Below are 57051 nucleotides of genomic sequence, written 5' to 3' on the forward strand. Positions count from 1 at the left end.
CGCAGCCGGTCGGTGTTCTCCCCGAAGACCCGGAACACCTCCTCCTGCGTCACCGCGCCGCCGCCCTCCACCCCCGCGTCGAGGTCGGTGACCAGGGCGATCGAGGAGTAGCAGAGGGCCAGCTCGCGGGCCAGCACCGCCTCCGGGTGGCCGGTCATGTTGACCACCGTGCCGCCGATCGAGGCGTACCACCGCGACTCGGCGCGGGTCGAGAAGCGCGGGCCCTCGACCACCACCACCGTCCCGCCGTCCACCGCGGGCACGTCCCGGCGAGCCGCGGCGGCGAGCAGCGTACGCCGGCCGGCGGGGCAGTACGGGTCGGCGAAGGAGACGTGCACCGCGCCCCGGTCGTAGTAGGTCTGCGCCCGCCCGCTGGTGCGGTCGATCAGCTGGTCCGGCACCACGAACGTGCCCGGGCCCAGCTCCGGCCGCAGGCCGCCCACGGCGCAGGGGGCGAGCACCTGGCGTACCCCGAGGGAGCGCAGCGCCCAGAGGTTGGCCCGGTAGGGGATCAGGTGCGGCGGGTGGCGGTGGTCCCGGCCATGGCGGGGCAGGAACGCCACCCGCCGGCCGCCCACCTCGGCGATGGTGACGGCGTCGGACGGCGGCCCGTACGGCGTCTCCAGCACGTGCTCGGTCGCGCCGTCGAGCAACGCGTAGAGCCCCGAGCCGCCGATCACCGCGAGTTCCGCCGTGGGCCCCACAGGTCCTCCCTCGTGTCCGTCGATCTACCGCACGTCAGACCTTAGCCACCGCCCCGGGGGCAGGCTATGGTGCCAGACATGGCGTTCACAGCGCGGATGACACCGGTGCCCCCGGGCGTCCCGGTCCGGTCGGTCTGACGGGTGTCCGGCATGCAGGGAGAGGGGCAGGCGATCGGCGGGCGGACGGGGTCGATGACCGGGCGGCTGCTGGTCGCGACGCCGGCGCTGAAGGACCCGAACTTCGACCGTACGGTGGTGCTGCTGGTGGCGCACGAGCCCGGCGGCGCCCTCGGCGTGGTGCTCAACCGGGCCACCGAGGTGCCGGTCGCCGACGTGCTCGGCGACTGGAGCGACCTGGCCCGCGACCCGGCGGTGCTCTTCGAGGGCGGCCCCGTGCAGCCCGACTCGGCGATCTGCCTGGCCCGGATGCGCCACCCGGTGCAGCGGCTCAGGGGATTCCACCAGGTCTCCGGGGCGGTCGGCACCCTCGACCTCTCCGTCGACCCGGGGCCGCTGCGGGAGGGCATCACCGGCATCCGGGTCTTCGCCGGCTACTCCGGCTGGGGCACGGGGCAGTTGGAGCAGGAGATCGAGGACGGCTCCTGGTTCGTGCTGGACGCGCTGCCCGGCGACGCGTTCGTCGACCGGCCGGACGACCTGTGGCCGATGGTGCTGCGCCGCCAGGGCGGCATGATGGCGGCGGTCGCGCACTTCCCGCCGGACGTGGCGCTCAACTGAGCCGCGCACGGGTGGGCCCCCCGCGAGATGACCATGCGGCGGGCGCTGTGTATAGTTCTCTCGTGCCCGGGTGACCGGGACGAGGCAAGGGGCCGTGGCGCAGCTGGTAGCGCACCACACTGGCAGTGTGGGGGTCAGGGGTTCGAGTCCCCTCGGCTCCACCCTTGGTTTTGCAGTTCAGCGGCCTGGTCGAGAGCGATTCGACCAGGCCGCTGACGTGTTTCGGGCTCGTCCGTCCCATCGCTTCGCCCGCCTGCTTCGTGCACAGCCCAGCGGCTGGGCGCCCACCGGCGGCGTGGTTGCCGGCGGGTGCGGCGTGATGCCCCCGGCACACGCCACCCGATGGCGGCGACGCCTGCTCATCGGGGGTTACACGCGGCACGGGCTGCTGGCATGATCGGGCACATGCCGCAGTTGATCGACTCGTCCCCCACGGACCAGGTGACCCGTGGCCACGAGGCGACCCTGCCGCCTACCTGATGGCTTCCCCCGGTGGCTGGTCACCGCGGAGGGTGGGCGGGCAGGCGGCATCGCATCGCTCGGCCCCAGCAGACCGCCTCGACCCGATCGAGCCGAACCGCTTCGGTCTGCGACTGCGCCGGCATCGCAGCGACGCCGGCCTGACGATCGAGGAGTTGTCGGCAGCGTCGCAGGTCAGCGTGCGGGCGATCAGCGACATGGAACGTGGGCGGAGCCGGGTGCCGCAGCGGCGTACCGTCGAGGCGCTCATTCGGGCGCTGGGTCTGTCGGCCGGCGCGGCCACCGTGCTACGGGAGACCGCCCGCGCCGGCCGTCGCGTCGCGCGGTCCGCACCGGCGTTGGCGCCCCCGCGGACCGTCGCCGACTTCACCGGCCGGCACGGCGAACTGCGCTGGTTGGGCGACCTCGTCGCCCGCAGCGCCGAACCACCCGACCGGCAGGGTGCTCCCGTGGTCGCGGTCGTGTCCGGGTCTCCCGGACTCGGCAAGACGGCGCTCATGCTGCAGGCCGCGGCCCGGTACGCCGAGTCGTTCCCGGACGGTGTGCTCTTCGTCGACCTACGCGGCCTGGACGCCGATCCGCCACGCCCGGAGGATCTGCTGCTACGCCTGCTGACCACGCTGGGCGTGGCGGAGACCCAGGTGCCGGGCGACGCGCACGCCCGCAGCGCCCTGTACCGGGCCCTGCTGGGCGAGCGGCGCAGCCTGCTGCTGCTCGACAACGCCGCCGACGAGGCGCAGGTCCGCCCGCTGTTGCCGGGCGCCGGGAGCACGATGACGATCGTCACCAGCAGGCGCGGGCTGGTCGGCCTGGAGGCGGTCGACCGGCTTTCCCTGCCGGCGCTGGCCAGGGGCGAGGCGGTCGCGCTGCTGCAACAGATCATCGGGCCGGAGCGCGCCGCCGCCGAGCCGGACGCCATGCTGCTCGGCCTCGCGCAGGCCTGCGGAGACCTGCCGCTGGCGCTGCGGATCGCCGGCAACCGCCTGCTCAGCCGCCCGGACTGGAGCATCGAGTTCCTGCTACGCCGGCTGGCCGACCAGGACGACCGGCTCGACCTGCTGGTCGCCGGGGACCTCCAGATCGCGGCGCCGTTCATGCTCTCCTACCGGCAACTGTCCCCTGCCGCCGCCCGCACGTTCCGGCGGCTGTCCCTGATCCCCGGCCCGGACGTCGGCCTGAAGCTGGCCGCGCAGGCGGCCGGCCTGGGCGGCCGGGAGACCGAGGCGGCCCTGGAGGAGCTGGCCGAACTGGGGCTGCTCCAGCCGGCCAGCGACGGTCGCTACCGGTTCCACGACCTGATGAGGTTGTTCGCCCGGGCACGCCTGTCCGCCGAGGAGACCTCGGAGGCGCGGCGACAGGCCGAGAGCCGGATGGTGACCTGGTTGCTCGACGCCGCAGTCGCCGCCGGGCGGTGGTTCGAGCCGGAGTACGCCGGCGGGGCCGGCGGCGGGCCGGCCTCGGCCGCGGAGGCCAGCCGCTGGATCGAGCAGGAGAGCCTGAACTGGCTCGGCGCGCTGCGGACGGCCTTCGCCGCGGGCCGGCACACCGAGGTGATGGCGGTCGCCGACGCCATGCACTGGTTCTCCGACCGGTGGACGCACTGGGAACACTGGCTGGAGGTGTACCAGTTCTCGGCGGCCTCCGCCGAGGCGCTCGGCGACCCGCGCGGGCGGGCCGTCCACCTGAACTACGTCTCGTGGGCGTACACGATGTGTGCCATGCGTCCCGACCTGGCGGAGGCGCCGGCCCGGGAGGCGTTGCGGCTGGCCGTCGCCGCGGACGACGCCCGCCAGCAGGCGTGGGCGTGGACCTACCTCGGGTCCGCGGCCCGGCGTCGCGGCGACGCCACCGAAGCACAGGCGGCGGCCGGGCGATCGCTGCCGTTGTTCGAGGCCGCCGCGGACTGGGACGGGTACGCGCAGGGGCTGTCCATGCTGGCCGGCAGCCTCGCCCAGGGCGGCCGGCACCGCGAGGCCATCGAGCAGTACCGGCAGTTGGAAGAACTGCTGGCCGAACCGGGCCGGGCGCCGTCCCCGCAGGTCGGTGACCTGACCGCCGGTCACCTGCACCTCAACGTCGGCCTGAGCCTGCTGGCGCTGCGCCGGTGGGCGGCCGCCGCAGCCAGCTTCCGGGTGGCCTTGCCGCTGCTGCAGCGGGCCGGGGTGCGGCAGAGCGAGGGCCGCTGCCGGTACGGGCTGGGCAGCGCGCTCGCCCGGCTGGGCCGGGTGGACGAGGCGCGCGGCGAGCTGCGGCGGGCGGCCCGCATCGCCCGGCACGTCGGCCCGGCGGATCTGGTGGACCAGGCCCTCGGCCGGCTCGCCGAGCTCGGGCCGCCCGCCGGTCGCCGGGTCTCCTGAGACCGCGGGGCCGGGCAGATCATGCCCGGCCCCGCGGGTCCCACACCGGTTACTTGACCTGGTAGGCCCGGTAGACGGTGGTGGTGACGGTGTTCCCGTCGCTGTCGACGGCGGTGGCGCGCAACGACGCGAAGCCCGGCGCCTTCGGGTGCCGCACGGTGGCCGTGTACTTCCCGTGCTTCTCGGCCGTCCGGGCCGCCGTCCAGGTCCGGCCGTCGTCGAACGACACCGACACCTTCGCCGACGTCACCCGGCCCGCGGTCGCCTGCTGGGCGAACGTCAGCGGGATGGTCAGCGAGCTGCCGGCCCGGACGCTGTTGTCCAGCGCCAGCGCGGGCTGGAACCCGATCGAGGTGAGCGGCAGCGCCCCGGCCTTGTCCGCGGAGGTGGTGAAGGTCCACTCCGTCTCCAGGCGCCGCGACAGCCGGTACGGATCGGGCAGGTCGAACGCGTACCGCAGCCGGTATGCGTTCGACTCGGGTGCCACCTCCCACGATCCGTACAGGTAGTCGAACTCCTTGAGCAGCGTGTCGCCCTGGTGCAGGGTGAGCTGGTGGTTGTGCATCGCGTACGGCAGACCCACGTGGCCGGCGCCGTCGGTGTAGCCGCTGAAGGTGGCCCGTACCGTGTTGCCCTCCCGCGAGACGGCCGGCGAGTTGGCGTACACCGGGATCAGGGTGGTGTTGAGCGCCGCGCCGCCCCAGCGTTCGACGTAGCGGCCGCCGGGCCGGTAGGTGACCGGATCCTGCTGCGCCAGGTTGAGGATCAACAGGCCGCCGTCGACGGTCTTCTCCTGGACGTCGGCCTGCCAGGGCCCGTCGCCGCCGTAGTACTCGGTGCGGCGTCCCGGCGTCGGCACCGCCGGCAGGACGCTGGTCAGCACGATCCCGCCGCCCGGGAGTTCGGGGTCGGGGCTGCCGTTGGTGCGGTCCACCGCCACACCGGTCGCGTTCTGCGCGTACTGTGCCTCGACGGTCGCCAGGTGACGCCGCGAGACGTGCTTGACGAAGCCGTTGATGAAGGATCCCCGGATCCGCCAACCGAGCTGGTAGACGTCCGGCGCCTGGTCCCGGCGGGCCGGCCCCTCGAAGACCGCGTGCACCTGGGTGGTCACGCCGGGCAGGTCGGTCGGGCCGACGTCGGCGGTGTGGATCTTGTCCAGCTCGCCGCTGACACCGGCGTAGGTCCGCAGCGGGTCGCCGCTGCGCAGCACCATGACCCCGGCGTCCCGCGCCTGCGCCCGGTCGTCCGGAACGGTGATGTCGAGCGGTCGCGCCCGGCGCGCGTCGAGCACCACCTCCTGGTTGCTGTCGGCGATGATCCGGTTGTTGGTCAGCAGGGAGACCGTGCCGTCGTCCTCCTCGATGTACGCGGACAGCCGCCAGGAGCTGTTCAGCGGCACCCGCAGCGACGTGCTCGACGTGTAGAACGTGTAGTTGGCGTAGTTCTTCGGATCGGGGTTGAACAGCTCGATCAGCACCGTGTCGGCGGCGGCGCCGTCCCGGCCGATGGCGTTGATCTGCAGGCCGGCCGCCGGCTCCTCGTGGTAGACGCTGAACGGGGTCTGGAGCTTGAGGTCACCGGCGGTGGCCACCAGGTGCCCCTTGAACAGGCCGTACGAGGTGCTCGCCCGCTCGTCCACGGTGACCTGCACGGTCGCGTCACCGCCGGCGGGCACGGTCAGGGTGCGGGCGCTCAGCGCCAACAGGCCCGCCGGAGCGTCGCCGGCCAGCGCCAGGTCGAGCGTCAGCGGCTGGTCGCCGCGGTTGTGGTAGGTCATGGTCCGCGCGGTCGGCGCCTCGGTGTGCGGCCATTCGAGGATGCCGAGGCTGAGCGACGGCGGGGTGACGGTCAGCGGCTGGGTCAACGCCCTGCCCACGTTGACGAGACCGGCCCCCTGGGCGAAGACGTCGTACGCCGGGTTCGGCAGGGCCGAGGCCATCAGGGCCTCCTTGAGCTGCGCCGCCTTCCAGCCCGGGTTGGCCTGGGTCAGCAGCGCGGCGGCGCCGGCCACGTGCGGGGTGGCCATCGAGGTGCCGGTGGCGGCGAAGTACGGTCCCACGGGCAGGTGGCCGAGCGCGCTCGGCGACCGGGCGGCCGTGATCTCGGTGCCGGGCCCGCCGATGTCCGGCTTGATGCCGAAGTCACCGAGCCGGGGACCGCGCAGCGACGACCAGTTCAGCTCGCCGGCCTTGTCGAAGTTCGCCACCGACAGCGCCGCGTCCGCCGTGGACGGCGAACCGACCTGGAGCTGCCAGCCGTTGTAGTTGCCCGCGGCGACGACGAAGAGGGTGCCGTACTCGGCGGTCAGGTCGTTGACCGCCTGCTCCAGCGGGTCGACACCGGCGGCGTCCTGGCCGCCCAGGCTCATGTTGACGATGGTCGCGCCGGACTCGGCCGCCCACTGCATGCCGGCGAGGATCGCCGAGTCGGAGCAGCTCCCCTGGCCCCCGACATTCCAGCACACCTTGCCGTCGAGCAGGGTCGCGCCGGGAGCCACGCCCTTGTACCTGCCACCCGAGGCGGCGCCACTGCCGGCGATCGTCGACGACACGTGGGTGCCGTGCCCGTTGAGGTCGACGCCGGTCTCCCGCTCGGGGACGAAGTTGCGCCGCGCCACCACCTTGCCGGTGAGGTCGGGGTGGCTGTCGTCGATGCCGCTGTCGAGCACCGCGACCTTCACGCCGGTGCCGTCGTATCCGGCACCCCAGGCGGCCGGGGCGCCGATCATCGGCACGCTGGTGTCCAGCTTGGACTCGCGGACGCCGTCGGCCCAGATCTTGCCGCTGGTCAGCGACGTCCGGGTGGTCTGCCAGGTCTTCGCGAGGTCGGCGCGAGGCACCTTGGTGGCGAAGCCGTCGACCGCCTCCAGCTCGCGGCCGGTGGCCAGGCCCCGCACGGCGGTGGCGTCGGAGACCACCAACGGCAGGTACGACAGCTCGTCGAAGCCGAATTCGAGCAGCGCGGTGACGTTGAACAGCCGCTCGTCCAGCCGGTCGGCCTTGAGCAGGGGGATGGCGTCGGACGGGATGACGTAGTCGGCCTTGTTCCGCTGGAGGCGCACGAAGTGGACGCCCTCGCGCGGCGTGACGCTCACCTGCTTGCCGCGCACGGTGACCTGGTCCCCGGTGAGTAAAGTCAGGCTCCGCGTGGGTTCCGGGCCGTCAGCTGCGGCGGGTGCCGGAGCCGATGCTGCCGCTGCGGGTTGGGCAGCGGCCGGTGCAACTCCGACCAGCAGAGTCGCCAGCGTGGCGCCGAGCGCGCCGTACGCCAGGAAACGGCGTTGTCGCATGGGTGGGTCGTCTCCACTTCGGGGTATTGATCGGCACGGTCGCTCGATCGGGTGCGGGGGCAATCGGAATGACGCCACCCGCACGTTTCGTAGCGGCGGCGGCAGCGTGCCGCAATGGTTTCGCCAGTGGCGGCGGTCGCCGGGAGCGTCGACGTATCCGCAGGTCAACTCGATGAGGTCGACAGTCGCCGTGACATTCACCATCCTTGGGAGCGCGCCTTCCGCAGGCGCTTCTGCCTGTCGTTCTGCCGGAGCCGAACGGCCTGCCGCTCGTCCTGGGCGCGCAGCTCCGCGATGACGTCGGGTCCATCACGGCCATCCTCAATGAGCTGCCCGACGCCGACGCCCCCTGGCGGAGACCGGTCAGCCGGTCTGGGCGCCGGATGGCTGGCCACCCACCGGCGGAGCAATTGGCAGAGTTGACCGATGACCTGCGCCAGTTGGGGTGACAACGCATCCGATCCGCGCAGGTTTGCCGGGTGCCCCCTGCCGCCGGTCGACGACGGCCTCCCGGAATAGGGGGCCTGTCGTACAAATGAGGCGTTGTCGCACACCGGGCCTTCTGCCACGATCGCCGCACTGGAGGCCCTCCCCGCCCGGTGGTGGGGCTCGATCCCGTGCGGCCAGCGAAGGAGCCGATGGTGGACCACCCCCACGCGTTGACAGCCGAGCAGTCGGAGCAGTTCCGGCGCGACGGGCACCTGATCCTGCGGGGCGTGCTCCCCACCGCGACGCTGGACGCGCTGCACGGCTCGTTCAGCCGCGTCGTCGACCACCTCGCCCGGCAGTGGCAGCAGCGGGGGGTGGTCACCGAGACCTTCGCCGACCTGCCGTACGACCAGCGCTACCTGCGCCTGATCGAGTCCAGTCAGGTCCGCGTACCGGCCGCCTGGCGGCGGATCCTGGTGGGACGGCCGGTGTACGACCTGTGGCGCACCCCGGAGCTGCTCGGCCCGGTGCGCAGCCTGATCGGTGACGAGGTCTACGCGCACGGCGTCTGGAACGCCCGGCCCCGCGACCCCCACGGCCGCACCCAGCAGGTCGCCTGGCACCAGGACGCCTACTACTACAAGGGTTGGGACGCCTCGGTCGGGCCGCTGCTGTCGGTGTGGATCCCGCTGGTGCCCGTCGACGAGGACACGGCCTGCCTCCAGTTCGTCACCGGCTCGCACACCCGGGGCTGGATCCCCCGCGACCGCCTGCCGAACGGCGAGTACGGCACGTCGGACGCGGCCGTCGGGGACGGCCCGGTGAGCACCGCCCGGATGGAGCCCGGCGACGCGGTGATCTTCACGGACACCACGCTGCACCGCTCGACGCCCAACGTGTCGGACCGCATCCGGTGGAACATCGACATCCGGTTCGCCCCGGCGGTCGACGGGGTGATCCGGAACTCGCCGCGCGGCTACCGCTGCTTCAGCGGTGCCGACCCCGAGCGGGTCGAGTCGTTCGAGACGTGGGCCGGCCGGTACCGGTACGAGCCGGAGGACCTGCTGACGGAGCTGACGAACTTCGAGGAGGGCTACGACCTCGACGCGCTCAGGGCGTTCTCCCGGGCGTCGCCGTATGCCGACATCTACTGACGGGAGGCGGCGCGACGCGACAGCCAGGGAACCGCGTCGGGTAGGGGTTCGCCACCCTGACGGAGCGGCTGCGGGAGAACCGTGACTTCCTCGCCCCCTGGGACCCCGTACGCGACGACGCCTTCTTCACCCTCGACGCCCAGCGCGACGCGATCGCCCAGGCGCTTCAGGCACACGCCCGGGGCACGATGGTGCCGCTGGCCGTCGTGGACGCCGAGGACCGGCTGATTGGCCGGCTCAACGTCAACGGCATCACCCGGGGCGCGTTCCAGTCGGCGGCGATCGGCTACTGGGTGAGCCGGTCGCACAACGGGCGGGGCGTCGCGACGGCAGCGGTGGCGGAGATCGCGGAGCTGGCCTTCGGCGCGCTGGGCCTGCACCGCCTCCAGGCCGAGACGCTCATCCACAACACCGCGTCCCAGCGGGTGCTGACGCGCAACGGCTTCGTCCCGTACGGCATCGCGCCGCAGTACCTGAAGATCGCGGGCGAGTGGCAGGACCACATCCTCTACCAGTTGCTGGCCCCGGCCGGCTGACCCCGCCCCGGTGGCGTCAGCCGAGGTGGTGCTCGATCTCGGTCAGCTCCTCGGCGCTGAGGTCGAGGTTGTCCAGCGCGGCGACGTTCGCCTCCAGCTGCGGCACGCTGCTCGCCCCGATGATGAGGCTGGTCATCCGCGGGTCGCGCAGCGCCCAGGCGAGCGCGAGCTGGGCCAGCGACTGGCCGCGCCGCTCGGCGATCGCGCCGAGCGCCCGGATGGTGGCCATCTTCTCCTCGCCGAGGTCGCTCTCGCTGAGGAAGACGCTGGTGCGCACCCGGGAGTCCGCCGGGATGCCACCCAGGTAGCGGTCCGTGAGTAGGCCCTGGGCGAGCGGGCTGTACGCGATGCAGCCCGCGCCGGCGCGCTCCAGCGTGTCCAGCAGGCCGTCGTCCTCCGTCCAGCGGTTGAGCATCGAGTACGACGGCTGGTTGATCAGCAGCGGCGTACCCAGGTCGCGCAGGATCGCGGCGGCCCGCTCGGTCTGCGCGGAGTCGTAGTTGGAGACGCCGACGTAGAGCGCCTTGCCGGCCCGGACGACGGCGTCGAGGGCGCCCATCGTCTCCTCCAGCGGGGTGTCCGGGTCGAAGCGGTGCGAGTAGAAGATGTCGACGTGGTCCAGCCCGAGGCGGCGCAGCGACTGGTCCAGCGAGGAGACCAGGTACTTGCGGGAGCCCCACTCGCCGTACGGGCCGGGCCACATCAGATAGCCGGCCTTGGTGGAGACGACGAGTTCGTCCCGGTACGGCCTCAGGTCGGTCGCGAGCATCCGGCCGAAGTTCTCCTCGGCGGCGCCCGGCGGCGGCCCGTAGTTGTTGGCCAGGTCGAAGTGGGTCACGCCGAGGTCGAAGGCGCGGCGGACGACGTCCCGCTGCCGCTCGTACGGCCGGTCCGGTCCGAAGTTGTGCCACAGCCCGAGCGAGATGGCGGGCAGCCGCAGCCCGCTGCGCCCGCTGCGCCGGTAGGTCATCTGGTCGTAGCGCTCATCCGCGGCGAGGTAGGTCACGGTGACCGAGCCTATCCCCGCCGGTAGCGGGCGTGCGCGGCGAACGGGCCTGCGAGAACGGACGCCGGGGTAGTTTCGGGACCATGCGTTTCGTCCCGCTCGACACCCCCAAGCCCCTGTCCAAGATCGGCCTCGGCACCTGGCAGTTCGGGTCCCGGGAGTGGGGCTACGGCCCCGAGTACGAGCGCCGGGCCGCCGACATCGTCCGGCGCGCCGTCGACCTCGGCATCACCGTCTTCGACACCGCCGAGCTGTACGGCTTCGGCCGCAGCGAGCGGATCCTCGGCGAGGCGCTCGGCGACGACCGGCCGAAGGTCGTGCTCGCCACCAAGATCCTGCCGATCCTGCCGGTCGCCCCGGTGGTGCAGCAGCGGGCGGTCGCCTCGGCCGCCCGGCTCGGCGTCACCCACCTCGACCTCTACCAGGTGCACCAGGCCAACCCGCTGGTCGCCGACCACACCACCATGCGCGGCATGCGCGCGTTGCAGGACGTCGGGCTGGTCGGCGAGGTCGGCGTCAGCAACTACGGCCTACGCCGCTGGCAGGTCGCCGAGGCGGCGCTCGGCCGGCGGGTGCTCAGCAACCAGGTCCGCTACAGCATGGTCGACCGCGGGCCCGAGCACGACCTGCTGCCGTACGCGAAGCAGGCCGGCCGCGTCGTCATCGCGTACAGCCCGCTGGCCCAGGGCTTCCTCTCCGGCCGGTACGACGCGAAGAACCCGCCGAGCGGGGCGGTGCGCCGGGCCAACCCGTACTTCCTGCCGGTGAACCTGGAGCGCGGCGCGACGCTGATCGAGACCCTGCGGCAGGTGGCCGACGCGCACGACGCCACCCCCAGCCAGATCGCCCTCGCCTACCTGCTGCGCCACCCGAACGTGCTGGCCATCCCCGGCGCCTCGGGCGTGGAGCAGGTGGAGCGCAACGCGGCGGCCGCCGACATCGACCTGGCCGACGACGAGCACGCCGCGCTCGCCCGGGCGGCCAGGGAGTTCCGCCCGATCACCGGGCTCGCGGCGGCGCCCCGCCTGCTCCGGGCCCGAGCCGGGAGGTGAGCCGATGGACGACATCACCGCACTGATCCTCGACGACCAGCCGATCTCCCGGACGCGGGGGAGTCGGCGGGGGGCGTGACCGGGACAGAATGAGCGGGTGAAGCCCCGCACGGTCCTCGCCCCGCTGACGGCCGGCAGCACCTGGCGGCGCGGCGTGTTCCTGCTGCTCGGCGGGGTGCTCGTGCTGCCGTACGTGCTGCTCGCGGTGGCCTTCGCCCAGATGCTGACCCGGTCGGACGTGCCCCGGCCGCTGGTGCTGGCCCTGCTCGGCGTCGCGGCGACCATCGCGGCGGTACCGGTCTTCCTCGACGGCCCCCGCGCGTTGGAGATCGCCGCCGCGCGGGCCCTGCTCGGCGTCGACCTGCCGGACCCGGCGCCCGGGCACGCGGTCGACCGGGAGACCCGGCTGCGCTCGGCGCTCTGGATCGGGCTGCACCTGGTCAGCGGCGGACTGGTGGTGGCCGCCCTGTTCAGCGCCGTGCCGATGGCGCTGGCCTTCATCGGGCAGCAGTTCGGCCTCGACACCGGAATGACCGGCGGCGACCGGCTCGGGCCGTTCGACGGGCGGGACACCGGCTGGCTGACCCTCGCCGGCGTCGTCGTGCTGGTGGCGCTCGGCTACGCCGTGGCCGGGCTGGGCGCGCTGGCGGTGTCGATGGCCCCGGTGCTGCTCGGCCCGGCCCAGGCGGAACGGATCGCGGCCCTGGAGGCGCGCACCACCCGGCTCGCCGAACGCAACCGGCTGGCCCGGGAGCTGCACGACTCGGTGGGTCACGCCCTCACGGTCGCCACCCTCCAGGCCGGGGCCGCCCGCGAGCTGCTCGACCGGGACCCGGAGTTCGTCCGGCGCGCGCTGGGCGCGATCGAGGAGGCCGGGCGGACCGCCATGGACGACCTGGACCACGTGCTGGGCCTGCTCCGCGAGCCCGACGGCCGGCGGGCCGCGCCGGCGCCGCAGCGTACGCTCGCCGACCTGGACCGGCTGGTGGCCGACACCCGCGCGGCCGGCCTGCCGGTCGACGCCCGGCGCACCGGCGACCCGGCCGACCTGCCGGCGGCGGTCTCCCGGGAGGGCTACCGGATCGTCCAGGAGGGGCTGACCAACGCGGCCCGGTACGGTCGCGGACCGGTCACCCTGCGCCTCGACGTGCACGCCGACGCGCTGGAGCTGGAACTGGACAACGCGGTGGGCCGGCGCCGCCGCGCCGACCCGGGGCGGGGCGGCCTGGGCCTGGACGGGATGCGGGAGCGGGTGCTGCTGCTCGGCGGCCGGCTGACCGTCGGGCCGGACGGCGACCGCTGGCGCATCCGGGTGCGACTGCCGTTCGAGAGGACCCCATGACGACCGGAACCGCGACGACCACGGGCGTGCTGATCGTCGACGACGACGAGCTGATCCGGGTCGGGTTGCGGGCCATCATCGACGCCCAGCCCGACCTGCGGGTGCTCGGCGAGGCCACCGACGGCGCGGAGGTGCCGCCGCTGGTCGCCCGACTGCGCCCCCGGGTGGTGCTGATGGACGTGCGGATGCCCGGCATCGACGGCATCCAGGCCACCCGGCGGCTGCTCGCCACCTCCGCCGACCCGCCCCGGGTGCTGGTGGTCACCACCTTCGAGAACGACGAGTACGTCTACGACGCGCTCCGCGCCGGTGCCAGCGGTTTCCTGCTCAAGCGGGCCCGGCCCGCCGAGGTGGTGGAGGCGGTCCGGGTGGTCGCGCGGGGCGAGTCGCTGCTCTTTCCCGCCGCCATCCGCCGCCTCGCCGGGGCGTACGGGGGGCGGGGCGCCGACCGGCTGGCCGGCGCCCGGCTCACCGACCGGGAGGCCGAGGTGCTCCGGCTGATGACCACCGGACTGTCCAACCCGGAAATCGCCGCGCACCTGGTGGTCGGGGTGGAGACCGTGAAGACCCACGTCGGCAACGTGCTGGCCAAGCTCGGCGTCCGCGACCGCACCCAGGCGGTGATCGCGGCGTACGAGTCGGGGTTCGTCACCCCGTCGGGCTGAGCGTTCCCTCCCGAGGGGGAGCCGGTTCACCGCCGCACGGGAGGGCGTACGCGGCCTGCCGGCCGAGGCTGGGAAGCATGACGACGACCGAAGTTCCCACCCATCGCCCGGCCCCGAGCCGGCTGGACCGGCTCGCCCCGCTGGCCGCCGGCTGGCTCGGCCTCTGGGGCCTGCTCGCGCTGCTCTGCACCGTCACCGGCGCCGGCTACCCGTTCGGGGCGAACGATCCGCGCGGCGGCGAGGCCAACCTGCTCCGGCTGGTCCCGACCGACGTCGCCGCGCCGCTGTTCGCCGTGCTGCTGCTCGGCGCCGCGGTGGCCGCGCTCGCCATGACCGGGCCGGCCCGCCGCCCGGCCCGACCGCTGCGCACCCTGCTGCTGGCGTACGCCTGGACGGTCGCCTTCCTGCTCGCCGTCGTCGTGCCGGACGTGGGGGTGCTGACCATCCTCGGCTACACCCCGATCCTGATCGTCGGCGCGCCGTTCGGCTGGCCGCCGGTGGACTACGCCGACGTGTTCACCTGGGCGCTGTTCGCCCGGTTCGCGGCCGTGGTCGGCGGGGTGCTGCTGGCCGGGGCGGTGCTGCGCTGGCAGCGGCGCACGGCCGACGCCTGCCCGGCGTGCGGGCGCGACGGCACCGACCACGGCCGGACCACGCCCGCCTCGGCGGCCCGCTGGGGGCGCGTGGCGGCCTGGACCGCGGCCACCATCCCCGCCCTGTACGCGGTCACCCGGCTCGCCTGGGCGGTCGGCGTCCCGCTCGGCATCGAACGGTCGTTCCTCGACGAGATGCGCGAGTCCGGGCTGGTCTGGGCGGGCGCCGGGCTGGGCGGCTTCGCCCTGGTGGGCGCGGTCCTCACCCTCGGGCTGGTGCAGCGGTGGGGCGAACGGTTCCCGCGCTGGATGATCGGCCTGGCCGGGCGCTCGGTGCCGGTCCGGCTGGCCGTCGTCCCGGCGACGCTGGTGGCGGTGGCGGTCACCGCGGCGAGCCTCGGCCTGCTCGCCACCCCCGCCTTCTGGGACTTCTCCGGCGGGTTCAGCCTCGCCACCGCGCCGATGCTGCTCTGGCCGTTCTGGGGCGTCGCGCTCGGCGTCGCCACGTACGCGTACCACCTGCGCCGCCGGGGCTCCTGCCGGCGCTGCGGGCGCGGCTGAGCCGTACCCCCGGCGGGGGCGCCCGGTCGACGGACCGGGCGTCCCCGCTTTTGTGAGCTAGCGTTGGTCGGGTGACTGCGCCTTCCCCGGTTACCCCGGCCCCACCGGCCGACCTGCCCGGCACGCTCGGCGAGCTGCGGGCGGCCGGCCACGCGTACCGCACGGTCAAGCAGGAACTCCGCGACAATCTCCTGGCCCGGATGCGTTCCGGTGCCGACCGCTTCCCCGGCATCGTGGGCTACGACGGCACGGTGCTGCCCGAGGTCGAGCGGGCCCTGCTCGCCGGGCATGACATGGTGCTGCTAGGCGAGCGGGGCCAGGGCAAGACCCGGCTCATCCGCTCCCTCGTCGGCCTGCTCGACGAGTGGACCCCGGTGATCGCCGGCTCGGTGCTCAACGAGCACCCGCTGCACCCGCTGACCCCCGGCTCTCGGGCGCTGGTCGCCGAGGTCGGCGACGACCTGCCGGTGGCGTGGCTGCACCGCTCGATGCGCTACGGCGAGAAGCTGGCCACCCCGGACACCAGCGTCGGCGACCTGATCGGCGACGTCGACCCGATCCGGATCGCCCAGGGGCGCACCCTCGGCGACCCGGAGACGATCCACTTCGGCCTCGTCCCGCGTACCAACCGGGGCATCTTCGCCGTCAACGAGCTGCCCGACCTGGCCGAGCGGATCCAGGTGGCGCTGCTCAACGTGCTGGAGGAGCGGGACATCCAGGTCCGCGGCTACCAGCTGCGGCTGCCGCTGGACCTGTTCCTGGTGGCCAGCGCCAACCCGGAGGACTACACCAACCGGGGCCGGATCATCACTCCGCTGAAGGACCGCTTCGGCGCCGAGGTGCGTACCCACTACCCGGTCGACCTCGACCTGGAGCTGGCCCTGATCCGGCAGGAGGCCGACCTGGTCGCCGAGGTGCCGGAGCACGTGCTGGAGGTCCTCGCGCGGTTCGCCCGCGCGGTGCGCGAGTCGCCCTCGGTGGACCCGCGCTCCGGGGTCTCCGCCCGGTTCGCCATCGCCGCCGTCGAGACGGTCGCCGCCGCCGCGCTGCGCCGCGCCGGCCTGCTGGCGGCCACGGAGCCGGCTGACGGGGTACGCCCGGAGGCGGCGGTCGCGCGGGTGGGGGACGCGGTTTCCGTGACGAGCACCCTGCGCGGCAAGGTCGAGTTCGAGAGCGGCGAGGAGGGCCGGGAGGTCGAGATCCTCGGCCACCTGCTGCGCACCGCGACCGCCGAGACGTTCCGGGCCCGGCTGGCGGGGCTGGACCTCTCCGGGTTCACCGCCCTCGTCGACGAGGACGCCGTCATCGAGACCGGCGAGCTGGTCGGCTCCGCCGAGCTGCTGCGCCAGGTGGGCACCGTGCCCGGCCTGGCCAAGGCGCTGGACCGGCTCGGGCTGGGCGACGCGCCCACCCCGGAGCAGGTCGCGGCCGGCGTGGAGTTCGTCCTGGAGGGGCTGCACCTGACCCGCCGGCTCGGCAAGGACGTCACCGACTCCGGCCGGACCCGCTACGGCGGCCGGGCCTGAGCATGGCCGGCGACCGGTTCCGGTACGGGCAGTGGCGGGGCGGCCCCGACCCGCTCGCGCCCCCGTACGACGTGCGGGGGGCGGTGGACGCCGTCGGCGCCGAGGTGCTGGCCGGCGGCAGCCTCCGGGAGGCGCTGCGGGACCTGCTGCGGCAGGGGCCCCAGGGGCGCGGCGGCCTCGACGACCTCGCCGCCCGGGCCAGGCGGCTGCGCCGGGAGGCGTTGCGCCGGGGCGACCTGGACGGGGCGGTCACCCGGGCCCGGGCCCTGCTCGACCAGGCGCTCGCCGCCGAGCGGGACGAGCTGCGCGGGCGCGACGGCGACGACGCGCGGTTCGCCGAGGCGGTGCTGGACAATCTGCCCCGCTCGACGGCCCGTGCCGTGGAGGAGCTGACCGGATACCGGTGGAGCAGCGACGAGGCCCGCCGGACGTACCAGCGGATTCTCGACGGGCTGCGCGACGACGTGCTCGGCCAGCGCTTCGCCGGGCTGCGCGACGCGGTGCGCGCCTCGGCGGACCCGGCCGCGCAGCAGCGGCTGGCCGAGATGATGCGCGACCTCAACGACCTGCTGGCCCGGCACGCCCGCTCGGAGGACACCACCGACGCGTTCGCCGAGTTCATGCGCCGGCACGGCGCGTTCTTCCCCGAGCAGCCGGCCGACGTCGACGAACTGGTCGACGTGCTGGCCCGGCGGTCCGCCGCCGGCGAGCGGCTGATGCGCTCGCTGTCCGACCGCCAGCGCGAGGAGCTGGCCGACCTGATGCGGCAGTCGCTCGGCGACCGGCTCGCCGGGGAGCTGTCCGTGCTGGACGCCAACCTCCGCGCGCTCCGCCCCGACCTGCACCGGGGCCCGGGCGAGCGGGTGCGCGGCGAGCGGCCCCTCGGCTACGGCGAGGCCGCCGGCGCGCTCGGCGAGATCGCCGAGCTGGACGAGCTGCTGGACCAGCTCGACCAGGAGCACCCGGGCGCGACCCTGGACGACGTCGACGTCGACGCGGTGGCCCGGACGCTGGGCCGCGACGCCGCCGACGACGTACGCCGGCTGCGGGAGCTGGAGCGGGAGCTGCGCCGGCAGGGTTGGGTGAGCCGGGACGCCGACGGGCTGACCCTGAGCCCGAAGGCCCTGCGCCGGCTCGGCGGCACGGCGCTGCGGCGCGTCTTCGCGGACCTGACGGCCGGGCCGCGCGGCCAGCACGACCTGCGCGCGGCGGGCGCCGCCGGCGAGGTCAGCGGCGGCTCCCGGCCGTGGGAGTACGGCGACGAGCAGCCCCTCGACGTGGTGCGAACGCTGACCCGGGCGGTCCGTCGCGCCGGCTCCGGCGTGCCGGTGCGGTTGGCCGTCGAGGACTTCGAGGTGGTGGAGACCGAGCGGCGGGCCTCGGCGGCGGTGGTGCTCTGCGTCGACCTCTCCTACTCGATGATCTCCCAGGGCCGGTGGGGCCCGATGAAGCAGACGGCGCTGGCGCTGGCGCACCTGATGGCCACCCGGTTCCCCCAGGACGCGTTGCAGATCGTCGGCTTCGGCCTGGAGGCGCTGCCGCTGACCCAGCAGGAGCTGGCCGCCGTCGAGCCCGACCTGCGGCAGGGCACGAACCTCCAGCACGCGCTGCGGCTGGCCGCCCGGCACCTGCGGCGGCACCCGGACGCCGAGCCGGTGGTGCTGGTGGTCACCGACGGGGAGCCGACCGCCCACCTGGACCCGGACGACGGGGAGGCGCTGTTCCACTGGCCGCCGCTGCCGGAGACGATCGCGGCGACCGTGGGCGAGGTGGACCGGCTCACCCGCTACGGCGCCACGCTCAACCTGTTCATGCTCGGCGACGATCCCGGCCTGCGCCGCTTCGTCGACGCCGTGGCCCGCCGCTCGAAGGGCCGCATGTTCACCCCGGACCTGGAGGATCTCGGCGAGTACGTGGTCTCCGACTACCTGCGTACCCGGCAGCCGCGCCGGCGCTGACCTGGCGGATCCTCGGGCCTCGGGCGCTGTCGGGCCTCGGGCGTGCCCGGGCCTTGGGTGCGCCTTGCCTCGGGGGCGCTGCTTGGACGCTGTCGAGCTGCCCCATTGGTGAGACCATGGTCCGTGCCGATGCCGCAGCCTGATGCGGGGCCGGAGGTCGTGCCGATGCCGGACGCCTCGGGGGTTTGCCGGCCAGCGGCCTCGTCCGGGACGGGAGGCTGTCCCGGCCAGAGGGCTCGTCCGGGACGGGAGGCTGTGCCGGCCAGAGGGCTCGTCCGGGACGGGAGGCTGTACCAACCAACCTGGGACCTCGTCCGAAGCTACCCCTGAAGGCCCGGTCCCGGCCTGACGACCAGATGCAGCGGCTGGATCGGTCCGGCGAGAGCCGGGAGTCGAAGTAGGATCGCCGACGCGCGTCGCCTGCCGAGTTCTTCCGGTCCTCCGCTCCTGGTCCTATCGACGGGGCAGCTCGACAGCGTCCGGTCAGCCCTCCGGCCCGCGACGTCCCGGCGTGCGTTTCCGGCCGGCCCCTTCCGGGTGAACCGTCCGCGGGAACGCCGGGTCGGACGGCGCGGGCCGGGATTGACTGGGGGCATGGACAGCGGGACTTTGCGGGAGGCGTACGCGGAGGTGCTCGCGGAGGTCGACGCGGGCGGGTTCGGGCCGCCGCCGGCCGGGCAGCTGAGCGCCGAGCAGATCGTCGCACACCTCGCCGCCAACGACGAGCTGATGACCGAGGCGACCGAGGCGGTCCTCGCGGGCGCGCCGTTCGCGTACTACGACCTGGAGACCGTCCACCGTCCGCAGGTGGACGCGCTGGTCGTCGAGTGCGGCGGGCTGGCCGGGCTGGCCACCCTGCTGCGGGCCACCAGCCAGAAGCTCTGCGCGCTGACCGAGCGGCTCGGCGCGGCGGCGCAGACCCCGGTCGACACCCACCTGCGGGAGGGCTTCGACCTCGTCGTCGACGAGCCGTTGCCCTGGGGCCGCACCCTCGACCTGCACGCCCGCGTCCACCTGCCGAAGCACCTGGCCCAGCTGCGCATGCTGCGCGCCGGCTGAGGGGTGCGCCGGGGGCGCCTCAGTCGACGACCCGGACGTCCTTCCAGAAGGCGACCCGGTCGCGGACCATCTCCGCCTCCGGCTTCGGCTCGGGGTAGTACCAGACCGCGTCGGCGCTGGTCCGGCCGTCGTGTTCGAGGGTGTAGTAGGACGCGGTGCCCTTCCACGGGCAGACGGTGTGCGTGTCGGACTCGCGGACGAGGTCGGCGCGCAGGGCGGCGCGCGGGAAGTAGTGGTTCCCCTCGACCAGCACGGTGTCGTCGCTCTCGGCCACGACCAGGTCGTTCCAGACGGCTCTCGGCATGGCTTCCACGCTATGCCGGGGGATCGGCGACGGCCAGTCGATCGACGGGGTCGCGAGCGCGCCGGTGGACGTCCCACGCCGCGGGCATCCTGGCGCGTACAGTGATCGCATGTGTGCGGTCCGTGTGGATCATCATCCGGTCGACCACGACGGTGCGGTGGCCCGGTTGCGACGGTCGTACGCGGCCGTGCCCGCGGGCGAACCGGTGCGGCTGGCCAAGCGCACCTCCAACCTGTTCCGCCCCCGGTCCGCCCCGCGCGCGCCGGGCCTGGACGTCAGCGGGCTCACGGGAGTGCTCGCCGTGGACCCGGTCGCCCGCACGGCCGACGTGCAGGGCATGTGCACCTACGAGGACCTTGTCGACGCGACCCTGCCGCACGGGCTGATGCCGCTGGTGGTGCCGCAGTTGCGCACGATCACCCTCGGCGGGGCGGTGACCGGGCTCGGCATCGAGTCGACGTCGTTCCGCAACGGGCTGCCGCACGAGTCGGTGGTCGAGATGGACGTGCTCACCGGGTCCGGCGGGATCGTCACCGCCCGTCCGGAGGGGGAGCACGCCGACCTCTTCGCGGCGTTCCCCAACTCGCTGGGCAGCCTCGGCTACGCCACCCGGCTGCGCATCGAGCTCCAGCCGGTACGCCGCTTCGTGGCCCTGCGCAACGTCCGGTTCACCCGGCTTGAGGCGCTCGCCGACGCGCTCGCCGAGGTCACGGCGACCCGGTCCTGGGCGGGGGAGGCGGTGGACGCGATGGACGGGGTGATGTTCAGCCCCGGCGAGGCGTACCTGGTGCTCGGCACCTTCACCGACGACGCGCCGCCGGCCAGCGACTACACGGGCCAGGACATCTACTACCGCTCGCTGCGCCGGCGCACGCACGACGCACTGACCACGTACGACTATCTCTGGCGCTGGGACACCGACTGGTTCTGGTGCTCGGCGGCGTTCGGGGTGCAGCATCCCGTGCTCCGGCGGGTCTGGCCGGCGCGGTGGCGGCGCAGCGACGTCTACCACCGGCTGGTCCGGTGGGAGCACCGGCACGGCGTGGCCGCCCGGATCGACCGCCTGCGGGGCCAGCCGGCGCGCGAGCGGGTGGTGCAGGACGTGGAGATCCCGCTGGAGCGGATGGCCGAGTTCCTGCGCTGGTTCGCCCGCACCGTCGCGATGAGCCCGGTCTGGCTCTGCCCGCTGCGGCTGCGCGAGCCCTCCGGTGCCGGATCGGCCCGGGCCTGGCCGCTCTATCCGCTCCGGGCCGGGCAGAACTACGTCAACGTCGGCTTCTGGGGCAGCGTGCCGATCGCGGAGGGCGCCGCCGACGGCGACGTCAACCGCGCGATCGAGCGCATGGTGTCGGAGTCGGGCGGTCACAAGTCGCTCTACTCCGACGCGTACTACGACCGGGAATCGTTCGACCGGCTCTACGGCGGCGCGACGTGGCGCGCGGTCAGGGACCGCTACGACCCGGACCACCGGCTGACCGGACTGTACGAGAAGGCGGTAGCACGAGCATGAGCCTGACCGATCGAGACCAGGGGGCGGCGAGCGCTCCCGCCAGCCCGCCGGCGAGGAGCCGGCGCCCGGGTCCGACCGTGGCGGACGTCGTCCGCGCGTTGACCACCGGTGCCCTGCCGGTGCGGGTCACCGGGTACGACGGCAGCGCGGTGGGCCCGGCCGACGCCGGGATCACCCTGTCGATCCGTTCCGAGCGGGGCCTGACGTATCTGCTGACCGCCCCGGGCGACCTGGGCATGGCCCGGGCGTACGTCGGCGGCGACCTGGCGTTGCAGGGGGTGCACCCCGGCGACCCGTACGAGGCGTTGCGGGTGCTCAAGGACGAGCTGCGGCTGCGTACGCCGTCGCTGGCCGAGGGGTTGGCCCTCGTGCGCGGGCTGGGCTGGGAGCGGTTGATGCCGCCGCCGCCCCCGCCGCAGGAGGCGCAGCCGCGCTGGAAGCGCCTGGTGAACGGGCTGCGGCACTCCCGCACCCGGGACAGCACCGCGATCTCCCACCACTACGACGTCTCGAACGCCTTCTACGAGAAGGTGCTCGGCCCGTCGATGACGTACACCTGCGCGGTCTTCCGCTCGCCCGACGACACGCTGGAGCAGGCCCAGGCGGCCAAGTACGACCTGGTGGCGCAGAAGCTGGCGCTCAGGGCGGGCATGCGGTTGCTCGACGTGGGCTGCGGCTGGGGCGGCATGGTCCGGCACGCGGCCCGCGAGTACGGCGTGAAGGCGCTGGGGGTGACCCTGTCCCGGGCGCAGGCCGAGTGGGCCCGGGCGGCGATCGAGCGGGAGGGGCTGACCGGCCTGGCCGAGGTGCGCCACCTCGACTACCGGGACGCGCCGCGCGAGCAGTTCGACGCGGTCTCCTCGATCGGCCTGACCGAGCACATCGGGGTGCGCAACTACCCGGCCTACTTCGGCGCCCTGTCCGGCCGGCTGCGGCCGGACGGCCGGCTGCTCAACCACTGCATCACGCGGGCCGACAACCACGCGCCGCACCGCTCGGGCGCGTTCATCGACCGGTACGTCTTCCCGGACGGGGAGCTGGCCGGCCCGGGGCGCGTGGTCAGCGAGATCCACGACGTCGGGCTGGAGGTGCAGCACGAGGAGAACCTGCGGCTGCACTACGCGTTGACGCTGGCCGCTTGGTGCCGCAACCTCGTGTCGCACTGGGACTTCTGCGTCTCGGAGGTCGGGCCGGGCACGGCCCGGGTGTGGGGCCTCTACATGGCCGGGTCCCGGTTGGCGTTCGAGCGCAACGGCATCCAGCTGCACCAGGTGCTGGCCACCCGCAACGGCCCGGAGGGGGCGAGCGGCTACCCGCTGCGCCCCGACTGGCTGCCCTGACCCGCGCCGACAGCCGCGCCGCCCGTCGGCGCGGCTGGCGGCGAAGCCATTGACAAACAAATTTTGTACGTACAAACTGATTTTGCCATGAGAGACGTCCTGTACCTGGAACAGATCGAGCAGGCCGAGGTCCTGCTCAAGCCGCAGCGCGTCGAGGTGCTGCGGCAACTGGCCGAGCCCCGCACCTGCACCGAGGTCGCCACCCGGCTGGAGCAGACGCCGCAGCGCGTCTACTACCACGTCAAGCAGCTCGTCGCCGCCGGGCTGGTCGAGCTGGTCAACGAGCGCAAGGTCCGGGGCATCACGGAGGGCATCTACCAGGCCGCCGCCCGCTCCTACTGGCTGTCCCCCCGGCTGGTCGGGCGGATCGGCCTGCGCCGCGCCCGCGACGAGCTGAGCCTCGGCTACCTGCTGGACCTGATGGAGGAGGTCCAGGAGGACATCGCCGGGCTGGACCGCGCCGCCCCCGAGCTCCCCTCGATCGGGGTCGCCGGCGAGATCCGGGTGCCGGCCGAGCAACGCCAGCAGTTCCTGCACGACCTGCAGACCGCTCTGCAGGACCTGTTCACGCGCTACGGGGGCGCCGAGGGTGACGCCTTCAAGCTCGCCGTGGCCTGCTATCCGAAGGGGAAAGACCATGAGTGAACCGATGAAGCTGCCCGTACGCCTCGCCGCGCCCGTCGCGACCGTCCGCCGCGCCCTGACCGACCCGGCCGAGCTGCGCCTCTGGCTCGCCGAGCACGCCGAGGTCGAGCTGCCGCGACGGTACGAGTTCTGGGGCCGGTACACCCCGGAGGGCGACGCGCCGCACCAGCGGTTGTTGCACGCCGACGACGACACGCTGCGCTTCACCTGGCTGCTCGACGGCGTCGAGACCACCACCGAGTTCGCCCTGCGCGCGGAGGGCCCCGACACCACCGTGCTGACGCTGACCCAGAGCCACTTCGACTTCGCCGAGGCGATGAGCGGCAGCACCATCCGGGGCGTGCTCCAGACCTTCTGGAGCCTGTCGATCGCCAACCTGGCCGCCCACCTGGAGGGCCAGCCGCTGCTGCCGAAGGTCGACTTCGCCTCCGCCGAGATGCGTGGCGAGCTGCTGATCGACGCGCCGGCGGCGAAGGTGTTCGAGTCGCTGACCGACTCCGAGCAGGCCAGCGCCTGGTTCGGCTACCCGATCGGCATCGAGCCCTGGGTCGGCGGCCGCTACGCCATGGGCGGCTTCGAGCACGGCTACGCGGCCAAGGTCGTCGACCTGGAGCCCGGCCGGAAGCTGTCGGTGGACTGGGGTCCGACCGGCGTCAGCACGTGGGAGCTGGCCGAGTCGCAGGGGAAGACGAAGCTGACCTTCGTGCAGTCCGGTTTCGACGAGCAGAACCCCCCGTACGGGGCCTGGGCCGGGTCGCTCTCGGGGCTGTTCGAGCTGCGCCGCTTCCACGAGATGGCGGACTGGCAGCCGATCTGGCTCCCCGCCGAGGTGCCGGGCCTGGAACCCGCGCCCGCGAAGGCGACGAGCTGACGTACGCCCGGGCGCGCTCCGGACGGAGCGCGCCCGGGGCCGTCGAAAGTCGAGGTGATAGACGGGCGACCGGTGGGTAATGGGGGGCGATGTTCTTCATCTTCGGGCTCCGCACCAAGGTCAACCAGTCCGGCGTGGCGCAGCAGGTCTGCCGCAACTGCCACAACCACGCCGCGCAGGTGATCACGCGCCGGTCGACGAAGTTCAGCCTGTTCTTCGTGCCGATCATCCCGATCCGCACCCGCTACGTGCAGCAGTGCACCTTCTGCGGCGCCCAGTACGAGATCTCCCGGTCCGAGGCCGAGCGCCTCCCCGTCGGCTGAGCCCACCCATGGCCCGTTTCCTCTGCTGGCTGATCGGCCGGCAGCCCGCCGTGCCCGCCCCGGCCCCGGTGCACACCGTCTCCCGGCCGCCGTGCACTCCCGGACGTCTCCGCCGTCGCCGCGACCGCCGACCGCTGGCCGGCACCGCTCTGCCCCGTTCGCCCTGGAACCGCTCCGCCGGGCGCTGACCGATCCGTGATCCGCCGAGCCTCGGCGGACTGGTGGGGCCGTGCCAGGATGTGGCGGTGTCGTACCCCCCTTATGCGTCGTATCCGCACGTGCCCGGCCCCGTGACGCCGATGGTGTACCCCCACCCGATCGCGCCCCCGCCCGGCTACGCGGTGCTCGTCGTCTCGGTGAACCGTGGCCCGTACATCGTGCCCGCCCCCACCACGAGCAAGTTCAAGGTCAGCGGCCAGACGGTGCCGATCCCCGGCGAGGGCACCTGGTACGTGGTGATCCCTCCCGGGTCGCACGACATCCGGTACACCGACTTCATGGGCCTGCCGCTGATCACCACCGCGCTGGTCGCCCAGCCCGGCGCGGCCTACCACCTGGCGTTCCGTTTCGGTGGCTGGCGCAACCGCGCCTACGACGGGTACGGCACCGACGTGACGAAGTTCGGGCTCTGGTCGAACTACAGCATCATGCTGGTCACGTTCGGCGTCATCGGACTGATCTGCTGCGGTGTCCTGGGGCCGTACGCGGCCCTGCTCTGAGCCGGTTCCGCCCGGCCCGGCCCCGGGCCGCGGTCGCGTCGGGTGCCACCGGCCGGGGCGGCGCCCGGCGCGGGCGGCGGTCACCGCCTATCGTGGCGGATCGTGACGAGCACCGAGGAACGACTGGCCGCGATCCGCGGCGGCGTGCCACCGAAGCGGCACAACGCGCGCACCATCGCCGCCCTGACCAGCAACCCGGGCTGCACCCGGCGGGCCGTGCTGGACGGCGCGGGGGTGGACAAGCCGAAGCTGGCCGAGCGGATCGGCTTTCCCGCCCGGTTCGGGCAGTCCCGGTTCGCCATCACCCGGGGCAACGCGTTCGAGGCGCAGGTCAAGGCCGACGGCGGGGCCGAGCTGCTGCGGCTGGTCGCCGAGCGGCTGGGCGTACCGGTGCCGGCGGCGGCGAGCTGGACGGACCTCGGCGACGGCGTCGAGGACGACACCGCCGCCCGGCACCGCCGCTCCGCCGCGCTGCTGACCGGCGCCACCCCCGACGGGACGCAAGACGGCGCCGCGCTGTTCGACCACCCGCTGCTGGGTCTGGACGTCGCCGGCCGGCGGGTGCACCTGGAGCCGGACCTGGTCGCCGCCCGGCTCGCCGGCCGGTTCCACGTCGTCGAGATCAAGTCGTTCCCGGTGGTCGACGGCCAGGCCGACCCGGCCAAGGTGTCCGCCGCCGCGATCCAGGCCGCCGTCTACGTGCTGGCCCTGCGCGAGCTGCTCGCCGCCGCCGGTCACGACCCGGAGCTGGTGTCGCACGACGCGGTGCTGGTCTGCCCGCGCGACTTCGCCAACCAGCCGGTGGCCAGCCTGGTCGACGTGCGCAAGCAACTGCTGGTGCTGCGCCGTCAGCTCGACCGGATGGCCCGGGTCGACGCGCTGCTGGCCACCGTGCCCGAGGACTTCACCGCCGACGTGACGGCCGAGCCCGCGGCGTTGCTCGCCGCGCTGTCGAGGGTGGCGGCCCGCTACGCGCCCGACTGCCTGGCGGCCTGCGAGCTGGCGTACTTCTGCCGCACCGAGGCGCGCGGCCACACCGGGGCGCTGGGCCGGCCGGTCCGGGAGGCGCTCGGCGGGGTCGCGGAGGTCGACGAGGTGCTGGCGCTGGCCGCCGGCGAGCGCACGCCGGAGCCCGGGCAGGAGGAGGCCGCCGCGCTGCTGCGGGCCGCCGCGCTGCTGCGGGCCGCCGCCCGGCTGCGCGCCGACGCCCTCACCGGGACCCCCGCATGAGTACGCCAACCGCCCGTCGCCACCACCCGGCCGACCCCTCGCCGCCCCGCGCCGGTTCACTCGCGAGGCCGGGGCGAGCGGCGCGGCCACCAGCCGCCGCCGGCCGTGCGGGCAGGTCGGCGTGAGCACGCTGCGCGCGCTGGCCCGGGCCCAGGCGCTCGCCGCCGGGGTGGCCCAGCCGGTGGCCACCGTCCGGCACCTGCACCTGGCCGAGCGACCGCTGGTGCTGGTGCCGCTGGCGATGGCCGGCGAGGCCAACGCGCCGCTGGCGGCGCTGGTCGGCGACGCCCCGGACGCGGCGCGGCTGCTGATCGTGCCGCAGCCCCGTAACCGCGACCAGCGGTTCGCGTTCGCCGCCGAGCTGGCCGGGATCGTGCTGCCGTACCTGGACGGGTTCCGGGGCGTCTCCGAGGCGGTGCCGGTCGACCGGGGCCGGGACGTGCGCTACCGCCACGTCGACGCTCCGCAGCTGCTGGTGCCGAACCCCGCCGGGATCACCTTCCTGCGGCTGCTCGGCCGCTCCACCCGCTTCCGCCGCCCCGACGGGGAGTATCCGGTGCAACCGTCGGTGCCGGTGCTCGGGCGCTGGCTGACGTTCTTCGCCGAGCGGGCCGAGCACCCCGGCTCGTCGGCGCTGGTGGCGATGACCGACGCGCTGGCCCTGCACTGGGCCACCGGGCAGAGCGTGGTCGAGGACCTGCACCTGCCGGCGCTGCTCGGCTGGATCGACCCGCCCGCCGGGCTCACCGGCGCCGAGGCGGCGGCCCGGGCCGAGGACCCGGCGATCTGCCCGCCCGCCGGCCCGGCCACCGACCCGGACTTCGACAACCGGTGGCTCGCCCCGGCCATCGCCGCGTACACCGACGCCGAGGACGACCCGGTCGCGCGCGCCGGGGCGTACGCGGAGCTGGAACGACTGCTGCGCGACCAGCTCGCGCCCACCTGGGAGCTGATGTGGCGCGGCGTGGGGCTGCTGCGCGGCCTGCCCCCGGGCGCCCGGGTGGCCGGCCGGTGGGACGGCGACAAGGACGTTTTCACCGGCTACGCCGAACACGTCGACGCGGGCGGCGCGCCGCAACCCCGCCGGGACGGGGCGGTCGCCGCCGCCCAGCGGCTGCACCGGCTGGAACGGGCCCTGACCTCCTACGCGGTGCAGCGCGCCTACGACGACCCGCTGGTGATGGCGGAGCACCGGCTGACCGGTGAGGCGTTCGTCGGCGAGGTGACCCTGGCGGACCCGAAGCGGGTGGACGACACCGGCAAGCGGCCGGTGCTGCGCCCCCGGATCCAGCTGGTCACCACCGAGCCGGTGCTCGTGCCGGTCGGCGCGACGCTGTACTCGCCGGCCCGGCCGGCACAGAAGGCCCGGGTGGTCTTCGTCACCCCGGCGGCGGACGGCAAGACCGAGGTGGTGCTGGAGCTCTCCGGGGGGATGGGCCGGGGCCTGACCGCGCCGCCGGGCAGCGTGCCCGAGGTGGGGGAGCGGCTCTGCTACACCACCCTGTCGGACGCGTTCATGCCGGCGGGGGCGTTCCCAGCGGTCGACGAGACGCCCTGGACGCACGGCGGACCGCCGGTCGCCGCCGTCCCGGCGGACGACGCCGGACCGGCCGGCTCGGGGCGGGACGGCGACCCGATGGAGGAGTGGTCCTGAAGGCCCGTCGACGCTGACGCACCGCCCCGGATACTGGCCGATTCAATGCCATATGTCCCTGGTGGAGGCTTTGCGAGTGGGGCCCCCGGGTCATGTACGCGGCTCGATAGCATGCGCGCGATCCGAGCCGCCTGTTCGGCCCGGATGACACCTAGAGACACGGGGGACCACTTTGTCATCTCGTCGCGTACGCCGATGGGGCGCCGCCCTGCTGGGCGCCACCCTCGCGGCCGGACTGTTGGGCGGGGGCTCCGCCTCGGCCATCGCCGCCGCCGATCCGGTCCCGGACGGCAGCTACCTCTTCAACGCCAAGATCACCTTCGGTGACGTCCGCGCCTGCTCCGGCGCGCTCATCGACCCGAACTGGTTGGTGACGGCGAAGTCCTGCTTTGCCGACGGCACCAATCCGACCGTCACCGGCGCGCCCGCCCGGGCGACCACCGCGCTCGTCGGCCGCACGGACCTCACGACCACGTCCGGAGTGCACCGCCGCGTCACCCACGTCGTGCCCCACCCGGGCCGCAACCTCGCACTGGCGCGGCTCTCCGCCCCGGCCACCGGCGTGCCCACGGTCGCGCTCGCCACCACCGCGCCGACCGCCGCCGAGACCCTACGGGTCACCGGCTACGGCCGCACCGCCACGGAGTGGGTGCCCAACCGGCTGCACCAGGGATCCTTCACCGTCCAGGACGTGACCGGCGGATCCGTCGGGCTGGTCGGCGCGTCGGCCGGCGCCACCCTCTGCAAGGGCGACGCCGGCGGCCCGGCGTTCCGCGATGACGCCGGCACCGTCGAGTTGGTCGCCGTCGCTGCCACGTCCTGGCAGAAGGGCTGCCTGGGCGAAACCGAGACCCGCGACGGCGCCACCGCCAGCCGCGTGGACGACCTCGGCCCCTGGGTCCGTGAGCAGGTCGCCGACGTGCAGATCTTCGGTGTCCTCGCCAGCGGACAGCTCACCTACAGCGTCATCGACTCCGCCACCGGCGACCTGCGGGCCAACCGGCAGTCGACCGCAACCCTCGGCTTCACGCCCAAGGCGATGGCGACGCTCAACGAGAACACGATCCTGATCAGCGACACCGGTGGCACCCTGTACCGGGTGGACGTCACCGGACACGACCCGCTGACCTTCACCACGACGAGCATCGCCGCCGGGTGGTCGCCGCACGACCGGCTGGCCTACGACGGCTACGGCTCCCTCTACTACATCAACGGGAGCACCAACCACCTCTACCGGCGCACGATCACCAGCGCCAAGCCGACCGGGGCGGATCTCACCCGGGCGACGGCGGTCTCCTCCGGCTTCGGCCAGAAGACCATCACCTCGCCGGCCCCCGGACGGATCCTCGGCACGGTCTCCGACGGCCGGCTGCTCTCCTACCGCGTCTACGGGGACGGCCCGGGTGGGTGGACCGTCAGCACGCTGGCCACCACGGGCTGGGCTGCCCCGACGCACCTCGTCTCGCCCGGCGGCGGCTTCTACTACGCCCGCAGCTCCACCGGCCGGCTGGACCGCTACCGCGACGCGAACCCCGTAGACGGCAGCGGCACCGATATCCAGAGCTTCCCCACCGACCCGGTCAGTACCTCCGGCTGGAACCAGGTGCTGCTCTCCGCCCGCCCCTGGGCCGGGCTCGTCTCGGTCTTCGGCGCCAAGCCCGACGGCCGCCTGTCGTACACCGCGCTCGATCCGGTGACCGGGGCGAAGAAGGTCAGCACCGTCTCGGCGCAGACCCTCGGCTTCACCCCGAAGGCGATGGCCACCCTCAATTCGGACACCATCGTGATGACCGGCACCAACGCGCACCTCTACCGGGTGGACGTCACCAGCCACGAGCCGCTGGCCTTCACCGTGTCGGCGCCGATCGCCACCAGCGGGTGGACCCATGACCGGCTGGTCCACGACGGCAACGGCGGCCTCTTCGGCACGGCCAACGGCTTCCTGCGCCGCTACAAGGTGACCAAGGCCAAGCCGGGGCCGGGCGACTTCCCCAGCTGGCCGGTGTACGACGGCAACGGCGATCCGGCCACCGGGTTCAGCCTGCCCACGCTGGGCGCCACCGGCAAGAACCGGCTCATCGCCACGGCCGGCAGCATCCTGGTGGCGTACGACGTCGACGCCAACGACGTGTGGCACCGGCAGGACCTGGTCACCACCGGCTGGAGCAACATGACCTCGATCTTCTCCCCCGGCGGAGGCCACTACTACCGGCGGGACGCCAACGGCGTGGTCACCGGCTACCTGGACGCCAGCCCCTTGAACGGCAGCGGCACCGACGTGACCGCCTACGCGCCGACGGGCCCCGCCAGCACCGGGTGGGACCCGATCCTGTCGGCCGTGCCCTACGACGCGTGGCCGGACAGCACCCGCCGTTGGTGAGGCGCTGACGATCTGACGTGATGACCGTGTGGGCCGCCCGGAGACCGGGCGGCCCACCGCGTTCGGGCGGTACCGACCGAACGCCGGCCAACCGCGTGGCGTGGGTCTCAGAATCGGGCTTGACCCTCACGTAACGGCAGGCGGGAGCCTGGTTGGCGGAAGGGAGGGAAACCATGGCATACACGGTGGGGCAGGTGGCGAAGGCGGCCGGCGTGACCGTGCGGACGCTGCACCACTACGACGAGATCGGACTGCTCTCGCCCGGCGGGCGCAGCGGCGCGGGCTACCGGCGCTACGACGACGCCGACCTGGAGCGGTTGCAGCACATCCGCTACTACCGGGAGCTGGGGTTCCCGCTGGAGGAGATCGCCGCGATCCTCGACGACCCGGCGAGCGACCCGGCGGCGCACCTGCGCCGCCAGCACGAGCTGCTGACCGTACGGATCGGGCGGCTCCAGGAGATGGTCGCGGCGATCGAGTTCGCGATGGAGGCGAGCAGGTTGAACATCGGACTCACCCCGCAGGAGCGGTTCGAGGTCTTCGGCGACTTCGACCCGGACGCGCACGCCGAGGAGGCCGAGCGGCGCTGGGGCGGCAGCGAGGCGTACCGGGAGTCGAACCGGCGCGTGTCGCGTTACACGAAGGACGACTGGCTGCGGAACAGGGCGGAGAACGAGGACTGGGGGCGGCGGTTGGCCGAGGTGATGTCCTCCGGCGCGCCGGCGGACAGCCCGGCGGCGATGGACCTGGCCGAGGAGCACCGGCAGCTGATCAGCCGCTGGTTCTACGAGTGCTCGTACGAGATCCACACCGGACTGGCCGACATGTACGTGGCGGACGAGCGGTTCACCGCGTACTTCGAGAGGATCAGGCCGGGGATGGCCGCGTACCTGGGCGAGGCCATCCACGCCAACGCCATCACCCGCGCCTGAGGCGCGCCGCCCCCGGAGGTCAGCAGTGCTCATCGTCGCCGGCAGTCTCTACGTCGACCCGGACCAGCGGGACGCCTACCTGGCCGACTGCGTGGCGGTCGTCCGGCAGGCGCGGTCCGCGCCGGGCTGCGTCGACTTCGCGATCGGCGCGGACCTCGTCGAGCCGGGCCGGATCAACGTGTACGAGCGCTGGGAGTCCGAGGAGCAACTGCTCGACTTCCGGGGCGCCGGCCCCGCCGAGGAGCAGGCGGTGGCGATCCGCGGCGCGGAGGTGCACCGCTACCTCATCTCCGGGGTCGAGGCCCCCTGACGGGCCCCGCCGGGCGGCACGCCGGCCGGCGGGCCCCGGGGGCACCGGTGCCGGCGATGCCCGAGCCGGTGTCGGCGCCGCGCGCCAACCGTCCGGGCGGCGCCCTACCGCGTCGGTGGTGCCGGTGTCGGCGGCAGGCCCGGGGCGAGGCGGCGCAGCGAGGTGAACGTGGGGATCAGCGCGTCGTAGAGCCCGGCGAAGAGCGGCAGCAGGGCGGCGTACGTGGCGGCGGCGGCCGGATCCGGGCGTGCCGTCTCCTCGATGCGCACCAGGTGGGCGGCGACGTCGATGGAGGGGATCAGCCCAAGCGCCTCCATGCCGAGCAGCGCCGCGCCGAAGCCGGAGCCCTCCCGCGTGACGGGGAAGTGCACCGGCACGCCGAGCACGTCGGCCAGCATCTGCCGCCACAGCGGGCTGCGCGCGAAGCCGCCGCTGGCGCGGATCTCCCGGACCTCGTTGCCGGCGGCCCGCACCGAGGCCAGCACCAGCGCCAACTGCTGGCAGACGCCCTCCAGCGCGGCCCGCACCAGGTGCGCCCGGCGGTGCCCGTTGGTCAGCCCCACGTACGCGCCGCGCGGCAGCGCGCTCCAGTGCGGGGCGCGCTCGCTGAGCAGGTACGGCAGCATGATCAGACCGCCGGAGCCGACCGGCGCCCGGGCGGCCTGCGCCAGCAGCTCCTCCTCGGCGTCCTCACCCAGTTCGGGAGCGAGCGCCTCGCCGGTCCACTCCAGCACGACGCCGCCGTTGTTGATCGCCCCGCCGACCACCCAGCGGTGCTCGGTCAGCGCGTAGCAGAAGACCCCGCCGAGCGGGTCGACGCCGGGGTCTTCCACCATCACCCGCATCGCGCCGCTGGTGCCGATCGTGCAGGCCATCACGCCCGGGGCGACCGCCCCGAGCCCGAGGTTGGCCAGCGGACCGTCCCCGGCGCCGACGACCACCTTCGTGTCCCGGGGCAGGCCCGTCGCCGCGGCGGCCTCGGCGGTGAGGCCGGGCAGCACGGTGGTGGTGGGGACCAGCTCCGGCAACTGCTCGGCGGTGATCCCGGCGATCCCGAGCGCCTCCTCGTCCCAGGAGAGCTGGCGCAGGTCCATCAGCCCGGTGGCGGAGGCGACCGAGTGGTCGGTCACCAGTGCGTCGCACAGCCGCAGCAGCACCCAGTCCTTGATGCCCACCCAGTACGCCACCCGCCCGAACAGCACCGGCTCCTGCTCGGCGAACCAGAGCAGCTTGGGCAGCGGCGCCATCGGGTGGACCGGGGTGCCGGTGCGGCGGTGCAGCGCCAGCCCGGACGGGACCGCGCGCAGCCGCTCGGCCTGCCGGCTGGCCCGCGAGTCGGCCCAGGTGACCGACGGGGTGAGCGGGTGACCGTCCGGGTCCAGGCCGATCAGGCTGTGCATCGCCGTGCCGAAGGAGAGCCCGGCGACCGGCCGGTCCAGCTCCGCCACGACCGTGCGCACCGACTCCAGCACCGCCGCGTGGATGTGCCGCGCGTCCTGCTCCGCGTAGCCGGGGTGCGGCTCGTCGAGCGGGTAGCCGACCGAGTGGTGGGCGAGCTGGGCACCGTCCACGTCGTACGCGACCGCCTTGGTGCTGGTGGTGCCGATGTCGACGCCGATCACCACCGGGCGGAGCGGTTCGCCCACCGGTCCCACCCCCTCGTCGACCCCGGGTGCCGCCGACGTTACCCAGCGTCCGGGTGGTCCGTAGGGGGAACAACCCGGTTTCCCGGTCGGGTCTTCCTCGGCACGCCCGCGCCCGGCGAGAATGCCGGTCGTGTGAACTTCTCACACGTCCACCGGACGGGAGGAAGTCCCGATGAGGCCAAGGCCGCTCTGCGCACTGGTCACCGCCCTCGCCACGGTCGCCACCACCGCGGTCGCCGGCGTTCCGCCGGCCGCCGCGCGGCACCGTGACGGCGGCTACTCGGCGGAGATCCGCCGGGCGTCGTACGGCGTCCCGCACATCACCGCCCGCACCTTCGCCAGCCTCGGCTTCGGCGTCGGCCACGTCCAGGCCGAGGACAACATCTGCGTCATCGCGGAGAAGGTCGTCACGGTCAACGCCGAACGGTCCCGCTACTTCGGAGCGGCGGGCCCGACGGACGCGAACGTCCGCAGCGACCTGTTCCACCGCAAGGCGATCGACGACGGCACGGCGGAGCGGCTGCTGCGCGGGCCCCGCGACGGCGTGCACTCCCCGTCCGACGAGGTCCGGGACCAGATCCGCGGCTTCGTCGCCGGTTACAACAACTATCTGCGCCGCACCGGCGCGGCGAACCTCACCGACCCGGCCTGCCGGGGCAAGCCGTGGGTGCGTCCCCTGACCGAGCTGGACATGTGGCGCGCGAGCTGGGCCAGCATGGTCCGGGCCGGCTCGCGGGCGGTGCTCGACGGGATCGTCGCCGCCGTCCCGCCCACGGCCACCGGCCCGGCCGCCGCCCTCGACGCGCCGGGCGCCGCGGCGGTCCTCGCCGCCCGCGACGGTGCGCCCGCCGGAGTCGGCAGCAACGCGTACGGGCTGGGCGCGCGGGCCACCACGCACGGCGGCGGGATGGTGCTGGCCAACCCGCACTTCCCGTGGGAGGGCGCGGAACGCTTCTACCGGATGCACCTGAAGGTCCCGGGCCGCTACGACGTGGCGGGCGCGGCGCTGGTCGGCGACCCGATCATCGAGATCGGGCACAACCGCACGCTCGCCTGGAGCCACACCGTCTCCACCGCCCGGCGCTTCGTCTGGCACCGGCTCGCGCTGGTCCCCGGCGACCCCACCTCTTACTACGTGGACGGCCGGGCCCGGAAGATGACCACCCGCACGGTCACCGTCCGGGTGCCCGCCCCGGGTGGCGGCACCGTGCCGGTCAGCCGCACCTTCCACGACACCCACTTCGGTCCGGTGGTCGTCGTCCCCGGCACCTTCGACTGGACCACCACCGCCGCGTACGCGATCACCGACGTCAACGCGACAAACAACCGGGCCTTCGACGGCTGGCTCCAGATGGGCCGGGCGAAGACGGTCCGCGAGCTGAAGCAGGTCCTCGACCGGCACCAGTTCCTGCCCTGGGTGAACGTGATCGCCGCCGACGCCCGTGGCGAGGCGCTCTACGCCGACCACTCGGTGGTGCCCCGGGTCACCGACGAGCTGGCGGCCGCCTGCATCCCCGCGCCGTTCCAGCCGCTCTACGCCTCCAGCGGCCAGGCCGTCCTCGACGGCTCCCGGTCGGCCTGTGCGCTGGGCCGCGACCGCGACGCTGCGGTGCCCGGCATCCTCGGTCCGGCCAACCTGCCGATCCGGTTCCGCGCCGACTACGTGACCAACTCCAACGACAGCCACTGGCTGGCCAACCCGGAGGCGCCGCTGGAGGGCTACCCGCGCATCATCGGCAACGAGCGCAGGGAGCGCAGCCTGCGTACCCGACTGGGCGTGGAGCAGGTGCGGGAGCGGCTCGCCGGCACCGACGGGCTGCCCGGGCGCGGCTACACCACGTCCCGGCTCTGGCAGACGGTCTTCGGCAACCGCGCGTACGGCGGCGAACTGCTCCGCGACGACCTGGTGGCGCTGTGCGCCGCGCACCCCACCGCGACCGCTTCGGACGGGACGACCGTCGACCTGCGCGGGGCGTGCGCGGCGCTGAAGGGCTGGGACCTGCGCGTCGACCTGGACAGCCGGGGCGCGCACCTGTTCACCGAGTTCGCCCTGTCGGGCGGCATCCGGTTCGCCGACGCCTTCGACGCCGCCGACCCGGTGCGTACCCCGAGCCGGCTGAACACCGCCGACCCGCGCGTGCTCACCGCGCTCGCCGACGCGGTCCGCAAGCTCGCCGGCATTCCGCTCGACGCGCGGCTGGGCGACATCCAGACCGAGCCGCGCGGCGACCGGCGCATCCCGATCCACGGCGGACGCGCCGAGGCCGGCGTGTTCAACATGATCGTCAGTCCGCTGGCGCCCGGCGTGGGCTACCCGAAGGTGGTGCACGGCTCGTCCTTCGTGATGGCCGTCGAGCTGGGCCGCGACGGGCCCTCGGGGCGGCAGATCCTCACCTACTCCCAGTCGGCCAACCCGAACTCACCCTGGTACGGCGACCAGACCCGGCTCTACTCGGGCAAGGGCTGGGACACCATCAAGTACACGGAGGCGCAGATCAAGGCCGACCCGAACCTGCGCACCTACTGGGTGGGAGAGGGCCGCCGCCACTGACCCGCCGTCCCGTCGCGCCTGTCCGTCGCGCCCGTCCGGTCACCGCGACCGGGCGGGCGCGACCGCGTTCACGGGTGCGCGGTCCGGGGTGGTGCGCTTCGGGGTGCGGGGCCTGGGGTGGTTGCGGGACGGTGGGTGCCTGCGGCGCGTTGGGTGGCTGGGCTGCGTCGGGGTGGTTGCGGTTCGTCGTGGTGGGGGTGTGGCCCGCCGTACCCGGCTCCGGGCGGTCAGGCTTGATCCCTGCGCCGGGCACGGCGGGCCACACCCCGTCGGTGCCCACTCTCGCGTCCGCGCGCCGGCCACCTTGCAGATCTTGGCGAGAAACGGCCCCTCCAAAGGCCCTTCGGTACCAAGATCTCCACCGGTACCCGGCGGGCCGGGTTGCTGCTGTCCGGTGCGGTGGGCGCGCCGTCGGACACGCCCGACTGATGCGAAACGACTCGGCGAAATCCACCTATCGTCCGTTTTCGCCCGTCGTTCGGGTATTTTGCCCGTTGCGGCGTGTCCCCGCCGGCCGTTGTCACAGTTGACAGCTGTGACACCCCGGTTGGTGGCCTGCGCGGCGAAGGAGTCGGCGTGGCAAGGACTGATTCGACGGGTTCCACGTGGCGGTACCGGTGGGTGCACCGGCAGAACGAACGGCGGCGGCGGGAGTTCCGCAGCGCCGACAGGGCATGGCGACGACGCGACGACGAACTGCGCCGCCTGCGTACCCTCGCCGAGCAGTTCCAGGGCTCGGCCGCGGCGGGCGCCGGCCTGGCCCTGGAGCTCGCGCCCGACGAGGTGGTGTTCTGGGTGCTGCCGGCCGCGCAGCTGGTGGAGGTGCGACACACCACCGTGCTGCCCGCGCCCGACCTGACGGTCGCTCCGGTGGCCGCGCCGCCGCGCCCCCGCCGGCCGGACGGCGTCCGGGTCGCCGACGCCGGCATGGCGGTGATCACCAACCGCCGGCTCGTGCTGCTCGGCGGTCGCGGCCGGCGCGACTGGGCGTACGGGAAGATGACCGGCCTCGCCCACGACCCGCACGCGCCGGTCACCCTCATGCAGGTGCTGGACCGGCGGCGCACCTCCGGCCTGATGCTCCCGGCCGACGTCGCCGCCGACTTCCGGTTCAAGCTGACCCTGGCCTTCGCCGACGCCATCGAGCAGCGCGGCGCGGTGCTCGACCAGCTCGACGAGGCGATCGCCGAGCACGCGCAGCTCAAGCCGTTCCGGCCGCTGATCGCCACCCCGGCGCAGGCCCAGCCCTTCGCGTTCGTGCCCGGCGGCCGGCGCACCGTGGCCGTCGCCGCCGGCATCGCCCTGCTGGTGCCGGCCGCGCTGCTGGACACCGACCCCGCCGATCCGACCGGCTCCGAGGCCGCCGTCGCCGCCACCCTCGCGCCGGACGCCGCCGTCCCGCCGGTCGCCCTGCCGGCCGCCCCGGTGAAGGCGTCGCCGGCCGCGTCGAAGCCGCGACGCACCGCCTCGCCCTCGCCGACACCCGCCCGCGAGCGGCTCTGCGGCGCCCCCGCCAACCCGATGGGGTACGACTTCTGCGGCGGCGACCGCATCCGCCGGCCGGCGGTCGAGATCTGCGACTGGTTCGACTGCGCGCCCGAGTTCTGGGCCGGTCGGGGCTACCTGGTGCAGTGCCGCGACGGCGCGGTCAGCCTCACCGGCGGGCGACGCGACGCCTGCGCCGCGCACGACGGGGTGCGCCGCACGGTCTGGCGCTGATCGTCCGCCCTGCCCCGACCCGGATGTCCCGCCCGGCGGGGCTCCGGGCGCCCAGCGGGGCGGTGGCCCGGCGGTGTGGCCGCCGGGCGGCCCAGTGGTGCGGTGGCCTGGTGGCCTGGCGGCCTGGCGGTGCGGTGGCCCGGTGGTGCGGGCGGGTGCTCAGCGGAGGCGTTGCAGGGGGAGCAGGCCGGCGAGGATCAGCGCGGCGGCCAGCGGCAGCAGGTCCAGGTTCACGGCGATCCCCAGGAAGCCGAGCAGGACCGGCACGGGCACCCACGGCGGCAGCAGTCGGGGCCGGGTGGTCCCTGCCTGCGCCAGCAGGACGAGGATGCCGACCTGGAACAGCAGCGGCCCCAGCGCCATGGCCGGGTCGGGCAGCGGCGCGGCGTCGGCGAGGCCGGGGAAGAGGTCGCCGAGGATGACCCATACGAAGGCGGCCACCCCGACCAGGCCCAGCGCGGTCGCGGCCTCGGTGAGCACCCGTCGCCGCGGCGCGGTGGCGAGCAACCGCCGGCGTAGGCCGACGACCAGCGCGCCGAAGAGCAGGATCCCGACGAGGAAGAAGGTGTGGCCGACGTTCCAGGCCCAGCCGTCGCCCCGGTCGCCGTCGAGGCCGTCGACCAGGCGGAGCAGGCCGTAGAGCAGCAGGAGCGCCGGGCCGCCGACGGCGGCCGCAGGCACGATTCTCGCTGACGTCCGCGCATCGGTGTCGGTCATCCGTCCAGCATCGTCGCGTGACGGACCGTGCTCCATCCGGGACTTCCCGTACCGGCCCCCGACCTGAGCACCCCGAGCGCCGGCCGAAAATTCGTGGGTGGTGCGGCCGGCGCATCATGTTCCCTGTGATCAACCTGAGGGGCGACCGGCGTCGCAAGAAGAAGAAGGACTGGTTCGACAACTGCGACGCGTGCAACTGCAACATGCCCAGCTGCGACGTGCCCTGCTGCGACCTGGGGCTCTTCTCCTTCCTGCTCACCCTCGGCGCGCTGTTCGCCCGGCTCGTGGCGCCCGGCCGGGCGTCGACCGCTGCCGCCGGGCGGGCACCGCTGGTGGACCGGGCCGGGCGGGCCGCGATCCTGGGCTACCGGCGCTGGCTGTCGCACCGCTGGCCCGGGCAGTGCCGCTTCACCCCGACGTGCAGCGCGTACGGGCTGGCCGCCGTGGAGCGGTACGGGCTGGCCGTCGGCGGGCGGATGGCCGCCGACCGGGTGCGCCGCTGCCGGTCCGACGTGCCGCGCGGCACCCACGACCCGGTGCGCTGACCGGCACCCGCCTTCCTGTGCACTGCCCGTCGGGCTGCCCTGACCTGCGTGGATGCCTCATCAGCGCCCCGGAATCGGTCATGATGGCAGCATGGAGATCCGCTCCGACGACGGCGCCCGGGTGAGGATCCGGCCCGTGGGCTACCAGCCCGGGGTCGAGCCGCCGGACGACCCGGACGAGGCGGCGGACTGGGACGACTGGCTGCTCGTCGAGACGGACGCCCGCACCGCCGACGGGCAGGCCTGGTCGCACCTCGAACCCTGCCTGACGGTGGCCGAGGCGTACGTGCTGGCGGGCTGGCTGCGGCAGCAGGCCGAGACGACCGGCGACCCGGCGGAGCCCTCGGCGGTGGCCCGCTTCACCGAGCCGAACCTGGCCTTCCGCACCCGGGTGCTGCGGCGCCGCCGGCTGGCGCTGACCGTCGAGTTCGCGTACGAGTCCCTGCCGCCGTGGATGCGGCGGCAGCCGCCGGGCGCGGTCTACCCGCTGACGCTCACCGTCTCCGCCGACGCTCTCTCCGTGGCCGCGGAGCAGTGGGCGCGGGAGACCGACGCGTACCCCCGCCGGGTCGCCTCCTGACTGCCGCAGACCCGGCCGGGAGCCTGCACGGTGCTGCCGGCGGTGGTGTGCGGGCCCTTTCCCGCCGCCGGTTGCGGCGGCTACGGCTGGGCGATCTGATCGTCCGCCGCATAGTGGCTCCACCACGTCGGACGGTGTTTGCGCAAGTTCCCCGCGACGCGGGTCAGCAGCAGCAGGTCGTGGTTGAACAACAAGACCGCGTCCTCGGTCCGTTCGTTCAGGACCCGGGCAGTGGTCGCCAGCACGTTGGGGATCCCCCTGTCGACCAGGACGTCCTTGCGCATGTAGAAGCCGATGTCGACGTACGTTTCCGGCTCCCACACCCACAGCGAACCATCGTCGTCTTCGGCTTCGTAGTAACCGTGGCGGCCCCCCGTGATGTCAACGACGAATCCACATTCCTCGTTGAGTGCGGAGGTGAGCATGCGATTGCCGGACGCGGTGCGCGTCTCGACGGCGTTCGGTGCGGCGAGTAGGGCCATCTCGTCGAGAGCGATCTCGCCTGCCAGCATCAACTGGAACTCAACAGCCATCCGCAGTCACTCCCTCAGTTCCGCCGCACGATCTGCACGATCACACCGCTCCGCTGCACCGCCACGAGTTCCTCCAGTCTGGGCACGGGCCAGTCGTCGAACTGCTTCTGAAGGGCGGCGAGGTCCCCGGTCCAGTCCTCCAGGTTGAGCACCACGCGTTGAGTCTGCCCCTTCTCGACCTTCTCCGAGACCGCGGCCCAGACGCCGCGGACCGTCTTCGGGGGAGTCGGAGAGTAACAGTCGAACACGTGGCCTTCGATCAGGTAATCCGGAGTCTTGTCCGGATCTCCCGTGTCGCCGGCGCTGAGCCGGCCTGCTGCGATCTCCAACTTGGTGGGGTTCTGGTGGATCCGATAACCCCGGTCGGCGATCGTCTCGGCGCACTCGTTCTCCAGTTCCAGTGCACGTCGCACCTCGTCATCCGACTTCGGGGGAATCCTGGTCGGTGCTCCCGTCGGCGATCCCCCGACGGCGCCGCTGGGTCTTCTGTCCCAGAACAGAGTCGAACCGAGGCCGGTGCAGGCGGCGTCACCGGTAGCCGCTGGCGACGGGGGATCGATGGCGGCAGACACGGGACTTGCCGGTGTGGGTCCACCAACCGCGATCATTTTCCCGGCTGCCCCGAGTTGTCGTGCCTCGGCGATCGCCGACTCGACGATCTGCCGGGCGGTGTTGGTGCGCTGCGCCACTGGTAGCAGGACCTGCCTGACACTCTCCAGAGCGTGTATCAGTGGCCCGGGCTGCCCGCCTTGCAGGATCGCGGCGGCGGTCTGCTGCGCCACTCCGATGCAGGCGATAGCCTCGCTCGCCGCGTCACGAGCCCGGTCAACCGCTCTCATCACGGTTTGCAGTACGGCAGCCGCTTCCTCGGGCGTGGCCCCGGCGGGCAGGGCTGCGGTGGCTTCCGCCGCCGCAGTGAGCGAGTCGAAGAAATCTGCCAGGGCACCGTGGAGTTCCGCGATCCTGTCGCGTACGCGGGCGGTGCCTGCCGCCACGGCGGTGAAGCCGCCACCCGCGGCCCGCAGGCCGACTTCCTGCGCCCTCCAATCGGCGGCAGTTGCCAGCCCTCGCGCTCGCTCGACGCCTGCCGACAGCGCGCGTAGTTCGCCGTTGATCTCATCTACGTGCGGCATGCGGGCGGTGCCCTCCGATCCGAAGGCGGTCGAGTCGCGGGGCGACGACCTTGTCTCACTCCGTGTCCCTGTCGCCTTCCACGTGCTCTGCGCGCCGGTCGAAGTCGGGGACGGTGAGCGCGCCGTCGGGGCCGAGTGGGAAGCCCGGGTTCCAGGCGATCTCCCAGACGTGCCCGTCGGGGTCGGCGAAGCAGCCGGCGTAGCCGCCGTAGAAGGTCTCGCGCGCCGGTGCGGTCACCCGCGCCCCGGCGTCGGCCGCCGCCGTCAGCAGGTCGTCGACCTCGCCCCGGGAGCGGACGTTCTGCGCCAGCGTCATCCCGCCGAACCCGTCCGCACCCCGGTCGGGCACGCCCGCGTCGGCGGCCAGCTTCTCCCGGCCCCACAGCACCAGCGCCAGGCCGCCGGCCTGGAAGAAGACGGTCTCCTCGACCTCCTGGCCGCGCCAGCCGAGCCGCTCGTAGAAGGCGCGCGCCCGGGCCACGTCGGCGACGCCCAGCGTCACGAGGCTGATCCGCTGCTCCATCACCCGACGACCTCCACGCGCGAGCCGCACCGTCCACCGTCACCGTAGCGCCGACGCCTCGGGCCGGCCCGGCTCCGGTGGCTCAGGTGCGGCCCGTCATCCGGTCGGCGAGGCGGCGCAGCGCCGGGGCGGCGGCGAGCAGCGCCTCACGGTCCGGGCCGTCGAGCTCGGCCAGGGCGGCGTCGAGCAGGTCGCGCCGGTGCCGCCCGTACGCGGCCATCCGCTCCCGGGCCGCGTCGGTCAGCTCCAGCCGGGCGGTGCGCCGGTCGGCCGGGTCCCGCTCCCGGCGCAGCAGGCCGGCGGCGGTCAGCTCGCCGACGAGGGTGCTGATCGTGTTCGGGGCGGTGCCCAGCCGCTCGGCGGCCTCGCGGACGCCGGTTCCCGGCCGCCGCTGCACCAGCCGCAGCACCTCCACCTGGGCGTCCGGCAGGGCGGTGCGGCCGGCCCGCTGGGTGGCCGCGCGGCGCAGCACCCGGTGCAGGTCGCCGAGCGCGCCGGCGAACTGGTCGACCGTCTCGTCCGTCACAGTCGGGCCCTCCGTCGGTGCAATAGCTCTGTAGTCAGAGCTACCTTAACCGGGCCGAGCCGTCAGTGAGGGGACCGCCATGCCGCACGCCACCGCACCGCCCGTCCGCCCGGACGAGCGGGTCGCCGCGCCCAGCGGGCGGGCCGCCGTCGTGCTGCTGGCGCTGCTCGGCACGCTCACCGCGTTCGGGCCGCTCTCCCTGGACACCTACCTGCCGGCGTTCCCGGAGATGACCCGCGACCTGTCCGCCAGCCAGGCGCGGATCCAGCTCTCGCTCACCACCTGCCTGATCGGCATGGCCCTCGGTCAACTCGTCACCGGCCCGCTCAGCGACCGCTTCGGGCGGCGCCGGCCCGTGCTGGTGGGCGTCGCCGCGTACACCCTGCTGTCGCTGGTCTGCGCGGTCGTGCCGTCGGCCGAGACCCTGGCCGCCGCGCGGCTCGCGCAGGGCTTCGCCGGCGGCATGGGCGTGGTGGTCGCCCGCGCCGTCGTCCGCGACCTCTACTCCGGCCGCGAGGCCGCGAAGTACTTCTCCCGCCTCACCCTGGTCTTCGGCATTGCCCCGATGGCCGCGCCCGCCCTCGGCAGCCTGGTGCTGCGCTTCGGCGACTGGCGTACCGTCTTCGTCGCCCTCGCGGTGATCGGCGTGCTGCTCGCCGCCGCCGTGGCGTGGCGGCTGCCGGAGACGCTGCCCGCCGCGCGGCGCAGCACCGGCGGCCTCGCCGCCACGGCCGCCGCCGGCCGCTCGCTCTTCACCGACCGGATCTTCCTCGGGTACGCGCTGGCGCAGGGCCTCGCCTTCGCCGCGCTGTTCGCCTACATCTCCGGGTCGTCCTTCGTCTTCCAGGACGTCTTCGGCGTCTCGGCCGGCGCGTTCAGCCTCATCTTCGGCGTCAACGCGCTCGCCCTGGTCGCCGCCGGCCAGCTCAACGCCCGCCTGCTGGACCGCTTCGAGCCCCGCACGCTGCTGGTGCGCCCCCTGGGCGTGGGCCTGGTGGCCGCCGCCGTCCTGCTCGTGGGCGCGCTCCTCGGCAGCCTGCCGCTGGTGGCGGTGGCGCTCTTCGTCTTCGTCGGCTCGCTCGGCATGGTGATGCCGAACGGCACCGCGCTCGCCCTGGACCGGCACCCCGCCCACGCCGGAACGGCCGCCGCGCTGCTCGGCACCATCCAGTCGCTGGTGGGAGCGATGGCCGCGCCGCTGGTCGGACTCGGCGGCGAGGGCAGCGCCGTCCCGATGGCCGTGGTGGTCGCGGGGGCGGCGGTCGCCTCCCTCGCCGTCGTCGGCACCCTCGCCCGGACCCGCCGTTAACCCCTCGCCGAGGTCCGGCGGCCGGCGGTAGCGTGCCGGCGTGCCCCGAACCGTGACCCTCGTCCTGGTCGATGCCGCCGGCGCCCCGCTGGGCGCCCTGCCGCCGTTCGACGTCCCGTCGCCCTGGTGGCAGGAGGTCGGCCCCGTCGTGGCCGAGGCCCGCCGGCGGTACGGCGTCGAGGTGGCCGTGCTCCGCCTGCTGACCGGTGACGCTCCGGAGCCGATGGGCGGCGCGGTCACGTACCTCGGACAGGTCGACGCGCCCCCCGCCACGCCGCTCGTACCGACTCGGGTCGCATTGTCGACGGATCCGCTGCGCGCTTCGTACGCCGAGCCCGGCGGACCGGCGCGCAGCCTCGCGTGGGCGACGGCCCAGTTGCGGCGGCTCGGCCGCCCGGCGGAGGCCGTCGCCCAGCAGCGCACCTGGAACCTCTCGGCGGTCTGGCGGCTCGACGGCCCGGGCGGGACGGCCTGGCTGAAGCAGGTGCCGGTGTTCTTCCGGCACGAGGCCGCGGTGCTGCGCTGGCTCGGCCGGGCCGCGCCCGGGAAGACGTCGACGCTGCTCGCCGACGACGGCGACGGCCGGATGCTCATCGAGCACGTGCCCGGCGAGGACCGCTACGGCGCGCCCGTCGAGGAGCGGCTGGCGATGGCCGCCGACTTCCACCCGGTGCAGCTGCGGTCCGTCCCGGACGCGGCGGAGCTGGTCGCGGCGGGCGTGCCCGACCTGCGCGCCCACGCCCTGCCAGCCTGGATCCGCGACCGGCTGGCGGGCTACGACACCTCCTCCGTGGCGTCGCTGCTGGCGGGGCTGGAGGCGCGGCTGGACGAGGTGCGCGGGTGCGGGCTGCCGGCGACGCTGGTGCACGGGGACCTGCACCCCGGCAACGTACGCGCCGACGCCGGCCGGCACGTGGTCATCGACTGGGGCGACGCGTTCGTCGGGCACCCGGCGTTCGACGCGCTGCGACTGGCGGAAGGGCTGCCGGACGACGCCGCCGCCCCGGTGCTCTCCGAGTGGTGTGCGCGGTGGCGGGCCGACGTGCCGGGGTGCGAGCCGGAGCGGGCCCTGGAGTTGCTGCGGCCGGTCGCGGCGCTGCGGATGGCGGCCGTGTACGCGATGTTCCTCGACGGGATCGAGGCGAGCGAGCGGGTCTACCACGCGACCGACGTCGACACCTACCTCGAGCGGGCGCTGGCGCAACTCGGGCCGGCGACCTCCGGCGACGGGTACGCCCTCAGGTAGGCCCCATCGCCGGGCGGGCGTGGGTTACGCGGGTTCGTACAGACACACCTGCTGTTCGCCCTTGGTCACCTTGGGCGCGCGGCCGCGGTAGCCGATGGCGCCCTCGCCCACCCGCTGGTACGTGCCCACGAAGGCGTCGCCGGGGCCGGTGAACGCGACAGTTCCGCTGTTGCCGCGCTTGTCCCGCCAACTGGCCCTGGTCAGCGGCAACGAGTCGGCGCCGACCGCGAAGGCGGTCTCGTTCGAGCGGTGCCAGCCGCCGCCCCACCCCTCCTCCGTCTGAAAGCGGCGCCTCGCCACTGCGGCGTCGGGGTGATCGGCCCGCCACCGCCCGGTCAGCTTGCCCCGGATCTCACACGGAAGCTCCGCGCCAGCCGGTCGGCACCAGCCGTAGAAGGCGTCCAGCTCGGAGGTGAGGGTGACCGCGTACTCCGCGCCGGAGGCGTCCGCCCAGGCGAGGTCGGCCAGCAGGCTCTGCTCGCCCCGGTCCACGTACACGGTGATGTCCGGGCCGGGCTGCCACCGGCGGCCCCTGGCCGGCAGGAGTCGGGTCGAGTACCGGAGCGCCGGCTCCTCGGCCTCGCGCTGGTCTATGGCCCGCGCGGACCGGCCCCGGTCGAACACCGCGTCGAGGGTGATCCGGTTGAGCCGGAGCGTGCTGCGGGCGTCGATGGCAGTGGCGAGCCGGAGCTTGTTGGCGCCCGGCCGCAACCAGCCGGCGGGTACGACGAAGTCCATCTGCTGGAAGAGGTCGCCGCCGCCCGGGATGCGCCAGCCGTGCACCAGGCACCGGTCGTTGACGGTGATGTCGAGCGGCGCGAACCCGGGGGCACCGCCCAACCTGGACACGAGCGCCACGATCCCCAGGGTGGCCTCCCCGCCGGCGTCCGCCGCCGCAACGTCGAACGTCAGCTCCACGCAACCGTCGGCGTCGAGCGTGAGATGCCCCCCGGTCGCGGTGCCGCGGTCGACGCGCAGGACGGCGTTCGCGGTCACCGCCGATCTTCCGGCGAAGGTCACATAGGTCGGTTGCATCGCGCGATGCTATCCGCCGCGCGCAGGGGCAGCGCTCACCCCGGGTTGGCGCCCTCGCCATCCCGCCGGGCCAGCGTGGCGCCCACGCCAGCCTGCTGCTGCGGATGGCGACGGAAAAGGGGCGGCCTTTGCCACGGCCGGCAGCTCCTGCACCACCCGCTGGTCTCCGACGGGTTCACGGCGCTTTGGGAACGAGGGCGGATGACCTGACCGCCGAGGCGGTGGTGATCCGACCACGCTTCCGTCCGCTCTTCACCGACGAGGAGTTGGCCATCGCCAGCAATCGGGTGGTGGACGCCTCCGCACAGGCATCCTGAAGAGCAGTTCGTAAGGACATGCGGGGCGCAATGCCCAGGGGAGTTATCACGGTGCCATAGCATCGATGCTATGGCCTGGGGTAGCGTGGAGCTGGAACCAGAGATTCGAGACTGGCTGGAGGGGCTGCCAAGCGCAGACTTCGCGCGAGCGGCGTTCTATATCGACCTACTTGGGAGTAGGGGAGTTCTCCTCGGCGAGCCGCACTCCCGGCAGCTCGACGGCAAGCTGCGAGAGCTGCGCTTCTACCTGGAGCGCGATGCGGTCCGGGTGACGTACTGGATAGCCTCCGATCGACGGATCATCCTGCTGACCGTGTTCCGTAAGACGCGTATGCGGGAGGACCGGGAGGTGGAACGAGCCCGCCGGGCGTTCGAGCGATGCGTGGCGGAGCGGCACACGGTGAACAAGGGGGCGGAGCGATGAGTGATCGCGTCGACTGGAACGACCTGCGTGACCGCCGGATGGCGGAGCCCGGAGCCGCCGAGGCGTACGAGGCGACGCGCATCGCCTTCGAGCTCGGTCAGGAGGTGCGGCATCTGCGGGAGCGATACGGCTGGAGCCAGAGCGAGTTGGCGAGGTCTGCCGGTATGACGCAGTCCGCCGTTGCCCGGTTCGAGGCGGGCGGCACAGTGCCGACCCTGCCGGTCCTGGAGCGTCTCGCACGGGCGCTCAACATGAAACTGGACGTCAGGTTCGCTCCGAACGCCGACGCCGCCTGAGCACTCCCTCCCGAGGCGCGGTTTTGTGTGGTGCGCGCCGGCCACGCTGCTGATGCAGCCGCAGGGAGGTCAGCCGGTCCAGCACCTCTCGGCGGGTGCTCATGCGGCGATGGTTCGGGCGGTGGCGTACACGTCGGCGGGGAGGGCGTGTGCCAGCCGCCAGATGATCCGCATGGGCCGGTCGCCGGTGTGCTCGCGGTAGGTCATCGGGCCGGCGTAGAGGTAGGCCGGCGCGCCCAGGTCCCGATCGGCGATCCGGGTCTCCCGCACGAACAGGTGCACGGTCGAGCCGCGCGAGCTGTGGTGGATGTAGCGCTGGCCGGTCGCTGAGGCCGACGACGTGGTGCTCTGCGACTCCCACTGGAACAGGCTGTCGGTGATGGCCCGGTCGGCGTACATGGTGGTGGGGGAGTAGTGCGCCTCCGACTTGACCAGAGTGACGAAGAAGAGATCGGCCTGGGCGCCCGGCAGCCACTTCACCCCCTCGCGCAGCGATCCCGGGTTCGGCATGCCGAAGGCGGCGCACGCCTCGTTGCGGCTGTAGCGGGCGTGCACCCGCAGCGGCACCTCCGCCGACAGCGGCTGCGGCGTGACCCGGTGGATCCGCTCGCGCAACACCTCGGCCACCTGCCGCAGCTCGGCGCAGCGGGCCGGCTCCGCCCAGAGCCGCGCCAGCCGCTCGTCCCGCGAGGTCAGCGGCGCGTTCGGCCCCCACAGGTCGAAGTGCAGCATGTCCCACAGCCGCCCGGCGTCCGGCCGCTCGCCCGCCGCCACCCGGGCCAGCAGGTCCAGCCGGTCCGGGTCGTCGAGGTGCAGCATCCGCCCGATGGCCCGGCCCAACTCCCGGTCGTCCGGTCCCGGCGTCGACGGCTCCAGCCCGGCGAGCCGGCGCAGCCCGGTCCACCCGCCGATGGCTGCCGACCGGTAGACGTCCTCGATCTCCACGCCGGTCTCCCGCAGGAACCCGGCGAGGCTGACGTTCCCGAGGTGCCGCAGCTCCGCCAGCAGGCCGTTCTTCGACGTCGGCATGACGGTACGCAGGTTGTCGAGCACCTTGTCGCGGGCGACCGGGTCCAGCTGGATGTGGCAGCCGCTGGGCAGCGACGGGAAGTCCTGCTCGACCGCATCCCTGATCTCTCGGCGGCTGACGCCGGTCAGCGCGCGCCAGCGCAGGTCGAAGCGGAAGTTGGCGTGCTGCCCGCCGATGAAGTCGAGCACCGTCAGGCAGGGCTTGTCGTCGTCCAGGCGCAACCCACGGCCGAGCTGCTGGAGGAAGATCGTGGCGCTCTCGGTGGGCCGCAGCATCAGGATCGTGTCGACCATCGGCAGGTCGACGCCCTCGTTGAACAGGTCGACGGTGAAGAGCACCCGCAGCTTGCCGGCCTTGAACTCCCGCAGCAGGTCCTGCTGCACGGGCCGGTCCACCTGGGAGGTCACCGCCGCCGACGGCACGCCGTACCGGGTGAACCACTCGGCCATGAACCGGGCGTGGGCGATGCTCACGCAGAACCCGAGCGCCCGCATCCGGTCCACGTCGAGCGTGTCGCGTACCGCCTTCAGCACCAGCCGCGCCCGCGCGTCGTTGCCGGTGTAGAGGCCGTCGAGCTCGCCGAGGTCGTACCCCTGGCCGCGCTTCCAGCGCAGCCGCGACAGGTCCACGTCGTCGTGCAGCCCGAAATACTGGAACGGCGCGAGCAACTGCCGCTCCAACGCCTCCCACAGGTGCAGCTCCACCGCCACCCGGCCGTCGAACCACCGCCGCACGTCGCGACCGTCGGCCCGGTCGGGGGTCGCCGTCAGCCCCAGCAGTACGCGCGGCCGAAGCCGCTCCAACAGCCGGGCGTACGTCGGTGCCTCCGCATGGTGGAACTCGTCGACGATCACCATGTCGTACGCCTCGGGGTCGATCTCCCGTCGGTGTAGCGACTGGATGGAGGCGAAGACGTGCCGCCACCTGGTCGGGGTCTTGCCCCCCACCAGGATTTCGCCGAAGCTGCCGTCGAGCATCACCTGCCGGAACGTCGCCAGGCTCTGGGTGAGAATCTGCTCCTGGTGGGCGACGAAGAGCAGCGAGTCGACCTGGCCGTTGCGGTGCAGGCGCCGGAAGTCCAGCGCCGCGACGACCGTCTTGCCGGTGCCAGTGGCCATCACCACCAGGTTCCGGTGCCGGCCGTGCACCTGCCGCTCGGCGTCCAGGTCGGCGAGGATCTCCGCCTGGTACGGGTACGGCCGCACGTCCAGGTTGGCGATCTGCGTGGGCGAGTCCTCGCGCCGCTCCCCGCTGAGGGCGTTCCGCAGCCGCTCGGCATCCCTGCTGGCGTCGTAGTCCTCGAACGCCGGGTCGTTCCAGTAGTCCTCGAACGTGGCGGTGAACGTGTCGATGACCTGCGGCTGCTCGACGTTGGAGACGCGCACGTTCCACTCCACGCCGTCGATCAGCGCGGTCTTCGACAGGTTGGACGATCCGACGTACGCGGTGCTCATGCCGTTGCCCCGGCGAAACAGCCACGCCTTGGCGTGCAGTCGCGTGGTCCTGGTCTCGTAGGACACCTTGATCTCGGCGCCCAGCTCGGCGAGCCGGTCGAGGGCCCGCTGGTCGGTCGCTCCCAGGTAGGTCGTGGTGATGACGCGCAGCTTGCCGCCCCGGGCGATCAGCTCGCGGATGGCGGGCTCGACGATGCGCAGGCCGTACCACTTGATGAACGCGCAGAGCAGGTCGACCTGCTCCGCCGACGCCATCTCGTGGGTGACCTCGTGGCCGATGCGCGGCTGGTGGCGGCCGTTGACCAGCAGCGCGCCGGTGGAGAGCGGAGTGGTGGGGCGTTGTGGGAAGGCTGGTTGCGCGGGCGGGGCGGGTGGGGCGGCGATGGCGTGCAGGAGGTGCCTGGCGTCGGTCACCTGGTCCTGTGCCGTTGACGCCTGAGGGCTCTCGGCGGCGATGGCGTCGGCGATGCGGTTGGCGAGTTCGATCTGGCGGTGGAGCTTGTCGTCGCCGCTGGGGACGGCGTGCAGGGCTCGGTGGGCCAGGGCGGCGATGTGACGGGCGAGGGCGTCGGGGGCATCGGCGGGGTCGAGCTTGTGGTGCTGGACGAGGGCGGGGTCGACGTGCTGGAGGCGGGTGGCCAGCTCGCGGGTGATGAGGTGCTCGTAAATGCCCCGCTCAAGATCCCTCACTCGGGCACGGTAGCCGGCCTCGCACCGGACCGTCTTACCGTGCCGCGCTCAACTGTTGTCGACTACGTGACAGTCTTGCTCTCATCTCATCTCATTTCGCGTGGCTTGGCACGGGCTGCTTCACCATGACGTTGTAGGTGGCCACGTGCTCCCAGCCGGGCCGGAGTTTGGTGACCTTTCGCCATCTCCAGCTCCGGTAGGCGGCCTGGGCTGGGGTGTTGTCCGGCTCTGCCAGCAGGGTGGCACGTTTCTCGGTACGCCCAGCGAGTAGCTCGTCGTGCAGCGACTTGGCGATCCCTCGGCCGCGCCACTCAGGGGCCACCATCAGTTCGCTGATGGCGAAGGTCCGTTTCCCGTCCTCGTCGGTGAACCTGGTCGGGATGGGCTCGTGGATGCCGCCCTACCATCCGGTCTCGGCGGGTAGCGGGAATCCGTAGATACCACCCGCGTCGCCCACGACCACCCCGACCTGGCCCCGGACCTGCCCGCCATAATCGTGGACCTTCCGTCCAGACCCTGGTCGCTCCGGCAGCGCAAGCAACGCACCGCTCCGGCGTCCCCACCACGGTCCGCTCGTTGACGCCGCCCGCCGGTGGGCTACTCACCGGTCATGCCCCTATGGGCGGGGCAGCTCGACAGCATCGGCGACCCGAAAGGCGAGCGACGCAGCGTTGCATCCGGGCAATGGTCTGTCAGGCGTACACGCCCTGCACGGCTTCGACGAACGCTTGCCCACTCGTCGAGGGCGCCCCATCCTTCGTCGGGAACAGCTCCATTCGTAGGTCGTACGTCAGTTCAAGCTGAACGCCGGCACCGTCGGCGTCCTTGTTGACGAAGTTCGCGGTCGACGTACCAGCGATGTCTGCGGGCGCGGGCTGGACGACGCTGAAGCCGGCGGCACGTAGGGCTGTCGCCAGCTCCGCGCCGGTGGCGGTATCCCGTCCGCCGATGTAGACGACCTTGCCCGCCTTGGACGTGCCGTGAACCGACAGTGCGTGGGTCCGCTGGCCGATCAGGATCAGGCATTCCTCGACGTCCCAGTTCTCACTCGTGACGTGTAGCCGCGGGAAGTTCTGGCCAGCCGGCAGCATGCCCTTGAACTGGCACTGGGTGTGGTTGGCGCCCGCGATTGCGCTCGCAGTCTCGCTGGTGCGTGATTCGATCGAGCCACCGTGTGGGGCGACGACGATCAGCGGTGAGCTGGTGATCTTCCAGCTGAGTTCGTAGGCGACGCCCGCCTGTTCGACCTTGCGTAGCGCGGTCATGGACGGATACTCGGTCACACTGCCTACTGGCGCGGCTGCCTGCTGCGTCGGCGCGTTGCCTACCCGAGCAATGCCGTATCCAGTCAGCAATACGAGCGGAACGGCGAGGGCGTTGAGCATCCATCGCATGTGTCTGTTCAAGGGATTCTCCTTGTGGCCGCGTCGATTCGCCTCGTTGACTCTATCCACCGAGGTCACTCTGTGCGGGGCGGTATGCGCAGCGCGTGTTCGTACCGTCCTCGGCGCCAAGCAGCCGCGACTCAGGCGCCTGAGTGACGAAGGCATGCACAGCGTGTATCGCTGTCACGATCATCGCGGCAAAGCGGGAGCCCTGGCCGGAGTCGAAGGTCGACGTATGGCCCGGCCGGTGCTGGCTCCAGAACTGCGTCGATCCCCGAACGACACAGCTCCGCTCCCGCCCGCCCCGGCGCCACTCCAGCAGCCGTATCGCGAGGGGCAGAAGAACGTGACCACCCTGATGGGCACTCTTTCGGCCCTGATCATCGCCACCGCGGAGGAAGCCGAAGCCCGGGTCGAGCTGGGCGACTGGGCGTGGCCGCGCAGGAGGCGGTCGGCCGGTGGCTGCGCCATGTGGTGGCCGACGCGGAGCTGTCGCCGTACCTCATCGGGGTCGACCTGGAGCGGCTCGGCGCTCATCTGGCGGCGGACCTCGCCGCGGCCGTCGAGAGCCAGTTGGCGGCGGACCCGTGGCGGGTTTGGCCTGTCGGAGGAGCAGCACCGGCGCGTCGTCGACAGGGGCGCCGACGACTTCTGGTGCACGCTGGAGGGCCGGAGCCCGCCGAGCGGGGCGACGCCCTGACCATCGCCCTCGGCCACCACCGCCCCGACCACGACGTGTACGTCTGCGGCCCGCCGCCGATGCTCGCCGGCGCGCGGCTGCGGCTGCTCGCCGCCGGAGTGCCCGCCGACCGCATCCACCTGCCGGCCGAGATGGCGCCCTGACGGCCGCCTACCGCAGCCGGCGCGCAGCACGCGGCCCGGCGAGCGGCTCGAAGGGTCAGGCCCCGGGCGGCTGGTACGCCACCTGCATCCCGAGCGCCTCGTCCACTTCCTCCGGGGCCAGCAGCGGGCTGATCCGGGAGTCCAGGCCGCCGGACGCCCGGATGGTGACGGCCAGGGCGGCGGCGGTCCGAAGGTCCGGAAGATCGCACACCACGTACGTGTCGTACTGGCCGAACCCGAAGTACAGCGCCTCCATCCGGCCGCCGGCATTCTCGATCAACGCGCGGACCACCTCGGCGCGTCTCGTCCCGCCGTCCTGCCTCAGCCCGTGGAGCCCCTCGACCGTGTAGGTCGACGTGAGCATGAACTTCGCCATCCAGGCACCACCTCCACATCCGGCGCGCGGGTACCCGGTGTGACGGTGACTAGTCCTGCCGCTCCAGGTTTCCTGGACAGCCGTCGACGCTCTACAGTCGACGGCCTCATCGAGGCGACGGCGAGAGGGCACAAGTGCGGATCGGCATCAACACGTGGGCGTGGGCGGCACCGCTGACCGACGAGGCGCTCGCCGCACTGGCCCCACGGATCAGGGCGTGGGGCTTCGACGCCATCGAGCTGACCGTCCAGGCGCCGGGGGACTGGGACCCCGCCCGCGCCGCCGACCTGCTCGCCGGGCTGGGCCTGGCCCCCGCCGTCTGTGCCGGCCTGCTGCCCGAGCACGACCTGCTCGCCGACGACGAGGAGGTCGTGCGGCGTACGGAGGAGTTCGTGCGGCACTGCGTGCGGGCCGCGAGCCGGGTGGGGGCCGCCGTGGTGGCGGGCCCGCTCTACGCCCCGGCCGGCCGTCGCTGGCTGCTCGACGCGGACGCCCGGCGGGCGGCCACCGCCCGCCTCGTGCAGCGGCTCCGACCGCTGGCCGACGAGGCCGCCGGGCAGGGCGTGACGATCGCCCTCGAACCGCTCAACCGGTTCGAGACGAGCCTGCTCAACACCGTCGACCAGGCGCTGGAGGTGGTGGCCGGCGTCCCGGGCCTGGGCCTGGCGCTGGACACCTTCCATCTCAACATCGAGGAGCGCGATCTGCCGGCCGCCCTCCGGCTGGCCGGCGACCGGCTCGCGCACGTGCAGGTGTGCGGCAACGACCGCGGGGCGCCCGGCGGCGACCACCTCGACTGGCCGGGGATGTTCGACGCCCTGGCCGGCATCGGCTACGCCGGCCAGGTGAACATCGAGTCGTTCACCGCTGAGGCCCTGGCCGTGCCGATGTCCGTGTGGCGGCCCCTCACCGCCGACCCCGACACGCTCGCCACGGAGGGGCTGGCCTTCCTGCGCGGCCTGACCAGGGCGTAGTGTCCCGTAGACCTCGCGGGGAGGGGGAATCGATGCGCTCCGGGCTGGAGGTGCCGCCGGCGGTCGAGGCGGAGCGGGTCATCGCCGCCGTACTGGCCGACCTGCGCTCCGGCGACCACCGCGGCGTGGTGGTCGACTCGCCGCCGGGGGCCGGCAAGTCGACCCTGGTGGTGCGCGCCGCCGTCGAGCTGGCCGCCGCCGGCGAGCCGTTGATCATCATCGCGCAGACCAACGAGCAGGTCGACGACCTCATCGACCGCCTGGCGCGCAAGGCGCCCGAGCTGCGCATCGGGCGGCTCTCCGCCGCCGACTACCGGCCGTCCGAGCGGGTCAGGGGCCACGAGACGGTCCGGGTCGGCGCGAAGGTCGCCGACCTCGGCGGTCCGGCCGTCATCATCGGTACGGCCGCCAAGTGGGCCACGGTCGCCGAGGGCTCCTGGCCGTGGGCGATCGTCGACGAGGCGTACCAGATGCGCTCGGACGCCCTGCTGCGCGTGGCCGGGCGGTTCGAGCGGGCGCTGTTCGTCGGCGACCCCGGTCAGCTCGACCCGTTCTCGACGGTCGAGACGGGGCGCTGGACGGGCCTGACCTGGGACCCGATGCAGTCGGCGGTGGCCGTGCTGCTGCGGCACAACCCGGCGCTGCCGGTGCACCGGCTGCCGGTGTCGTGGCGGCTGCCCGCCTCGGCGGCGCCGGTGGTGGCGGCGGCGTTCTACCCGTTCACCGGGTTCCGGGCCGGCACCGGCCCCGCCGACCGGGCGTTGCACCTCGGCGGGCCCGGGGCGGGGGACGCCCTGGACCGGGCGGTGGACCTGGCTGCGGCCACCGGCTGGGCGCTGTACGAGCTGCCGGCGCGGCAGACCCTGCGTACCGATGCCGAGGCCGCCTCGGCCTGCGCGGCGCTGGCGCTGCGGGTGCTCGAACGCGGCGCGGTCGCGGTCTCCGAGCACGCGCCGGCGGGCGCGCCGGTCACCGCCGACCGGATCGCCGTCGGCGCCGCGCACCGCGACCAGGCCGCCGCCATCCGCGCGCGCCTGGGGCCGGCGGGGGCCGGCATCACCGTCGACACCGCCAACCGGCTCCAGGGCCGGGAGTACGACGTGACGATCGTGCTGCACCCGCTGTCGGGGCGGCGCGACGCGACCGCGTTCCACCTGGAGTCGGGGCGGCTCTGCGTGCTGGCGTCGCGGCACCGCCAGGCGTGCGTCGTGGTGGCGCGCGCGGGGATCGGCGAGCTGCTGGACGCCCACCCGTCGACGGAGGCCGTGCACCTCGACGTGCCGGTCAAGTTCCCGGACGGCTGGGAGGCGAACCAGACGATCCTCGCCCTGCTCGCCGGCGTCGGCGTGCCGGCCGACGGTATCCGGCATCCCGGCTGACTCGCCTCTGGCGGGTCCGCCCGCCGTCGGAAGCGCGGTCGAGGGGCTTCCGGACCCATCGATCATCGTGAGAGGGTGCTACCCAGGGTGTGTGGGCGAGCACATGAGGTGATGGTGTGGATGCTTCCGGCGGTCCATCCCGGTGGTCGGTCGAGAGGTTCGGCCACCCGCTGGCGGCGGCCCTGCGCCAGGGGATTCCGGCCGCCCTCCATCGCGCCGTCGAGCTGGCGCGAGGCGCGCGCGAGGCGCGCGCGAGGCGCGCGCGAGGCGTCGGCACTCGACACCGACCACGCGTTCGGGCCGGTGCGCTGGAAACAGCAGTACGAGGTGCTGCACGAGCACCTGATGGAACTCCCCGGCGTGACGGACGTCCATCCTCCCCGCGCCCAGGTGCGCGTCACCATCTGCCGCGACCATCTCCTGCTGCCCTGGCGGTACGCGAAGCGCGGCGACGTCGACATGAGGGACGTCCGGCCGGGCAGCGACCTCAGCCGGTTGATCCGGGACCTGCTGATCCTCTTCGGTCCCGAGCCGAGCCACCGGGAGGTGCCGTTGCCGCTGATGCCGCTGACGCCCGAGGAGGAGCGGGACCGCTCGGCCCTCCGGGAGGCCATCGAGAAGCTGGCTCCCCGGCCGAGCGTGCTGCTGGTCGGCTTCGCGTGCAACTCCGACGCGGGCCTGCTCCGGGTGTCCTGGGGCGAGGCGGCGCTCATCGGGAATCGGGAGCTGGAGTGGGGTCACGTCGAGGACCTGCCGCTGCCCGGGAGGCGCGTCGGATCGTGAACCGTCGTCGTGACGCCTGACGAGGAGCGCGCGCCGAGTCGGTTACTGGACGTAGTCGGTTTGGAGATAATGCCTGGTCGTCTGACTGCATAGCGTGAGCACGTCATTTCGAGTGCCTCGGTGGCGCGTGACGGCCCGTCGTGACGCGGGCCTTCGCCGGCCGGGGCGACAGACAGGAGAGTCAGATGTCAGCTCAGGCAACAGCCCGCCGGCTCGGCCCCCGCGCGCTTGGGATCGCCGTCGGCCTCGCCGTGGCGGTGGTGGTGGTCGTCCCGGCCGCCCCCGCCTCGGCCGCCGTCCCCGGCCTCGTGCGCATCGCCGTGACGAGCGCCAGCAACTCGACCGACTTCCGCAGCGTCACGGCGACCTGCCCGGTGGGCAAGGTGCTGACCGGGACGGGCTACGAACTCAACGGGGCGACCGGCGAGGCGGTGGTCGACGACCTGCGCCCCAACGGCGGCCCGGCCACCGCGCCGACCGCCGTCACCGTCGGGGCGTACGAGGCGGAGGCGTTCGCGGGCAACTGGTCCCTCACCGCGTACGCGATCTGCGCCAACCCCGTCGCCGGTCTGGTGCGGGTCTCGGCGGCCGGCGCCAGCAACTCGAACGACTTCCGCAGCGTCACGGCCGCCTGCCCGGTGGGCAAGGTGCTCACCGGGACGGGCTACGAGCTCAACGGCATCATGGGCGAGGGCGTCGTCGACGACTTCCGCCCCAACGGCGGCCCGGCCGCCGCGCCGACCTCGGTCTTCGTGGGCGCGTACGAGGCCGACGCCTTCGCCGGCAACTGGTCCGCGACGGCGTACGCGATCTGCGCCAACCCCCTCGCCGGCCTGGTCCGCACCTCCGCGGTGAGCCCCAGTGACTCGAACGACTTCCACAGCGTCGCCGCGGCCTGTCCGATCGGGAAGGTGCTGACCGGGGCCGGCTACGAGCTCAACGGCATCATGGGCGAGGGCGTCGTCGACGACTTCCGCCCCAACGGTGGCCCGGCCGCCGCGCCGGCCACCGTCACCTCCGGCGCGTACGAGGAGGACACCTTCACCGGCAACTGGACCAACACCGCGTACGCCATCTGCGCGACGGCGTAGTCACCACGCGCCGGCCGGTGGTGCCGACCCGATCCGGGGGCGGTGCCACCGGCCGGCCCTGCGCGGCCGGCGCGCGTCAGGCGAACGTGTCGCCGAACTCGCGTACGCCGTCCACGTCGAGGGTGATCCGGCTGTTGTCGGTCCACCGGCCGGTGGCGGCGCGCCAGCTCAGGTCGTCGCGTTCGTCGATGTCGGTCCAGCCGTGCCGGTGGTGGCGCAGCTGGATCGGCCCGGACGACGCGCCCGGGGCCAGGACGCCCTCGGTGAAGTTCAGCT

51 protein-coding genes, 1 tRNA gene and 1 pseudogene (2 of these 53 only partly in view) are annotated in these 57051 nt (G+C 73.6%); 36 read left to right on the forward strand and 17 right to left on the reverse strand.

Going from position 1 to position 57051, the window contains the following annotated elements:
• Positions 1–704: the 5' portion of an S-methyl-5'-thioadenosine phosphorylase gene (locus ACFHW0_RS14365; protein ID WP_416607791.1), read on the reverse strand. Its footprint begins 100 nt before the window's first position; 704 of the gene's 804 nt are visible here — the first part of the coding sequence; it begins with the start codon at positions 702–704; its stop codon lies off the left edge, out of view.
• A gap of 150 nt (positions 705–854) precedes the next feature.
• Between ACFHW0_RS14365 and ACFHW0_RS14370 the strand changes: the two genes are divergently transcribed.
• The 3 genes from ACFHW0_RS14370 (at position 855) to ACFHW0_RS14380 (ending at position 4279) form a co-directional block, all read left to right on the forward strand.
• Positions 855–1442, forward strand: a complete 588-nt coding sequence (locus ACFHW0_RS14370; protein WP_121399042.1) for a YqgE/AlgH family protein — start codon at positions 855–857, stop codon at positions 1440–1442.
• An 88-nt stretch (positions 1443–1530) separates the two neighbouring features.
• Positions 1531–1603: transfer RNA gene (locus tag ACFHW0_RS14375), tRNA-Ala, on the forward strand.
• 318 nt (positions 1604–1921) lie between these two features.
• Positions 1922–4279 carry an ATP-binding protein gene (locus tag ACFHW0_RS14380; protein WP_416607793.1) on the forward strand — a complete coding sequence of 786 codons (2358 nt, stop codon included), beginning with the start codon at positions 1922–1924 and terminating at the stop codon, positions 4277–4279.
• 49 nt (positions 4280–4328) lie between these two features.
• Here ACFHW0_RS14380 and ACFHW0_RS14385 read toward each other — a convergent pair whose 3' ends face one another.
• Positions 4329–7571: a S8 family serine peptidase gene (locus ACFHW0_RS14385; protein WP_416607795.1), complete on the reverse strand. Its 3243-nt coding sequence runs from the start codon at positions 7569–7571 to the stop codon at positions 4329–4331.
• A gap of 641 nt (positions 7572–8212) precedes the next feature.
• On the opposite strand from ACFHW0_RS14385, the gene ACFHW0_RS14390 reads away from it, so the two are divergent.
• Complete coding sequence (locus ACFHW0_RS14390; RefSeq protein ID WP_416607797.1) at positions 8213–9154, forward strand: phytanoyl-CoA dioxygenase family protein; 942 nt, start codon at positions 8213–8215, stop codon at positions 9152–9154.
• A gap of 68 nt (positions 9155–9222) precedes the next feature.
• A complete protein-coding gene (locus ACFHW0_RS14395; RefSeq protein WP_416608139.1) occupies positions 9223–9690 on the forward strand; it encodes a GNAT family N-acetyltransferase in 468 nt (155 codons plus the stop codon).
• A gap of 16 nt (positions 9691–9706) precedes the next feature.
• Here ACFHW0_RS14395 and mgrA read toward each other — a convergent pair whose 3' ends face one another.
• Positions 9707–10696, reverse strand: a complete 990-nt coding sequence (gene mgrA, locus ACFHW0_RS14400) for an L-glyceraldehyde 3-phosphate reductase (protein WP_416607799.1) — start codon at positions 10694–10696, stop codon at positions 9707–9709.
• A gap of 83 nt (positions 10697–10779) precedes the next feature.
• Here mgrA and ACFHW0_RS14405 point away from each other — a divergent pair, with 83 nt between their 5' ends.
• The 7 genes from ACFHW0_RS14405 (at position 10780) to ACFHW0_RS14435 (ending at position 19452) form a co-directional block, all read left to right on the forward strand.
• Positions 10780–11748: an aldo/keto reductase gene (locus tag ACFHW0_RS14405; protein WP_416607801.1), complete on the forward strand. Its 969-nt coding sequence runs from the start codon at positions 10780–10782 to the stop codon at positions 11746–11748.
• A 97-nt stretch (positions 11749–11845) separates the two neighbouring features.
• The gene (locus tag ACFHW0_RS14410) at positions 11846–13090 is read left to right on the forward strand and encodes a sensor histidine kinase (RefSeq protein WP_416607803.1); all 1245 of its coding nucleotides are present in this window, start codon (positions 11846–11848) and stop codon (positions 13088–13090) included.
• Positions 13087–13755, forward strand: coding sequence for a response regulator transcription factor (locus ACFHW0_RS14415; RefSeq protein ID WP_416607805.1), 669 nt, complete (start codon positions 13087–13089; stop codon positions 13753–13755). The genes ACFHW0_RS14410 and ACFHW0_RS14415 overlap by 4 nt, the downstream gene beginning before the upstream one ends.
• A gap of 77 nt (positions 13756–13832) precedes the next feature.
• Positions 13833–14909, forward strand: a complete 1077-nt coding sequence (locus ACFHW0_RS14420) for a hypothetical protein (protein ID WP_416607807.1) — start codon at positions 13833–13835, stop codon at positions 14907–14909.
• Positions 14910–14980: 71 nt separating this feature from the next.
• Positions 14981–16435, forward strand: coding sequence for a magnesium chelatase (locus ACFHW0_RS14425; protein ID WP_416607809.1), 1455 nt, complete (start codon positions 14981–14983; stop codon positions 16433–16435).
• A 2-nt stretch (positions 16436–16437) separates the two neighbouring features.
• A complete protein-coding gene (locus ACFHW0_RS14430; RefSeq protein ID WP_416607811.1) occupies positions 16438–18393 on the forward strand; it encodes a VWA domain-containing protein in 1956 nt (651 codons plus the stop codon).
• Between the two features lie 594 nt (positions 18394–18987).
• Positions 18988–19452, forward strand: a complete 465-nt coding sequence (locus ACFHW0_RS14435) for a hypothetical protein (protein ID WP_416607813.1) — start codon at positions 18988–18990, stop codon at positions 19450–19452.
• Between the two features lie 19 nt (positions 19453–19471).
• Here the strand turns inward: ACFHW0_RS14435 and ACFHW0_RS14440 are convergent, their stop codons facing one another.
• The gene (locus ACFHW0_RS14440; RefSeq protein ID WP_416607815.1) at positions 19472–19756 is read right to left on the reverse strand and encodes a DUF427 domain-containing protein; all 285 of its coding nucleotides are present in this window, start codon (positions 19754–19756) and stop codon (positions 19472–19474) included.
• A gap of 109 nt (positions 19757–19865) precedes the next feature.
• Between ACFHW0_RS14440 and ACFHW0_RS14445 the strand changes: the two genes are divergently transcribed.
• The 11 genes from ACFHW0_RS14445 (at position 19866) to ACFHW0_RS14495 (ending at position 31670) form a co-directional block, all read left to right on the forward strand.
• Positions 19866–21266, forward strand: coding sequence for an FAD-binding oxidoreductase (locus tag ACFHW0_RS14445; RefSeq protein ID WP_416607817.1), 1401 nt, complete (start codon positions 19866–19868; stop codon positions 21264–21266).
• Entirely contained in the window at positions 21263–22606 is a 1344-nt protein-coding gene (locus ACFHW0_RS14450; protein WP_416607819.1) for a class I SAM-dependent methyltransferase, read from the forward strand. The genes ACFHW0_RS14445 and ACFHW0_RS14450 overlap by 4 nt, the downstream gene beginning before the upstream one ends.
• Positions 22607–22693: 87 nt before the next feature.
• Positions 22694–23251 (forward strand): helix-turn-helix domain-containing protein, encoded by a 558-nt coding sequence (locus tag ACFHW0_RS14455; protein ID WP_416607820.1) that lies wholly within the window; start codon positions 22694–22696, stop codon positions 23249–23251.
• Positions 23244–24122 carry an SRPBCC family protein gene (locus ACFHW0_RS14460; protein WP_416607822.1) on the forward strand — a complete coding sequence of 293 codons (879 nt, stop codon included), beginning with the start codon at positions 23244–23246 and terminating at the stop codon, positions 24120–24122. The genes ACFHW0_RS14455 and ACFHW0_RS14460 overlap by 8 nt, the downstream gene beginning before the upstream one ends.
• 89 nt (positions 24123–24211) lie before the next feature.
• The gene (locus ACFHW0_RS14465) at positions 24212–24445 is read left to right on the forward strand and encodes a zinc-ribbon domain-containing protein (RefSeq protein WP_416607824.1); all 234 of its coding nucleotides are present in this window, start codon (positions 24212–24214) and stop codon (positions 24443–24445) included.
• Between the two features lie 299 nt (positions 24446–24744).
• Complete coding sequence (locus tag ACFHW0_RS14470; protein WP_416607826.1) at positions 24745–25164, forward strand: hypothetical protein; 420 nt, start codon at positions 24745–24747, stop codon at positions 25162–25164.
• Between the two features lie 102 nt (positions 25165–25266).
• A complete protein-coding gene (locus ACFHW0_RS14475) occupies positions 25267–26394 on the forward strand; it encodes a hypothetical protein (protein WP_416607828.1) in 1128 nt (375 codons plus the stop codon).
• Between the two features lie 121 nt (positions 26395–26515).
• A complete protein-coding gene (locus ACFHW0_RS14480; protein WP_416607830.1) occupies positions 26516–28048 on the forward strand; it encodes a hypothetical protein in 1533 nt (510 codons plus the stop codon).
• A 172-nt stretch (positions 28049–28220) separates the two neighbouring features.
• The gene (locus ACFHW0_RS14485) at positions 28221–30428 is read left to right on the forward strand and encodes a tachylectin-related carbohydrate-binding protein (protein WP_416607832.1); all 2208 of its coding nucleotides are present in this window, start codon (positions 28221–28223) and stop codon (positions 30426–30428) included.
• A 173-nt stretch (positions 30429–30601) separates the two neighbouring features.
• Complete coding sequence (locus ACFHW0_RS14490) at positions 30602–31360, forward strand: MerR family transcriptional regulator (RefSeq protein WP_416607834.1); 759 nt, start codon at positions 30602–30604, stop codon at positions 31358–31360.
• Positions 31361–31385: 25 nt separating this feature from the next.
• Positions 31386–31670, forward strand: coding sequence for a putative quinol monooxygenase (locus ACFHW0_RS14495; RefSeq protein WP_416607836.1), 285 nt, complete (start codon positions 31386–31388; stop codon positions 31668–31670).
• Between the two features lie 104 nt (positions 31671–31774).
• Here the strand turns inward: ACFHW0_RS14495 and ACFHW0_RS14500 are convergent, their stop codons facing one another.
• Positions 31775–33316, reverse strand: coding sequence for a gluconokinase (locus tag ACFHW0_RS14500; protein WP_416607837.1), 1542 nt, complete (start codon positions 33314–33316; stop codon positions 31775–31777).
• A 172-nt stretch (positions 33317–33488) separates the two neighbouring features.
• Between ACFHW0_RS14500 and ACFHW0_RS14505 the strand changes: the two genes are divergently transcribed.
• Positions 33489–35867 carry an acylase gene (locus ACFHW0_RS14505; RefSeq protein ID WP_416607839.1) on the forward strand — a complete coding sequence of 793 codons (2379 nt, stop codon included), beginning with the start codon at positions 33489–33491 and terminating at the stop codon, positions 35865–35867.
• 576 nt (positions 35868–36443) lie between these two features.
• Positions 36444–37586 (forward strand): hypothetical protein, encoded by a 1143-nt coding sequence (locus ACFHW0_RS14510; protein ID WP_416607841.1) that lies wholly within the window; start codon positions 36444–36446, stop codon positions 37584–37586.
• A 159-nt stretch (positions 37587–37745) separates the two neighbouring features.
• On the opposite strand, the gene ACFHW0_RS14515 is transcribed toward ACFHW0_RS14510, so the two are convergent.
• The gene (locus tag ACFHW0_RS14515; protein WP_416607842.1) at positions 37746–38303 is read right to left on the reverse strand and encodes a hypothetical protein; all 558 of its coding nucleotides are present in this window, start codon (positions 38301–38303) and stop codon (positions 37746–37748) included.
• Positions 38304–38419: 116 nt separating this feature from the next.
• Here ACFHW0_RS14515 and yidD point away from each other — a divergent pair, with 116 nt between their 5' ends.
• Together yidD and ACFHW0_RS14525 are read left to right on the forward strand one after the other, a co-directional pair.
• A complete protein-coding gene (yidD, locus tag ACFHW0_RS14520) occupies positions 38420–38848 on the forward strand; it encodes a membrane protein insertion efficiency factor YidD (protein ID WP_416607844.1) in 429 nt (142 codons plus the stop codon).
• A 91-nt stretch (positions 38849–38939) separates the two neighbouring features.
• A complete protein-coding gene (locus ACFHW0_RS14525; protein ID WP_416607845.1) occupies positions 38940–39428 on the forward strand; it encodes a hypothetical protein in 489 nt (162 codons plus the stop codon).
• 80 nt (positions 39429–39508) lie between these two features.
• On the opposite strand, the gene ACFHW0_RS14530 is transcribed toward ACFHW0_RS14525, so the two are convergent.
• The 5 genes and pseudogenes from ACFHW0_RS14530 to ACFHW0_RS14550 form a co-directional block, all read right to left on the reverse strand.
• Entirely contained in the window at positions 39509–39961 is a 453-nt protein-coding gene (locus ACFHW0_RS14530; protein ID WP_416607847.1) for a SitI3 family protein, read from the reverse strand.
• Positions 39962–39975: 14 nt separating this feature from the next.
• A complete protein-coding gene (locus tag ACFHW0_RS14535; protein WP_416608141.1) occupies positions 39976–40374 on the reverse strand; it encodes a hypothetical protein in 399 nt (132 codons plus the stop codon).
• 219 nt (positions 40375–40593) lie between these two features.
• Positions 40594–41094 (reverse strand): annotated as a pseudogene (locus ACFHW0_RS14540) (DUF6244 family protein); the annotation flags it as partial.
• A 55-nt stretch (positions 41095–41149) separates the two neighbouring features.
• Entirely contained in the window at positions 41150–41617 is a 468-nt protein-coding gene (locus ACFHW0_RS14545; RefSeq protein WP_416607849.1) for a VOC family protein, read from the reverse strand.
• Between the two features lie 82 nt (positions 41618–41699).
• Positions 41700–42143 (reverse strand): MarR family winged helix-turn-helix transcriptional regulator, encoded by a 444-nt coding sequence (locus ACFHW0_RS14550; protein ID WP_416607851.1) that lies wholly within the window; start codon positions 42141–42143, stop codon positions 41700–41702.
• Positions 42144–42222: 79 nt separating this feature from the next.
• Here ACFHW0_RS14550 and ACFHW0_RS14555 point away from each other — a divergent pair, with 79 nt between their 5' ends.
• Entirely contained in the window at positions 42223–43452 is a 1230-nt protein-coding gene (locus ACFHW0_RS14555; RefSeq protein ID WP_416607852.1) for a multidrug effflux MFS transporter, read from the forward strand.
• A gap of 40 nt (positions 43453–43492) precedes the next feature.
• On the forward strand, positions 43493–44698 hold the full coding sequence (locus ACFHW0_RS14560) for an aminoglycoside phosphotransferase family protein (RefSeq protein WP_416607854.1): 1206 nt from the start codon (positions 43493–43495) through the stop codon (positions 44696–44698).
• 24 nt (positions 44699–44722) lie between these two features.
• Here ACFHW0_RS14560 and ACFHW0_RS14565 read toward each other — a convergent pair whose 3' ends face one another.
• Positions 44723–45733 (reverse strand): hypothetical protein, encoded by a 1011-nt coding sequence (locus ACFHW0_RS14565; RefSeq protein WP_416607855.1) that lies wholly within the window; start codon positions 45731–45733, stop codon positions 44723–44725.
• A 387-nt stretch (positions 45734–46120) separates the two neighbouring features.
• Between ACFHW0_RS14565 and ACFHW0_RS14570 the strand changes: the two genes are divergently transcribed.
• Together ACFHW0_RS14570 and ACFHW0_RS14575 are read left to right on the forward strand one after the other, a co-directional pair.
• The gene (locus tag ACFHW0_RS14570) at positions 46121–46474 is read left to right on the forward strand and encodes a type II toxin-antitoxin system RelE/ParE family toxin (protein ID WP_358115694.1); all 354 of its coding nucleotides are present in this window, start codon (positions 46121–46123) and stop codon (positions 46472–46474) included.
• Positions 46471–46770 (forward strand): helix-turn-helix domain-containing protein, encoded by a 300-nt coding sequence (locus tag ACFHW0_RS14575; protein ID WP_416607858.1) that lies wholly within the window; start codon positions 46471–46473, stop codon positions 46768–46770. Before ACFHW0_RS14570 ends, ACFHW0_RS14575 begins: the two co-directional genes overlap by 4 nt.
• 99 nt (positions 46771–46869) lie before the next feature.
• On the opposite strand, the gene ACFHW0_RS14580 is transcribed toward ACFHW0_RS14575, so the two are convergent.
• From ACFHW0_RS14580 to ACFHW0_RS14590, 3 genes are all read right to left on the reverse strand, one after another.
• Positions 46870–49944, reverse strand: coding sequence for a DUF3427 domain-containing protein (locus tag ACFHW0_RS14580; protein ID WP_416607859.1), 3075 nt, complete (start codon positions 49942–49944; stop codon positions 46870–46872).
• Positions 49945–50035: 91 nt separating this feature from the next.
• Positions 50036–50338: a GNAT family N-acetyltransferase gene (locus tag ACFHW0_RS14585; RefSeq protein ID WP_416608143.1), complete on the reverse strand. Its 303-nt coding sequence runs from the start codon at positions 50336–50338 to the stop codon at positions 50036–50038.
• A 298-nt stretch (positions 50339–50636) separates the two neighbouring features.
• On the reverse strand, positions 50637–51350 hold the full coding sequence (locus ACFHW0_RS14590; protein ID WP_416607861.1) for a poly-gamma-glutamate hydrolase family protein: 714 nt from the start codon (positions 51348–51350) through the stop codon (positions 50637–50639).
• Positions 51351–51761: 411 nt separating this feature from the next.
• Between ACFHW0_RS14590 and ACFHW0_RS14595 the strand changes: the two genes are divergently transcribed.
• On the forward strand, positions 51762–52172 hold the full coding sequence (locus tag ACFHW0_RS14595) for a hypothetical protein (RefSeq protein WP_416607862.1): 411 nt from the start codon (positions 51762–51764) through the stop codon (positions 52170–52172).
• A gap of 55 nt (positions 52173–52227) precedes the next feature.
• Here ACFHW0_RS14595 and ACFHW0_RS14600 read toward each other — a convergent pair whose 3' ends face one another.
• The gene (locus tag ACFHW0_RS14600; protein ID WP_416607864.1) at positions 52228–52548 is read right to left on the reverse strand and encodes a GYD domain-containing protein; all 321 of its coding nucleotides are present in this window, start codon (positions 52546–52548) and stop codon (positions 52228–52230) included.
• 134 nt (positions 52549–52682) lie between these two features.
• On the opposite strand from ACFHW0_RS14600, the gene ACFHW0_RS14605 reads away from it, so the two are divergent.
• From ACFHW0_RS14605 to ACFHW0_RS14620, 4 genes are all read left to right on the forward strand, one after another.
• Positions 52683–53522, forward strand: coding sequence for a sugar phosphate isomerase/epimerase family protein (locus tag ACFHW0_RS14605; protein WP_416607866.1), 840 nt, complete (start codon positions 52683–52685; stop codon positions 53520–53522).
• A 32-nt stretch (positions 53523–53554) separates the two neighbouring features.
• Entirely contained in the window at positions 53555–54901 is a 1347-nt protein-coding gene (locus ACFHW0_RS14610) for an AAA family ATPase (RefSeq protein ID WP_416607868.1), read from the forward strand.
• 303 nt (positions 54902–55204) lie between these two features.
• Positions 55205–55684, forward strand: coding sequence for a hypothetical protein (locus ACFHW0_RS14615; protein WP_416607870.1), 480 nt, complete (start codon positions 55205–55207; stop codon positions 55682–55684).
• 185 nt (positions 55685–55869) lie between these two features.
• Positions 55870–56775, forward strand: a complete 906-nt coding sequence (locus tag ACFHW0_RS14620; protein WP_416607872.1) for a hypothetical protein — start codon at positions 55870–55872, stop codon at positions 56773–56775.
• 76 nt (positions 56776–56851) lie between these two features.
• Here the strand turns inward: ACFHW0_RS14620 and ACFHW0_RS14625 are convergent, their stop codons facing one another.
• Positions 56852–57051, reverse strand: partial view of a cellulose binding domain-containing protein gene (locus ACFHW0_RS14625; protein WP_416607874.1) — the 3' portion only. The gene runs 694 nt beyond the window's last position; the window shows 200 of its 894 coding nt (coding positions 695–894); its start codon lies beyond the right edge, outside the window; it ends in the stop codon at positions 56852–56854.

This window comes from Micromonospora sp. LOL_025 (genome assembly GCF_048060285.1).
Taxonomy (GTDB): Bacteria; Actinomycetota; Actinomycetes; order Mycobacteriales; family Micromonosporaceae; genus Micromonospora.

What these genes read in the sequence shown, in the direction of transcription:
- ACFHW0_RS14505 (WP_416607839.1), top strand. Translation starts at nt 33,489, where the DNA reads ATGAGGCCAAGGCCGCTCTGCGCACTGGTCACCGCCCTCGCCACGGTC.
- ACFHW0_RS14490 (WP_416607834.1), top strand. Translation starts at nt 30,602, where the DNA reads ATGGCATACACGGTGGGGCAGGTGGCGAAGGCGGCCGGCGTGACCGTG.
- ACFHW0_RS14565 (WP_416607855.1), bottom strand. Translation starts at nt 45,733, where the DNA reads ATGCAACCGACCTATGTGACCTTCGCCGGAAGATCGGCGGTGACCGCG.
- ACFHW0_RS14460 (WP_416607822.1), top strand. Translation starts at nt 23,244, where the DNA reads ATGAGTGAACCGATGAAGCTGCCCGTACGCCTCGCCGCGCCCGTCGCG.
- ACFHW0_RS14455 (WP_416607820.1), top strand. Translation starts at nt 22,694, where the DNA reads ATGAGAGACGTCCTGTACCTGGAACAGATCGAGCAGGCCGAGGTCCTG.
- ACFHW0_RS14515 (WP_416607842.1), bottom strand. Translation starts at nt 38,303, where the DNA reads ATGACCGACACCGATGCGCGGACGTCAGCGAGAATCGTGCCTGCGGCC.
- ACFHW0_RS14545 (WP_416607849.1), bottom strand. Translation starts at nt 41,617, where the DNA reads ATGGAGCAGCGGATCAGCCTCGTGACGCTGGGCGTCGCCGACGTGGCC.
- ACFHW0_RS14415 (WP_416607805.1), top strand. Translation starts at nt 13,087, where the DNA reads ATGACGACCGGAACCGCGACGACCACGGGCGTGCTGATCGTCGACGAC.
- ACFHW0_RS14380 (WP_416607793.1), top strand. Translation starts at nt 1,922, where the DNA reads ATGGCTTCCCCCGGTGGCTGGTCACCGCGGAGGGTGGGCGGGCAGGCG.
- ACFHW0_RS14445 (WP_416607817.1), top strand. Translation starts at nt 19,866, where the DNA reads ATGTGTGCGGTCCGTGTGGATCATCATCCGGTCGACCACGACGGTGCG.
- ACFHW0_RS14440 (WP_416607815.1), bottom strand. Translation starts at nt 19,756, where the DNA reads ATGCCGAGAGCCGTCTGGAACGACCTGGTCGTGGCCGAGAGCGACGAC.
- ACFHW0_RS14610 (WP_416607868.1), top strand. Translation starts at nt 53,555, where the DNA reads ATGCGCTCCGGGCTGGAGGTGCCGCCGGCGGTCGAGGCGGAGCGGGTC.
- ACFHW0_RS14570 (WP_358115694.1), top strand. Translation starts at nt 46,121, where the DNA reads ATGGCCTGGGGTAGCGTGGAGCTGGAACCAGAGATTCGAGACTGGCTG.
- ACFHW0_RS14600 (WP_416607864.1), bottom strand. Translation starts at nt 52,548, where the DNA reads ATGGCGAAGTTCATGCTCACGTCGACCTACACGGTCGAGGGGCTCCAC.
- ACFHW0_RS14620 (WP_416607872.1), top strand. Translation starts at nt 55,870, where the DNA reads ATGTCAGCTCAGGCAACAGCCCGCCGGCTCGGCCCCCGCGCGCTTGGG.
- ACFHW0_RS14385 (WP_416607795.1), bottom strand. Translation starts at nt 7,571, where the DNA reads ATGCGACAACGCCGTTTCCTGGCGTACGGCGCGCTCGGCGCCACGCTG.
- ACFHW0_RS14430 (WP_416607811.1), top strand. Translation starts at nt 16,438, where the DNA reads ATGGCCGGCGACCGGTTCCGGTACGGGCAGTGGCGGGGCGGCCCCGAC.
- ACFHW0_RS14530 (WP_416607847.1), bottom strand. Translation starts at nt 39,961, where the DNA reads ATGGCTGTTGAGTTCCAGTTGATGCTGGCAGGCGAGATCGCTCTCGAC.
- yidD (WP_416607844.1), top strand. Translation starts at nt 38,420, where the DNA reads ATGTTCCCTGTGATCAACCTGAGGGGCGACCGGCGTCGCAAGAAGAAG.
- ACFHW0_RS14465 (WP_416607824.1), top strand. Translation starts at nt 24,212, where the DNA reads ATGTTCTTCATCTTCGGGCTCCGCACCAAGGTCAACCAGTCCGGCGTG.
- ACFHW0_RS14420 (WP_416607807.1), top strand. Translation starts at nt 13,833, where the DNA reads ATGACGACGACCGAAGTTCCCACCCATCGCCCGGCCCCGAGCCGGCTG.
- ACFHW0_RS14435 (WP_416607813.1), top strand. Translation starts at nt 18,988, where the DNA reads ATGGACAGCGGGACTTTGCGGGAGGCGTACGCGGAGGTGCTCGCGGAG.
- ACFHW0_RS14405 (WP_416607801.1), top strand. Translation starts at nt 10,780, where the DNA reads ATGCGTTTCGTCCCGCTCGACACCCCCAAGCCCCTGTCCAAGATCGGC.
- ACFHW0_RS14525 (WP_416607845.1), top strand. Translation starts at nt 38,940, where the DNA reads ATGGAGATCCGCTCCGACGACGGCGCCCGGGTGAGGATCCGGCCCGTG.
- ACFHW0_RS14470 (WP_416607826.1), top strand. Translation starts at nt 24,745, where the DNA reads ATGGTGTACCCCCACCCGATCGCGCCCCCGCCCGGCTACGCGGTGCTC.
- ACFHW0_RS14555 (WP_416607852.1), top strand. Translation starts at nt 42,223, where the DNA reads ATGCCGCACGCCACCGCACCGCCCGTCCGCCCGGACGAGCGGGTCGCC.
- ACFHW0_RS14575 (WP_416607858.1), top strand. Translation starts at nt 46,471, where the DNA reads ATGAGTGATCGCGTCGACTGGAACGACCTGCGTGACCGCCGGATGGCG.
- ACFHW0_RS14370 (WP_121399042.1), top strand. Translation starts at nt 855, where the DNA reads ATGCAGGGAGAGGGGCAGGCGATCGGCGGGCGGACGGGGTCGATGACC.
- ACFHW0_RS14450 (WP_416607819.1), top strand. Translation starts at nt 21,263, where the DNA reads ATGAGCCTGACCGATCGAGACCAGGGGGCGGCGAGCGCTCCCGCCAGC.